Consider the following 48,225-nt stretch of genomic DNA (forward strand, 5'->3'; position numbering starts at 1 on the left):
TTGTTGCGGAAGCGCGTGTTCGTGTAGGTGTAGCCGAGGTTCACCGAATAATTCGGCGCCGGGAACAGCCCCGCCTCGAGTTCGAAGCCCTGCGAGATAACGCCGTATTTGACGTTGCCCGTGCAGGCGCCCGTCGTCGCGCTGGCATCGCGATCCGCACCGTTCAGGCTCGTATCGCAGGTGCTGATGTTCTGGACGATGAAGTTGGTGCCGTTGAAGGTGTTCAGCTGGAAGTTCTTGAACTCCTGGCGGAAGCCCGCGACGTTGAACGTGAAGTCCTTCGACGTGAACTTCAGGCCGAGTTCGTACGCGTTCACCGTCTCGGGATCGAAGCGCAGATTGGCGACGCTGGCGTTGGTCGGCGACGAGAAGACGTTCGCGGTCAGATCCGACCGGTCGAGGTTGTAGCCACCTGCCTTGTAGCCGCGCGAGAAGGACGCATACAGCAGCGTGTCGGTACGCGGCTTGTACGAGATCACGCCGGTTCCGGTGAACTCGCCTTCCTTGAAACTGTCGTTCAGGTCGAGGCCGTTCAGTGCGGAGGTCGAGTTGCCCGTGCAGGTGAGCGTGATGATACCACCGACCAGCGTCTTGAGCGCGGCCGGGACCGCGGCACTGGCCAGCAATGGGCTGAGATTGGCCTGCTGAGCCGGGCAGACCGTGTTGTTGTTGTTGAAATCGGCGTGGAAATCCTTCGCCTCGCGCGTGTAGCGCAGGCCGCCGGTGATCGAGAGCTTGTCGGTCAGCTTGAAGATGTTGTGCGTGAAGAACGCGTAGTTCTCGCTGTCCTGATAATAGGTCGAGCGCTGATCACCCAGATTGTTGAGCGTGCTGAGGCGATCGAGACCGGCGAGGATCGTGGGTCCGAGAGCACCGAACGATGCGCCGAGCGCCTGCCGCCCGTTCGCGCCGCCCAGCGCAGCCTGCGGAGTCGTGCTCAGGCAGCCCGGGTTGTTCGGGTTGCGCAATGCCGCCAGCGGATTGGCCGTCGCGACGATGCGGCACGCGGCAAATGCACCATATTGCGTGCCGAACTTGAGATTGTCGGCAACGACCAGGTCTTCCTTCGAGTAATAACCGCCGATCAGCCAGTTCAATCGGTCGTTGAACAGTGAGCCGTTCAGGCGGACTTCCTGGCTGAAGGTGTGAAACTGGCGATAGCTGTTACCGTCGTCCGCACGATAGCCGATGTCGAGATTGCCGTAATCGATGTCGGCTGCACCGCCCGATTTGTATTCCCGGTATGCCGTGATCGAGGTGAGCGACGCCCCGCCGAGATTGACGTCGATCTGGCCCGAGCCACCGTAATCGGTGGTGACGTTCGAATAGGCCCGGCCGGGCGAGTTGGCGATGCGGCGGTTATACGGATCGCCCGCGCTGGGGAACACCGCGCCCATGCTCTGCATGACCTGGACGATGCGGTTGCCCGACGGGTTGATCGCGAAATCGCCGGCGACGCCGGGGGTCGGATCGATCTTTTCCTGCGTGTTGATATAGACCGCGCCGCAGCATTTCTCGTCGCGGTGCGTGTAGTCGCCGATCAGCCGGACGGTGACGTCCGACGATGGCTCGAACAGCAACTGGCCGCGGACGAAATAGCGATTGCGGTCGTTATAGTCCGTGTCGTTGATGACGTCGTAATAATAGCCGTCGCGCTTGCCGAACACGCCGTCGAGGCGGAAGGCCAGCTTGTCCTTGATGATCGGACCGGTCAGGGCGCCGGCGATGCGGACGTTGTTATAGTTGCCGTACGTCGCCTCGGCATAGCCGCCGAAGTCATAGGAAGGCAGCTTTGTCAGGATGTTGATCGAGCCAGCGGTGGCGTTACGGCCCGACAGCGTGCCCTGCGGTCCGCGCAGAACCTCGATACGGTCGACTTCGCCGAGGTCGTTCAGGCCCGAGCCCGTGCGGCTGCGATAGACCCCGTCGATGAACACCGCGACCGAGCTTTCGAGGCCGGGATTGTCGCCGACCGTACCGATGCCGCGGACGCGGGCGGAGGCGTTGGCTTCGCTGCCGGTCGACGAGATCAGCAGCGAGGGGACGAGCTGCGTGGCCTGGCGGATGTCGTTGGCGCCGGTGTTCTCGAGCGCGGCCGAGCCGACCGCGGAGACGGCGATCGGGACGTTCGACAGGCGCTCTGAACGGCGAGTCGCGGTGATGACGATGTCGCTTGCATTGCCGCCCGTATCGGCCTGCGGCGCCACCGGGGGCTGACCGGCATCGACCGATCCCGCGGCGGTGCCGGACGTCGTCGTCGCGGTCTGCGCCTCGGGCTGGGTGGTTGGCACGTCCTGCGCGAATGCCGGGGTGACGAGCGCCGTGGTCGCGGCGGCGGACAACAGATATGCGATCATACGCATCGGCATTCTCTCCTGAGTGTTCGAATGTTTTCGAACTTATGGTTTGGACGATAGGTAGAGGCACTCCTACGTGAACGTCTAGCAATTTCCGCATACGGAAAGAGATTTTTGAATGTTATGTCTCAAAAACGCCACACAGTGACAGCGACCAAACCCTAGTTTCAAATCGCAACCGTTTGGGGTGAGGTCGGAAGGTAACCGGGGCGGCGATAGAGACGGCCTTCAGTTCCGCGGCGATCGCATGTGCCCCTTCTGCTTGCCCCTCCCTGAAAGGGAGGGGTTGGGGGTGGGTCGGCTTCCGCATTACCGACGTTGCGCCCCAAACAGGCCGACCCACCCCCTACCCCTCCCTTTCAGGGAGGGGCAAGAAGTGGACGCACCTGTTCGTTGGGCACTCCGCAAGCCGCAAGCCGCAAGCCGCAAGCCGCAGGGGCCGATAACCCGAATGCGCCGCCCCCGCGCACAAAAAAAGGCTGGCCAGCCCCTCGGGACCGACCAGCCTTTCAACTTCCAATCGCTGCGGCCGAAGCCGTTGCGAAATTACTTCGGTGCGAGCACCATCAGCATCTGACGGCCTTCCATGCGCGGATACGCCTCGATCTTGGCGATCTCCGCGACGTCGTCCTGGACACGCTTCAACAAGTTCATGCCGAGCTGGCCGTGGCTGAGTTCGCGACCGCGGAAGCGCAGCGTGATCTTGACCTTGTCGCCCTCGCCGATGAAGTCGTTCACCTTCTTCATCTTCGTGTCGTAGTCATGGTCGTCGATGTTCGGACGCATTTTGATCTCCTTGATCTCCTGCGTCTTCTGCGACTTGCGCGCGAGGTTCGCCTTCTTCTGCGCCTCGTACTTGAACTTGCCGACATCGAGGAACTTGGCGACGGGCGGATCGGCGTTAGGCGACACTTCGACCAAGTCGAGGCCGTGCTCGGCTGCCTGCTCGATCGCTTCGCGCGTGTACATCACGCCCAGATTCTCGCCCTCGTGATCGATCACGCGGACTTTCTGGCTCTGGATGAATTCGTTGAATCGCGGACCGTTCATCGCGGGCGTCTGCATCGGCCGGCGTATCGTGGGAGGACGTATGGGGGTTGCTCCTGAAGTTTCTGACAATATTTGGGCCGGCCTATAGCGTAGAAACGCGCGCCCGAACAGATGGGGAATAGCCGGCCCTTAGTTCACATATCGGGTGCGCGCGCCTCGATCGCAACCCGTGCAGTCGCATCGCCGAGCGCCATCAGCTCCTGGCCCTGGCTACCGAGACGACGAATAGCGACGGTGCCCTCGTCCGCCTCGCGCTTGCCGACCACGAACAGCAGCGGCACCTTCGCCAGCGAATGCTCGCGCACCTTGTAGTTGATCTTCTCGTTGCGCAGGTCGGTCTCGACACGGATCCCGGCCTTGCGCAAGGTCGCGGCGACCTGATGCGCATAGTCGTCGGCGTCGGATACAATCGTCGCGACGACCACCTGCACCGGCGCGAGCCAGAGCGGGAAGCGCCCGGCATGATGCTCGATCAGGATGCCGATGAAGCGCTCGAACGTGCCCAGGATCGCACGGTGGAGCATCACCGGACGGTGCCGCTCGCCGTCCGCGCCGACATAGGACGCGTCGAGTCGCTCGGGCAGCACGCGGTCCGACTGGATCGTGCCGACCTGCCAAGTCCGACCGATCGCGTCGGTCAAATGGAATTCGAGCTTCGGCGCGTAAAACGCCCCCTCGCCCGGCAGTTCCTCGAAATTCGCCTTGATCGTGTCGCTCAGACCCGACTGCATCACCGCCTCGCGCAACTCCGCCTCGGCCTTGTCCCACATCGCATCGTCGCCGAACCGCTTCTCGGGGCGCAGCGCGAGCTTCACCGCATACTCCTCGAAGCCGAGGTCCTTGTAGACGCTGTCGAGCAGCTCGCAGAATTTCCGGACTTCCTCGACCAGCTGGTCCTCGCGGACGAAGATGTGCGCGTCGTCCTGCGTGAACTGGCGGACGCGCATGATGCCGTGCAGCGCGCCGTGCGGCTCGTTGCGATGGCAGCAACCGAACTCCGCCATCCGTATCGGCAGGTCGCGGTACGACTTGATCCCCTGCTTGAAGATCAGGACATGCGCCGGGCAGTTCATCGGCTTGAGCGCCATCAGGTCGCCTTCGCCCGACAACACCGCGCCCTCGTCCTCGACGTTCGGAATCTCGTCCGGCACCACGAACATGTTCTCGCGGTACTTGCCCCAATGGCCCGACTGCTCCCACTGCTTGGCGTCCATCAGCTGCGGGGTCTTCACCTCGGCGTAGTCGGCGGCATCGAGGCGGCGGCGCATATACGCCTCCATCTGGCGCCACAGCACGAAGCCCTTGGGATGCCAGAACACCGAGCCCTGCGCTTCCGACTGAAGATGGAACAGGTCCATCTCCGCGCCGATCTTCCGGTGATCGCGCTTGGCGGCTTCCTCGAGGCGGAAGAGATGCTGGTCGAGCTGCTTCTTGTTGAGCCAGCCGGTGCCGTAGATGCGGCTCAGCATCGCGTTCTTCTGGTCGCCGCGCCAATACGCGCCCGACACGCGCGTCAGCTTGAAGGCGGCGGGGTCGAGCTTGCCGGTCGAGGCCATGTGCGGCCCGCGGCACATGTCGAGCCACTCGCCCTGGCGGTAGATCGTCAGTTCCTCGCCCTCGGGCAGTTCGGCGGCCCATTCGGCCTTGAAGCTCTCGCCCTGCTGCGTCCAGCGGTCGATCAGCTGCTGGCGCGACCAGACCTCGCGCTGGAACGGCTCGTTCCGGGCGATGATCGCGCGCATCTCGGCTTCGATCGCGGGCAGGTCCTCGTCGGTGAACGGGCGGTCCTTCGGCGCGAAGTCGTAATAGAAACCGTCGTCGGTGGCGGGACCGAAGGTGATCTGCGTGCCGGGGAAGAGGTGCTGGACCGCCTCCGCCATGACGTGGGCGAGATCGTGGCGGACCAGTTCGAGCGCGTCCGCCTCGTCGCGCGCAGTCACGAGGGCAAGCTGCGTGTCCCCTTCGAACGGCCGGTTGAGATCGCGCACCTGCCCGTCGATCCGCGCGGCGAGGGCCGCCTTGGCTAGGCCGGGGCCGATCGCCGCGGCGACATCCGCGGGGGTAGTCCCGGGCGCAACCTCGCGGACGGAACCGTCGGGCAGCGTGATTCGGAACATGGCGGACATGGGGGACTTTCTCGTGTTGGAAGAGCGCGGCTTATGCCGTCGCACGACCTATATAGGCAACCCGCTTCGCTGGAGCCATGATGTCTGGGTTCGGGCGGTTGTTAGGCAGTTGTTTGGCGTCGGTACTGTTACGCTGCTGCTGCCCGGCGCCTTACGCCTGCCAACTGCCACCGCCCTCCTCCTTTGCCCGTCATCCCAGCGAAAGCTGGGATCTCCCCATTCGGGTCGCAGCATCCGCCAACGGGGATACCCCAGCTTTCGCTGGGGTGACGGTCGGGGTTGGGGGCGACTTGGGTTGGATCAGCCGGGAAGGTCGGGTTGGGTCGGCGCTTCAAACCACCCCGAACGGGACCACCCGGTTCGCCTGCGTATGCCCGATCTCTGCCCGCCCGAGATAGGGCACGCCCATGTCGCGGCTCCAGCGCACCATCATGTAGTCGAGCGTTTCGCCCCAGGGCGGGTCGTTCTCCTGTACCGCGGTGACCGCGCCGAGCCGCAACCCCGCAATCCCCTTCAACTGCGTGGCGTTGGCGACTTTGAACAGCATGCGGTCGATCGCGTACATCGGCTCGGACACTTCCTCGACGATCAGCACGTGATCGGTGAGGTCAGGCAACCACGGCGTGCCGATCAGCGAGGTCAGGATGCTGAGGTTGAGCGCCGCCGAGGGGCGCCCGTCGAGCCCCGGTTCGAGCCCGGTCCGATCTTGGCGTACCATCCAGCCGAGCGACCGCGCGACCGTCGCCTCGCCGTCGTGGCGGTTGATGTCGCTGACCATCGGCCCGTGCACCGCCCGCCCGATCCGCCGTGCATACAGCGCACCGAGCAGGAAGCCGACGTCGGAATAGCCGAGATACGTCTTGTGGCGCGCGGCGCGGCCGAGTTCTGGCATGACCATCGCGAGGATGCGGTTCGAGCCATAGCCGCCGCGCAGGAACCAGATCGCATCGAACGCGGGATCGTTGGCGTATTCCAGGAACGCCGCCGCCCGCCGGAAGTCCGAGCCGGCGAAATGACCGTCGGTTTCCAGGCATTGCGGGTGGAAGACCAGCTCGACCTGCGGGAACGCGGTCGCCGCGTAGGCGGTGATCTTGGCAATCGCCGCGGGATTGGTCCGGCTCGACGCGGCGAGCACACCGATGCGCATTGTTCGTGTTCCCGACCTTGCCCCGTTACCAAACCGCCCATATCGCGAGCCCATGGATATCAGCAAATCTTCATTCGGGCCCTGTTTCTTCGTCGGCATCGGTGGCTCGGGCATGATGCCGCTCGCGATGATCCTCGCGGGGCGCGGCGCGACCGTCGCCGGATCGGACCGCAACCTCGACCAGGGCCGCGTCCCCGCCAAGTTCGACGACCTTGCCGCCAAAGGCGTGGCGCTGTTTCCGCAGGACGGCAGCGGGATCATTTCGGCGGATCAGTTGGTGATTGCCTCCGCGGCGATTGAGGCGAGCGTGCCGGACATGATCGCGGCGGACGCGCTTGGCTGCACCCGCTCGACGCGGGCGGCGATGCTGGCGTCGCTGTTCAACGACAGCCGGTTGCCGATCGGTGTTGCGGGGACGAGCGGCAAGTCGACCGTGACCGGCATGATCGGCTGGATCCTGCATGCCGTGGGACGCGATCCGACGGTGATGAACGGCGCGGTGATGAAGAACTTCGCCACGCCCGACGCGCCGTTCGCCAGCGCGTTGGTCGGCGAGGGCGAGGCGTTCGTCAGCGAGGTCGACGAAAGCGACGGATCGATCGCGGCCTATGCGCCGAAGATCGCGGTGCTGAACAATGTCAGCCTCGATCACAAGTCGCTGGAGGAACTGCGCGTGCTGTTCGGTGACTTCGTCGCGAAGGCCGAGACGGCGGTGGTGAATGCCAATGATCCCGACGCCATCGCACTCATCGCCCGCCTGCCGCGCGGGCAGGTGACGACGTTCGCGATCGATGCGTCGGCGGATCTGCGTGCCGAGAACCTCAGGCCCGAGCCGTTTGCGATCCGCTTCGATCTGGTGTCGCGCGGCGTGCGGACGCCGGTAAAGCTGGCGGTGCCGGGGCGGCATAATGTGTCGAACGCGCTGGCCGCGATCGGGGCGGCGATGGCGGCGGATGTGTCGCTGGCCGATGCGGTGAAGGCGATCGCGGGGTTCACGGGTCTGCGCCGGCGGTTCGACCTCGTCGGCGAGGCGGGCGGGGTCGCGGTGATCGACGATTTCGGGCACAACCCGGACAAGATCGCGGCGACGCTCGACACGCTCCACGCGTTTCCCGGGCGGCTGCTCCTGATGTTCCAGCCGCACGGCTATGGCCCATTGAAGGTGATGGGGCGCGAACTGATCGCCACCTTCGTCGAGCGGATGGAGGAGGACGATGTGCTCGTCCTGCCCGACCCGGCCTATTATGGCGGGACGGTCACGCGGGAGGTCACCAGCGCCGATATTGTCGGCCAGATCGTCGCGGGTGGTCGCGATGCCCGGCATATCGCCGACCGCGCGGAAGCGGCTGCCGCGCTGGTGGCCGAGGCGCGGCCGGGCGACCGAATCGTCGTGATGGGCGCGCGGGACGACACGCTGAGCGTGCTGGCGGCGGGAATGGTCGACGCGCTGGCTGCTCGCTGATAGGATGCGCGGCAGGAGACTGCCGATGTTCCGCCGCCTGTTCCTCGATCACCCCGCCACCGTCGGCGAAAGCTATGCCGAGCATTTCGGCGTCGCCAGCCGGTTCGGCGTGACGATGATCAAGGGCGGCCTCGGCGCGCTGGTCCATGCGTTCGTGCCGGCGTTGTGCAAGACCCGGGGGAGCGAGACGGTCGCCGAACTGCACCGCCAGATGGTCGAGAAGCGCGGCGCGGTCGCGGCCGACCAGACGCAGATGAAGACGGTCGAATTCATCATCTGACACGCGGCGCGCGGTCATTCCCTCGATCCTCCCCCGCCAGGGGGAGGTGGCTGGCGCTTGCCAGACGAAGGAGGAGGCTGGCGCCAACCTCGGTTCCATGTCCTCCCCCTCCGTCACCTGCGGTGCCACCTCCCCCTGGCGGGAGAGGATCGAGATCGCCTGTAAAGCGTCATTGACTCTTCGCCCATCCAGTGACAAGCTTCCTTTACCGATTCGAAAGGACGCTTTCTATGCTCACGAATCCTGCCATCCGCCGCTACAACCGCCGCGTCATGCTGCTCAGTATCGTCTACGCAGCCTTGCTGTTCGCGACGATCCATCTTTTCGTGCAGGGCACGCTGCACGGACCGATCGCCTATGTCGCGGCGCTGCTGCCTGCCCTGCCGCTGATCGGCATCTTCTTCGTGCTCGGCCGCTACATCGTTGAAGAGACCGACGAGTATCTGCGCATGCTGATGATCCGGCAGTCGCTGATCGCGACCGGGTTCATGCTGAGCGTCATGACCGCATGGGGATTTCTCGAAGGCTTCGGGCTGGTACCGCACATCGCCGCCTATTACGCGGCGGTGCTGTGGTTCGCGGGGCTGTGGATCGGCTGGGGCTATAACATCGCCACAATGCGCCGCGCCGCATGAAGAACCGCCTGAAGGTCTTGCGTGCCGAGCGCGACTGGAGCCAGGGCGACCTGGCCGAGCGGCTCGACGTCTCGCGGCAGAGCGTCAATGCGATCGAGACGGGGCGCTACGATCCGTCGCTGCCGCTGGCGTTCAAGATCGCCGAACTGTTCGAGATGGCGATCGAAGACATCTTCACCAGTCCGTCGAAGACGGTCTAAAGCTGGCGGCATGACCGATATCGCTCCCGCCGCCGCCACGTCTGCCGAGACGCCTCCCGCCAAGGAGCGCCCTCGGCTCGCCTATCACCACACGCCCGGTACCGGCCCGACGATCGTGTTCCTGTCCGGCTATGCGTCCGACATGACCGGAACCAAGGCGGTGACGCTGGAGGCGTGGGCGAAGTCCGAGGGGCGGGCGTTCCTGCGGTTCGATTATGGCGGGTGCGGGCAGAGCGAGGGGGCGTTCGAGGACCAGACTTTGATCGACTGGCGCGACGACGTGCTGGCGATGATCGATGCGCTCGTCGAAGACTCCGCGATCCTGGTCGGGTCGTCGCTCGGCGGGTGGCTGATGCTGCTGGCGGCGAAGATGCGGCCCGATCTCGTCAAGGGGCTGGTCGGGGTCGCGCCCGCGCCCGACTTCACCGACTGGGGCTTCACCACCGACGAGAAGATGGCGCTGCTGACCGGCCGGCGGATCGAGCGCAAGAACCCCTACGGTCCCGAGCCTACCGTCTACACCCGCGCGTTCTGGTCTTCGGGCGAGGCCAACCGGCTGATGTTCGGCGAGATCGCCTTCGACGGCCCGGTGCGACTCGTCCAGGGGCAGCGCGATCCGGACGTGCCGTGGCAGCGGACCGCGCGGCTCGCCGAGCTGTTGCGTTCAGCCGATGTGCAGACATGGCTGGTCAAGGACGGCGACCACCGCCTGTCGCGCGATCCCGATATCGCGCTCATCATCCGGGCGGTCGAGGATGTGATCGCCGCCTTATGATCCTTACGCTGCTGCTCGCCGCTGCTCCCGTTCTAGCTGGCCCCGTTCAAGCCGGCCCCGTCGATGCGCAGGAGGGGCGGTTTCGGCAATGCGTCGCGCTGACGCAGACCGATCCGGCGGCGGCGCGGGCCGAGGCCGGGCGCTGGCGGATCTCGGGCGGGCGGTATTTCGCGCGGGAATGCGCGGGGATCGCGTTTGCGGCGGAGAAGAGCTGGCCGGCGGCGGCGGGGGAGTTCGAGGAGGCGGCGCGCGAGGCGCAGCTTGCCAAGGACGCGCGGGCGGCAAATTATTGGGCGCAGGCGGGCAATGCGTGGCTCGCCGCAGCGCAACCGGCCAAGGCGCGGGCAGCGCTCGATTCGGCGCTGACCGCGGGGACGCTGACCGGGTTGCCGCTGGGTGAGGCGCAGCTCGATCATGCGCGCGCACTGGTGGCGACGGGCGACCTGGAATCGGCGCGGACCGATATCGACCTGGCGCTGACCAATGCCGCGGACGATCCGCTGGCGTGGCTGTTGTCGGCGACGCTGGCGCGGCGCGAGGGAAATCCGGCGCGCGCGAAGAAGGATATCGGCGAGGCGCTGCGGCGATCGGCGGACGATGCTTCGGTGCAGCTGGAGGCTGGGAATATCGCGGCGCTGGCGGGCGACGAGGATGGGGCGCGGGCGGCCTGGGGTCAGGCGGCGCGGCTGGCGCCGGATACGGCGGTCGGGCGGAGTGCGGTGGCGGCGTTGCGGCAGTTCGATACGCCGGCCAAATAGGGTGACGCTGCTCCCCTCCCTGGAAGGGAGGGGTTGGGGGTGGGTTGGCTGGTGGGGCACGGTATCGCCAGCCAACTAGCCGACCCACCCCCGGCCCCTCCCTTTCAGGGAGGGGGGGAGAACTGGGTTGCAGCCCTTTCACGCCCCTGTCCCCGTTCCTATCTGCTGGTCCGAACAACCCTCGGAGCCAGCATGAAATATCTCCACACGATGATCCGCGTGACCGACCCGGCGAAGACGATCGCGTTCTTCGAGCTGCTGGGGTTGAAGGAAGTCCGGCGGATGGAGAACGAGAAGGGTCGCTTCACGCTGATCTTCCTGTCCGCGCCCGGCGACGAGGGCGCGGAGGTCGAGCTGACGCACAATTGGGATCCCGAGGCGTATGGCGAGGGGCGCAATTTCGGTCACCTGGCGTACCGCGTCGACAATATCTACGACACCTGCCAGCGGCTGATGGACTCGGGCGTGACGATCAACCGGCCGCCGCGCGACGGGCACATGGCGTTCGTGCGTACCCCCGACAACATCTCGATCGAGCTGTTGCAGGCGGGCGGCGCGCTCGATCCCGCCGAGCCCTGGGCGTCGATGCCGAACACCGGCAAGTGGTGATCCGCTGATGCTCGATATCGTCCGCGTTCCGGTGCTTTCCGACAATTACGCCTGGCTGATCCACGACACCTTGTCGGGCGAGACGGTGGTGGTCGATCCGGGCGAGGCCGCACCGGTGATCGCCGCCGCCAAGAAGCGCGACTGGCGGATCGACCGGGTGTGGACGACTCACTGGCATCCCGATCATACCGGCGGGAATGCCGAGATGAAGGCGTATGGCGCGACGATCGTCGGCCCGGCGGCGGAGGCGGACAAGATTCCGGCGCTCGACGAGCAGGTCGGCGAGGGCGATGTAGTCCGTCTTGGTGCGCACGAGGCGACCGTGATGACGGTGCCGGGGCATACGCAGGGGCACATCGCGTTCCACTTCGCCGACGATGCGGCGATCTTCACCGGCGATACGCTGTTCGCGATGGGCTGTGGCCGGCTGTTCGAGGGCACGCCGGCGGACATGTTCGCGAACATGCAGCGATATGCGGTGCTGCCGGACGAGACCGAGGTGTTCTGCGGGCATGAATATACGCAGAGCAACGGGCGGTACGCGCTGGTCGCCGAGCCGGACAATGCGGCGATCGTGACGCGGATGGCCGAGGTGGATGCGGCGCGCGCCAAGGGCGAGCCTACCGTGCCGACGACGATCGGGCTCGAACGCGCGACCAATCCGTTCCTGCGGGCGACGTCGGTCGAGCAACTTGCCGCGTATCGTGCGGCGAAGGATGATTTTCGCGGGTAAAGGGCGTATGGGGATGGCGGGGGTTTTGAGGAGCGTTGCGATGCGGATGCGGACCCTGCCACTCTTGATGCTGCCGGCGCTTTTGCTGGGCGCGTGTACGCAGACCCAGGCGGAGGTCGAACGCGCGCAGGTGCGCGAGGCTGGCGTACAGGAGAAGCTGGCGAAGGAGCTGGCTGGGCTGGTGCCGGGCAAGCCGACGACGTGTATCAACCAGTTTCCGCAGAAGCAGAGTGCGGGCTACGGCGCGACGATCCTGTACCGGGTGAATAAAGGGCTGGTGTATCGGAGCGATACGGCGGGCGGATGCGAGGGGATCGCGCGCGGCGACATCCTGGTGACGCGGACGCCGAGCGGGCAGCTTTGCCGCGGCGATATCGCGCAGACGTTCGATCAGGTGGCACGCTTTCCGACCGGGAGCTGCAGCTTCGGCGAGTTCGTGCCGTATCGCAAGCCGTGATGCGCGCGCCGGTTCTTGCGGCGCTGGCGCTGCTGACGGTGGGGACGCTGGTGGCGGGGAATTCCGATCCGCTGGCGGACCGGGTGGCGGGCAAGCCGGTGCGGTGCATCGATATCCAGTGGAACGGCGGGCCCGAGATCGTCGATTCGCAGACGATCCTGTACCGGGAATCGGGCAAGCGGATCTGGAAGACCGGGCCGGTCGGCGAGTGCGCTTCGCTGCGGCCGCTCGATACGGTGATCGTCGAGGTTTATGGCGGGCAGTTGTGCCGGAACGATCGGTTCCGGACGGTGTCGGTGGGCATGTCGATACCGTCGGGATATTGCCGGTTCCGGGATTTTACGCCGTTTGACAAGGTGAAGTAAGGGAACACTACGCTACCAAACCGCACCACCCCGGCGGAGGCCGGGGCCCAATTGGGAGACGGTGCTGACCGAGCACGGCGCTCCGTTACTCCGACCTTGCCAATTGGGCCCCGGCCTTCGCCGGGGTGGTTGCGAGTGGTTAGCGCCTTTCGATCACCAGCCCCCTCCCTCGTCATCCTGACGAAAGTCAGGACCCAGAGTACCACGCGGCCCCCTAGTAACTCTGGGTCCTGACTTTCGTCAGGATGACGGATACGCGTTATTTCCGTGCGGACTACGCGTCACTCTCGTGCGGACGACGGCGGGCTTAGTCGGCGAACACCGCGGCGCGCTTTTCCATGTTGGCGCGGACCTGCTCGACTTGGTTGGGCGTGCGGATCACCTTCAGTTGCTCTTCGGTCTCGGCGAGCAGTACCGCCGCGGCGTCCGCATCTGCTGCGAGGTTGTAGAGGCGCTTCGAGCCCTGGATCGCGTGGGGGTTCCTCGCCGCGATCTCGCGGGCGAGCATCATCGCTTCGCCGAGCGGGTCTTCGGACAGGCGCGTGACGAAGCCGTGCCGCAATGCCTCCGCGCCATCGAACTCGCGTGCGGTGTAGGTCAGTTCGCGCAACACGTCGTCGCGGGCCAGCGTGCGCCAGAGGGCGATTCCGGCCATGTCCGGCACCAGACCCCAGTACGTCTCGCGGATTGCGAAGCGAGCGCCCGGATGCGCGATGCGGATGTCGGCGCCGGACATGATCTGGAAGCCGCCGCCGAACGCGACGCCGTGGACCGCGGCGATCACCGGCATCGGCAGGGTGCGCCAGCCCCACGCGACCTGCTGCGGAAGATTCGCGCCCTCCTCCGTCCGGTCGCCGAGCGCCAGCCCCGAGCCGCCACTCGCCATCGACCCCATGTCGAGGCCGGCGCAGAACGCCTTGCCGTCCCCCGACAGGACGACGCAGCGGACGTTATGCATCCCCTTGAGCTGGTCGATCGCGGCGGCGATGCCCTCGAACATCGCGGGGTCGATCGCGTTCATCTTGTCGGCGCGGTTGAGGCGGACGTCGGCGATGCCCTCGGCGACGGAAATCGTGACCCGGTCGTTCATTCTGGCGATCCTCTCGATCTTTGCAGCAACGCTAAACGCCCCCGCCGCCTCCCGCAATGTTGCGCGCGCTCACACGGCGTGTAGAGGCTCGCGCATGGCTGGTTTTGATCCACAATGGTTTGCGACGCGCGGGTTCGGCGGGCACGGCGCCGCGCTGGGGATGCGCTATCACGCACATGGCGACGACTGGGCGGAGCTTGCGCTGCCCTATGACGAGCGGCTGATCGGCGATCCAGCGAGCGGCGTGATCGCGTCGGGGCCGATCATCACGATGATGGACATGGCGACGAGTCTGGCGATCTGGATCAAGCGCAACGCGTTCGTGCCGCATGCGACGCTCGACCTGCGAGTGGATTATCTGCGGCCGGCCACGCCGGGGAAGACGGTGATCGGGCGCGGCGAATGCTACCGGATCACGCGCTCGATCGCGTTCGTGCGCGGGCAGGCGCATGACGGCGATCCGGGGGATCCGCTAGCGCATGTCGCGGGGACGTTCATGGTGGTCGGTGATGTCGCCGGCATGGGTCTCAACAGAAGGATCGAGGCATGACGATCGGCCTGCCGCCCTATGCGGAGATTCTTCGCGTGTCGGTCGAGGTCGAGGACGGCGCGCCTCCGGTGTTGGTGATGCCGTTTGCCGATGACGTGCTCGGGCGGCCAGGGTTCTTGCACGGGGGTGCGATCTCGGGGTTGCTGGAAATGGCGGCGATCGCGGCTTTGCAGCATGCGCTGGAGGCTGAGGGTGGCGGCGCGATCAAGCCGGTGAATGTTACGGTGGATTTCATGCGCGGTGGTCGGGACAAGCCTACGCGGGCGGCTGGCGTGGTGACGCGGTTGGGGACGCGGGTGGCGAATGTCGAGGCGACCGCGTGGCAGGACGAGCGGGAGAAGCCGATCGCCGCCGCGCGGATGAATTACCTGATCGTGCGGGACTGACTTCCTCCCCTCCCGCAAGCGGGAGGGGACCGAGGGGTGGGCGCCCGGCTTCGGCATTGGCTGCCGGTGCGATAATGGCGCGGCATACTGCGACGTCAGCAATCGAGGACAACGCGTGCCCACCCCTAGCCCCTCCCGCTTGCGGGAGGGGGGTGGCATCGTGGTTATTTCGCGGTCAGCTTGATCAGGCGGCCTTGCGATTCGCCGCCGTCTTCCAGCACCCAGATCGCGCCGTCGGGACCTTGTTCGACTTCGCGGATTCTTGCCCCCATGTCCCATTGGTCGCCCTTCGCGGCGCTGGCGCCGTTCAGGTCTACGCGGACCAGCGCCTTCGACGACAACCCGCCGATGAACGCGTCGCCCTTCCACTGCGGGAACATGCTGCCCGAATAGATCATCAGACCGCCTGGCGAGATCACCGGGTTCCACGATACCTTGGGCGGCTCATAGCCGTCGCCGGGCTTGTGATCGGGGATGTCGCGGCCGTCATAGTGGCTGCCGTTCGAGGCGTTGGGCCAGCCGTAATTGAGGCCGGGCTTGATGAGATTGACCTCGTCGCCGCCCTTGGGACCCATCTCCTGCTCCCAGAGATTGCCTTGCGCGTCGAACGCGATGCCGAGCAGGTTGCGGTGGCCATAGCTCCAGATCTCGGGTGCGAAGCCCTTTGCCGCGAGCGGGTTGCCAGACGCGGGCTTGCCGTCGAGCGTGAGGCGCAGCACCTTGCCGAGCGTGACCTTAGGGTCTTGCGCGGGCGTGAATTTCTGGCGATCGCCATTGGCGAAGAACAGGTATTTGCCGTCGGGCGAAAACGCGATGCGGCCGGAGTAATGACCGTTGCCCTCGACGAACGGGCGGGCGCTGAACAACGCTTCGATCTCGCCGAGACGCTCGCCACCACCGCCATTGGGGCGCAGGCGACCGCGGGCGAGGACGACGCCCTTGCCGCCCTCTCCTGCTGTCGAATAGCTGAAATACACGCGGTTGCTGGTTGCGAAATCGGGAGCGAGGACGACGTCCATCAGGCCGCCCTGCCCTGCCGAATCGACGGTGATCGTCGCGACCGTCTGGCGCGTCTTGCCGTCGGCGGAAACGAGCAGCATCTGGCCCTGTTTCTCCGTCACCAGCATGCGCGTGTCGGGCAGCACCGTCATCGCCCAGGGCGACTCGAAATCGGCGACCACCGTTGCCTTGAACGGCTTGCCCCCCGGTGCCGGTTGCGCAGAACAGGCGGTCGAGGCGAGCAGCGTGGCGGACAGCAGGCTGGTGGCGAACAGCGTTTTGCGAATCATGATTGTCTCCCGGAAACCTCTCCGCAAACGCGGCGTGACCAATGAAGGTTGCGCCCGCTTGCGGACCAGCGCCACCCCGCGTATAGAGGCACCACTTCTCTACATCGCCAGATGAAGAGGCTGCGGGGCTTGCTCCGCGGCGGCAATCACCTGTGCTTTGGCCCTGTTTGGAATTTCGATGGCGAATATCGCCCTGCTGACCGACCTGATCGAACCCGAGGCGAAGGCGCTCGGCCTCAGCCTCGTGCGCGTCCGCATGCAGGGCGGCAAGTCCGATCCGACGTTGCAGGTGATGGCCGAGCGCCCAGATACCCGGCAGCTGGTGATCGAGGATTGCGCCGAACTGTCGCGCCGCATCTCCGACAAGTTCGATGCGCTCGAAGCCGAGGGCAAGGATCCGGTCGGCGAGGACGCGTATCGTCTCGAGGTATCGAGTCCCGGTATCGATCGCCCGCTGACCCGGCTCCAGGACTTTGCCGACTGGGAAGGCCAGGAGGCGCGTATCCGCCTCGTCGAGCCGTTCGAGGATCGCAAGCAGATTTCGGGTAACCTGATGGGCGTCGAGGGGACGAAGATCACCGTCGACGTCAACAAGCACAAGATCATGACGATCGACTTCAGCCAGGTCGCCGACGCCAAGCTCGTCATGACCGACCGACTCATCGCCGCGACCGCGCCGCTTTCCACCGAAGGCGCGGACGAAGTTTTCTATCAAGACGTGGCCGAGCCTGATGCTCAGGGCACCGAGACCGAAGAAGGACAGCATTGATGGCCACGGCAGTCACCGCAAACCGCGCGGAACTGATCGCGATCGCGAATTCGGTCGCGTCGGAGAAGATGATCGACAAGGCGATCGTGATCGAGGCGATGGAGGACGCGATCCAGCGCGCCGCCCGCTCGCGCTACGGCGCCGAGAACGACATCCGCGCCAAGCTCGATCCGAACACCGGCGATCTGCGCTTGTGGCGCGTCGTCGAAGTGGTCGAGGCGGTCGACGATTATTTCAAGCAGGTCGACGTCAAGGGCGCGCAGAAGCTGCAGAAGGACGCGGCGCTGGGCGACTTCATCGTCGATCCGCTGCCCCCGATCGAGTTCGGCCGCATCGCCGCGCAGGCTGCCAAGCAGGTCATCTTCCAGAAGGTCCGCGACGCCGAGCGCGAGCGCCAGTTCGAAGAATATAAGGACCGCGCGGGCGAGATCATCACCGGCGTCGTCAAGCGTGTCGAGTTCGGCCATGTCGTGGTCGACCTGGGCCGCGCCGAGGGCGTCATCCGCCGCGACGCGCAGATCCCGCGCGAAGTGGTGCGCGTCAACGACCGCATCCGCTCGCTGATCCTGAACGTCCGCCGCGAAAACCGTGGGCCGCAGATCTTCCTCAGCCGCGCGCACCCAGACTTCATGAAGAAGCTGTTCGCGCAGGAAGTACCCGAGATCTACGACGGCATCATCGAGATCAAGGCCGCGGCCCGCGATCCGGGTTCGCGCGCGAAGATCGGTGTCATCTCGCATGATTCGTCGATCGATCCGGTCGGCGCGTGCGTCGGCATGAAGGGCTCGCGCGTCCAGGCCGTCGTGCAGGAAATGCAGGGCGAGAAGATCGACATCATCCCCTGGTCGCCCGACATCGCGACGTTCGTCGTCAACGCGTTGCAGCCGGCGTCTGTGTCGCGCGTCGTGATCGACGAGGAAGAAGAGCGCATCGAAGTGGTCGTTCCCGACGATCAGCTTTCGCTGGCGATCGGTCGTCGTGGCCAGAACGTACGGCTCGCGTCGCAGCTGACCGGCAAGGCGATCGACATCCTCACCGAGGCCGATGCGTCGGAGAAGCGCCAGAAGGACTTCGTCGAGCGTTCGGCGATGTTCGAGAAGGAGCTCGACGTCGACGAGACGCTCGCACAGCTGCTGGTCGCCGAAGGGTTCACGAACCTGGAGGAGGTCGCCTATGTCGAGGTCGAGGAGATCGCCGGCATCGAGGGCTTCGACGAGGACCTGGCGGGCGAGTTGCAGAACCGCGCGACCGAGGCTTTGGAGCGTCGCGACGCTGCCAGCCGCGAAGAGCGTACCGCGCTCGGCGTCGAGGACGCGCTGGCCGGTATGCCGTATCTGACCGAGGCGATGCTGGTCACGCTCGGCAAGGCGGGCATCAAGACGCTCGACGACCTCGCCGATCTCGCGACCGACGAGCTGGTCGAGAAGAAGCGCGTCGAGCCACGTCGTCGGAATGAGGACGCTCCGAAGCGGCCCGAGCCGAAGGGCGGGATTCTCGCGGAATATGGTCTCAGCGACGAGCAGGGCAACGAGATCATCATGGCCGCGCGCGCGCATTGGTTCGAGGATGAGGCTCCCGAGGCTTCGGCTGACGAAGTCGAGGCGGACGAAACTCCGGTGGAAGAGGCTGCGGCTGACGACGCCGTGGTCGAGGACACTGCGACTGAAGAGACGACGGCCGACGAAGCCGTGGCTGAGGACGCTTCGGCGGACGACGCTTCGGTCGAGGACGCCGCGGACAAGACCGACACGAAGAGCGAGGGCGACAAGGCCTGATGCCCTTCGTCAGCATCCGCATCTCGGGGTCCGCCACCAAGGACCAGAAGTCCGGCATCGTCGCCGACGTCACCCAGTCGCTCGTGCAGCGGCTGGGAAAGAACCCGGCTGCGGTGCAGATCGTGATCGAAGAAATCTCGACCGAGAATTACGGCGCGGGCGGCCAGTTGCTGGTCGACCGCGACGCCGCGAAAGCAACTCCGGCGCAGGAGGACGCACATGCGGAACCCTCCCGATGAGGCGCTAGGCGCTACCGAAACCCTGCCTTCCTCCCCTCCCGCAAGCGGGAGGGGACCGAGGGGTGGGCGCCCGGCTTCGTCAAAACGCGACGCTTCGGCTAAGTCTCACGCTTCCAAGGCTAAAGCTAAGGGCGGCAATGGAGGTGAGCGCGAGCCCACCCCTAGCCCCTCCCGCTTGCGGGAGGGGAATGATGACGCGCCCGTTCGGAAGTGCATTCTCTCGGGCGAGCGTGATGTGCGGCCCCACCTCGTGCGACTCGCATTGTCGCCCGATGGGCAGATTCTTCCCGATGTGCGGGCCAAGGCTCCCGGCCGTGGCGCGTGGATCGGGGTGACTCGAGTCGAGCTTGAAGCCGCGATCAAGAAGGGCAAGCTTAAGGGGGCGCTCGCTCGGGCGTTCAAGACCGGCGAGTTCACGATCGATCCCGAGCTTCCCGCCAAGATCGAATCCGCACTCGAGCGTAACGCGCTCGACCGGCTCGGGCTCGAATCGCGCTCTGGCACGGTGCTGATCGGCTCCGACCGGATCGAGCAGAATGCCCGTCAGGGGAAGCTGAAGACGCTGTATCATGCGTCCGACGCGGCCGAGGATGGCAACCGCAAGCTCGATCAGGCGTGGCGCATCGGCAACGATGTCGAAGGCTCGGGTTTGCGGGGGTTGGCACTCCCTGTGTCGCGCACCATATTGGCGTTGGCGCTGGGACGGGAAAATGTGGTACACATCGGCCTGACAGACCGCGCTGCAGCAAAGCGGGTGAGCGAAGCGCTCGACCGTTGGCTGCATTTTATCGGCTCCGAACCTTCTTCCGTGTCTTGCGAAACGGCCTCGCAGGGCGCATCGGCGTCACAAAATATAGGGGCGTCCGGATCGACCGGACAACGCCCGGCCGTGGACATGACTGAGGAATTTGAGTGAGCGACACGGACAACGAGAAGCCGAAACTTGGCATGCGCGCACCTTTGGGTGTGAAGCGCACGGTCGAGACCGGCCAGGTGAAGCAGAGCTTCAGCCACGGCCGATCGAATACGGTGATCGTGGAAACCAAGCGTGCGCGCGTCCTGCGCCGTCCGGGCGAGCCCGACGTGCAGGTCGCGGACGCCCCGGTTGCCGCGCCCGCCCCGGCTGCGGCCCCCGCCGCTCCGGCCCCGCAGGCGCGCGCGCCGCAGCCTGCGCCTGCCCCCGTGCGCCAGCAGCAGAGCAATCTGTCGCCGCAGGAGCGCCAGGCCAAGCTGCTCCGCGAGGCCGAAGAGCAGCGCATGAACACGCTGGAAGAAGGGCGTCGTCGCCAGGAGGCCGAACGGGCCAAGGCGATCGAAGACGAGCGTAACCGCGCCGCCGAGCGTGCGCGCGCCGAGGCGGAAGCCAAGGCGCCGAAGCCGGTCGAGGCCCCTGCGCCTGCACCAGCCCCCGTCGTCGAAGCGGCTCCCGCTCCGGTCGCGGCACCGACGCCTGCGCCGGCTCCGGTCGAAGCTCCCGTTGCTGCGGCGCCTGCCCCGGCTCCGGTCGCTGCGCCGAAGCCTGCGCCCGCGCCGGTCGCGGCGGCGCCTGCACCGGCTCCAAAGCCTGCCCCGGCTCCTGTCGCACCGCCGGCACCGCCGCCCATTCTGGAACTGACCCGCGATCCGGCATTCCCGGCACCGCGCCGGTTCTCGCCAGTCGCGCGTCCAGAGCGTCCTCCGCCGCCACCGAAGCCTGTCGCGGCCCCCGCTGCCGCAGCGCCGGCAACGACCGGCAACGCCGGCACGACCGCCGCGCGTCCCGGCGCGACCGGCGCGAATGCTCCGGCCGGTGGCATCCGTCGCGATGCCGTCCCCGCGCGTCCACAGCAGCGTGACCGCAAGGGCGACGATCGTCGCACTTCGGGCAAGCTCACCGTCAACCGCGCGCTTGGCGATGGCGATGGTGCACGCGCTCGCTCGCTCGCCGCGCTGAAGCGTGCGCGTGAGAAGGAGCGTCGTGGCACCGGTGGTCCGCGCGAGCCGCAGGCCAAGCAGGTCCGCGACGTGGTCGTCCCAGAGGCGATTACGGTGCAGGAACTCGCCAACCGTATGGCCGAGAAGGGTGCAGACCTGGTCAAGGCGCTGTTCAAGATGGGCATGCCCGTCACGATGACGCAGACGATCGACCAGGACACCGCCGAGTTGCTCGTCACCGAGTTCGGCCATAACCTGACGCGCGTCAGCGATGTCGACCAGGATCTGGCCAACGACACGATCGACGATGCCGAGGAGACGCTGCGCCCACGTGCCCCGGTCGTCACGATCATGGGTCACGTCGATCACGGCAAGACGTCGCTGCTCGATGCCCTGCGCGGCACCGACGTGGTGCGCGGCGAAGCGGGTGGCATCACCCAGCATATCGGCGCCTACCAGGTCACGCTGAAGGACAAGTCGAAGATCACCTTCCTCGACACCCCGGGCCATGAGGCGTTCACGCAGATGCGTGCGCGTGGCGCGGACGTTACCGACATCGTCATCCTGGTGGTGGCGGCGGACGACGGCCTGATGCCGCAGACGGTGGAGGCGATCGCCCACACCAAGGCGGCGGGCGTGCCGATGATCGTCGCGATCAACAAGATCGACAAGGAAGGCGCCAATGCCCAGAAGGTGCGCGAGCGCCTGCTGAGCGAGGAGATCGTGGTCGAGGACATGGGCGGCGACGTCCAGGACGTCGAAGTCTCCGCGACCAAGAAGATCGGTCTCGACGCGCTGATCGAGAAGATCCAGCTCCAGGCCGAACTGCTCGAACTGCGCGCCAATCCGGATCGTGCCGCCGAGGGTACGGTGATCGAAGCCAAGCTCGACAAGGGTCGTGGCCCGGTCGCGACGATCCTCGTCAACCGCGGTACGCTGCGGGTCGGCGACATCTTCGTGGTCGGTGGCGAGAGCGGCAAGGTCCGCGCGCTGGTCGACGACAAGGGCAAGCAGATCAAGGAAGCGGGTCCGGCGATGCCGGTCGAGGTCCTTGGCCTGTCGGGTGTTCCATCGGCGGGCGATCCGTTCCAGGTGGTCGAGAACGAGGCACGGGCCCGCGAAGTCGCGGAATATCGTCGCAGCGTGAAGACCGACAAGCGGACCGCCTCGGTTCCTGCCAGCCTCGAGAGCATGTTCTCGGCGCTGAAGGAAAAGCAGGCGATCGAATATCCGCTGGTCGTGAAGGCGGATACGCAAGGCACCGTCGAGGCGATCGTCGGGGCGATCAACAAGATCTCCACCGACCTGATCAAGGCGCGCGTGCTGAGCTCGGGCGTCGGTGGCATCACCGAGTCGGACGTGACGCTTGCCGCCGCTTCGGGTGCGCCGATCATCGGCTTCAACGTTCGCCCGAACGCCAAGGCACGCGAGATCGCCGAGCGCCAGAAGGTCGCGTTCAAGTACTATGACGTGATCTACGACCTGATCGACGAGATCCGGGCGGGGATGGCAGGCGAGCTTGGGCCGGAAGCGTTCGAGACGGTCGTCGGTCGTGCCGATATCCGCGAGGTCTTCTCGGCGGGCAAGCACGGCAAGGCGGCGGGTCTGCTCGTCACCGAAGGCAACATCCGCAAGGCGCTCAAGGCACGCATCACGCGCAACGACGTCATCATCTACCAGGGCGAAATCGCATCGCTGCGTCGCTTCAAGGATGATGTCGCCGAGGTCCGTGCGGGGCTGGAGTGCGGCGTGACGTTCACGTCGAACTTCGTCGACATCAAGGCCGGCGACGTTCTCGAGACGTTCGAAGTCGAGATGCGCGAACGTACTTTGTAACTGACTGCTCCCCCTCCCGCTCGCGGGAGGGGGTTGGGGGGTGGGCACCCGCCATCCACGGCACGATACGCTGAGGCCGGGTGCCCACCCCCGGCCCCTCCCGCAGGCGGGAGGGGAGTTAAAGATTATGAAGACCGATACCCCAGAAGCAAAAGCCGTCCGCAGCTTGCGAGTCGGCGAACAGGCGCGTCATGCGCTGTCGGACATCCTCGCGCGCGGCGACGTGCACGATCCGGTGCTCGAAAAGCACCTCGTGACGATCACCGAAGTCCGCATGTCCCCCGATCTCCGCCACGCCACCGTCTTCGTGAAACCGTTGCTCGGTAAGGACGAAGAGAAGGTACTCAAGGCGCTCCGCACCAACACCGCCTATCTCCAGCGCGAAGTCGCGAACCGGGTGCAGATGCGGTATGCCGCCAAGCTGAAGTTCCTTGCGGACGAGAGCTTCGACGAGGGCACGCACATCGACACGCTGCTGCGCGATCCGCATGTCGCGCGGGATCTGACCGAAGATTGACTTCGCAGCCGGTAAGACGCATCTTACCTCGATGAACGCTCAGACGAAAATGTCGGAAAAGGGCCAGGTCGTCATCCCCAAGGATGTGCGCGACTCGCTCGGCTTAAACCCCGGTCAGCAGTTCGACGTCCTGCAAGCGGGTGGCGACATCGTGTTGCGACCGACGGGTAGGACGACCGGAAAGAGCGTCGCCGAGGTGCTCGCCGATCTCCGTGCGCGGGTTCGGTACGAGGGGCCGGCCATTCCGGTTGAGCAATTGAGCTGGTCGCCTGATTTCGACGAGGACGATCGTTCGGCGTGAAAGCTGTCGACACAAATATTCTCGCGCGTTTCATCCTGGCGGACGACGAGCGTCAGTCTGCGATGGCGTCCGACATACTGAGCGCGCCGGTCTGGGTCGGTCTGACCGTCTGGCTCGAACTCGGATGGGTGCTCTCGAAGCGCGCCGCGCTCGGTCGTGCGATGGTGGCCGATGCGATCGAAACGCTGCTGCAGTTGGGGACTATCCATACCGCGGATCGCGATGGTCTGGTCTGGGCGGTCACGCGATACCGAGCGGGGGCAGATTGGGCCGATATGATCCATCTCGTTTCAGCGCGGTCAGTCGCGGATGGCTTCGTGACGTTCGATCGCGGGATCGCGACCTATGCCGCGCAATCGCCCCTACCTGTCGAGACGCTGATCTGATGGCCAAGCTGTATTTCTACTACGCCTCGATGAACGCGGGGAAGTCGACGAACCTGTTGCAGGCGGACTTCAATTACCGTGAGCGGGGGATGCGGACGATGCTGTTTACCGCGGGCGTAGACAACCGGTTCGCGGCGGGGACGATCACGTCGCGGATCGGGCTGGAGGCGCCGGCGATCGCGTTCGATGCGGGGACGGATATCGGGGCTTGCGTGGTTCGGCAGCACGGCGCGGATGCGATTTCCTGCGTGCTGGTGGACGAGGCGCAGTTTCTGACGTCTGCGCAGGTCGATCAGTTGGCGCATATCTGCGACGTGGTCGGGATACCGGTGCTGGCATACGGGTTGCGGACCGATTTCCAGGGGGCGCTGTTTCCGGGATCGGCGCGGTTGCTGGCGCTGGCGGATTCGCTGGTGGAGATCAAGTCGGTTTGCGGGTGTGGGCGCAAGGCTACGATGAACCTGCGGGTCGATGGGAGCGGGCGGGCGATCGCCGAGGGGCAGCAGACCGAGATTGGCGGGAACGACCGGTATGTCGCGCTGTGTCGGCGGCATTTTCGTGAGGCCTTGGGGTAGCGTTTCGCGTCGAAAATGCCGCCGCTTCGCCGCCTACCGTCATCCCAGCGAAAGCTGGGATCTTGTCCTTTGGCGGGCGTCATCTGACCCGTGGGATACCCCGGCTTTCGCTGGGGTGACGGGTATTGGGTTAGTGACGGGGTTGGTTGGGGTGATCCCCGCTACATACGATTGTTAATCTAGGACCGAACGCATGCATGGCTGGATCATTCTCGACAAGCCGCTGGGGCTTGGCTCGACGCAGGGTGTTTCTGCGGTGAAACGCGCGTTGCGGAGCGGCGGGTATGGGAAGTTCAAGGTGGGGCATGGGGGGACGCTTGACCCGCTCGCGACAGGCGTTCTGCCGATCGCTGTCGGGGAGGCGACGAAGCTGGCTGGGCGGATGCTCGATAGCGACAAGATCTATGATTTCACGGTGATGTTCGGGGTGCAGACCGATACGCTCGATGCGGAAGGCGTGAGCATTGCGACGTCCGATGTGCGGCCGACTTTGGCGGCGGTGGAGGCTGTGCTTGCGCAGTTCACCGGGCCGATTTCTCAGGTGCCGCCGGCGTATTCCGCGCTGAAGGTGGATGGAGAGCGGGCGTATGATCTGGCGCGGGCCGGGCATGAGGTGGTGCTGGCCAGCCGGGATGTGACGATTCATTCGCTTCATTCGCTATCCTCCCCGGTACGGGGAGGGGGACCAGCGCAGCTGGTGGAGGGGGGCTTCCGCGAACGTTCCGCTGGTGGCGAGCCCCCCTCCACCCCCGTCCAAGCGGACGGCGGTCCCCCTCCCCGTACCGGGGAGGAATTGAAGGAGCCCCCCCTTCCACACGACCCGCTTGGGGAAGTCACCCTCACCGCGCACGTTTCGAAGGGCACCTATATCCGTTCCCTCGCGCGGGACATCGCGATCGCCCTCGGCACCGTCGGCCACGTCACCATGCTGCGCCGCACCAAGGCCGGTCCGTTCGACCTCTCCTCCGCGATATCGCTGGACAAACTGGAGGAACTCTCTAAGGCATCCGCGCTTGAAGATGTACTTCTGCCCTTGAGGGTGGCGCTGGACGACATCCCGGCTCTCTCCCTCACCCCCGACCAGGCAGGGGCGCTCCGACAGGGGCGTATCTTGGTCGGGATCGCCGCAGACGATGGCCAATACTTCGCCGAACTGGACGCTGTCCCGGTCGCGCTGGTCGAGGTCGAGGACGGAGACGTCCGGGTCGTTCGCGGTTTCAATCTGTGATGTCGAGGACATGAATTCATGACGATTACCGCTGAACGCAAGACCGAGCTCGTCAAGGAGCATTCGCGCGCCGAGGGTGACACCGGTTCGCCGGAAGTCCAGGTCGCGATCCTGACCGAGCGCATCAAGAACCTGACCGAGCATTTCAAGGGCCACAAGAAGGACAACCACTCGCGTCGTGGTCTTCTCATGATGGTCAACAAGCGCCGGACGCTGCTGGATTATCTCCGTCACAAGGACGGCCAGCGCTATCTGGATCTGATCGCGAAGCTCGGTCTCCGCAAGTAACACGAACGGCTCCCCTCGGGGGGCCGTTTTCGTATATAGGGTTGTTCTCCCGCGAAGGCGGGAGTCCAGACTGGGCCCCCGCCTTCGCGGGGGAACAGGAAGCGCCAGGACACAATTCGGTGAACTGGCCAGAAGCGACAACTCGCTTCGAACCGCCGCGGGCCGGCTAAGCCCGCACATAGGCCCCGTTCGCATCTGGCGACCGGAGTGAAGGAAAAAGAATGTTCGATACCAAGACCGTAAGCGCCCAGTGGGGCGGCAAGACGCTGACGCTCGAGACCGGCCGCGTTGCGCGCCAGGCCAACGGCGCAGTCCTCGCCACCCTCGGCGAGACCGTCGTTCTGTGCGCCGTGACGGCTGCACGGACCGTCAAGGAAGGGCAGGATTTCTTCCCGCTCACCGTCCATTACCAGGAGAAGTTCTCCGCGAGCGGCCGCATCCCCGGCGGCTTCTTCAAGCGTGAGCGCGGCGCGACCGAAAAGGAGACGCTGACCAGCCGTCTCATCGATCGCCCGATCCGTCCCCTCTTCCCAGAGGGTTTCTACAACGAGATCAACGTGATCTGCCAGGTTCTGTCGTATGACGGCGAGAACGAGCCGGACGTCCTCGCGATGGTCGCAGCCTCCGCGGCGCTGACAATCTCCGGCGTGCCGTTCATGGGCCCGATCGGCGCGGCACGCGTCGGCTATGTCGATGGCGCGTACATCCTTAACCCGACGCTGGAAGAAGCCAAGGCTGGCGATCTCGACCTCGTCGTCGCCGCTACCGGCCAGGCCGTGATGATGGTCGAATCGGAAGCCAAGGAGCTTTCGGAAGAGATCATGCTCGGCGCCGTGCAGTTCGCCCACAAGGCCTGCCGCGAAGCCGCCAACCTGATTATCGATCTGGCCGAGAAGGCTGCCAAGGATCCTTGGGAAATGGCCGAGCAGGCCGACCTGTCGACCGCCAAGGACAAGCTGAAGAAGCTGATCGGCAAGGACATCGCCGCCGCCTACAAGGTGACCGACAAGTCCAAGCGTTCGGACCTGCTGAATGCCGCTCGTGCGAAGGGCAAGACCGCATTCGCCGACGCGTCCCCGCAGGACCAGATGGCAGCCGGCAAGTTGATGAAGAAGCTGGAGGCGGAGATCGTCCGCGGCGCCATCCTCAAGGACGGCACCCGCATCGACGGCCGCACCACCACGCAGATCCGTCCGATCGAGGCGATGGTCCACTTCCTGCCGCGTACGCACGGCTCGGCGCTGTTCACGCGCGGCGAGACGCAGTCGATCTGCACCACCACGCTCGGTACGCGCGACGCGGAGCAGATGATCGACGGCCTGAACGGCCTCAGCTACGAAAACTTCATGCTGCACTACAACTTCCCGCCCTACTCGGTCGGTGAAGTCGGTCGCTTCGGTGCGCCGGGTCGTCGCGAAGTCGGTCACGGCAAGCTCGCATGGCGCGCGCTGCACCCGGTGCTGCCGACCAAGGAAGAGTTCCCGTACACGATCCGCGTCCTGTCGGACATCACGGAGAGCAACGGCTCGTCGTCGATGGCGACGGTCTGCGGCGGTTCGCTGAGCATGATGGATGCGGGCGTTCCGCTTAAGCGTCCGGTTTCGGGTATCGCGATGGGCCTGATCCTCGAGGGCAAGAACTTCGCGGTTCTCAGCGACATCCTCGGCGACGAGGATCACCTCGGCGACATGGACTTCAAGGTGGCTGGCACGTCCGAGGGCATCACCACGATGCAGATGGACATCAAGATCGCCGGCATCACCGAAGAGATCATGGGCAAGGCACTGGCGCAGGCCAAGGAAGGCCGCGCACACATCCTGGGCGAGATGGCCAAGGCGCTCGACCACACCCGTGAGGAACTCAGCGCCCACGCACCGCGCATCGAGAGCTTCCAGATTGACAAGTCGAAGATCCGTGAAGTCATCGGCACCGGCGGCAAGGTGATCCGCGAGATCGTCGCGCAGACCGGCGCAAAGGTCGACATCGACGACGAGGGCGTGATCAAGGTGTCGTCGTCCGACCCCGCGCAGATCGAAGCCGCGATCAAGTGGATCAAGGGCCTCGTCGAGGAAGCCGAAGTCGGCAAGGTCTATGACGGCAAGGTCGTCAACCTGGTCGATTTCGGGGCGTTCGTGAACTTCATGGGTGGCAAGGACGGTCTCGTCCACGTGTCCGAGATCAAGAACGAGCGCGTCGAGAAGGTCAGCGATGCGCTGAGCGAAGGCCAGGAGGTCAAGGTCAAGGTTCTCGAGATCGATCCGCGCGGCAAGGTGCGCCTGTCGATGCGCGTCGTCGACCAGACGACCGGCGAAGAGCTGGAGGACACGCGTCCTGCCCGTGAGCCCCGCGAGGGTGGCGATCGTGGTCCGCGCGGTCCGCGTCGCGATGGCGATGGCGGTCGTGATGCTGGTAACGGCGGTGGCGGTCGTGGTCCGCGCGGCGAAGGCGGCGGCGGCGACCGCGGCTCGCGTGGCCCGCGTCGTGACGGCGACGGTGGCCGTGACGCAGGCGGCAACGGCGGTGGCCGTGGTCCCCGTCGCGACGGCGGCGGTGGCCAGGGCGGCGAGCGCGCTCCCCGTGCCGAGCGTTCGGACGGCGACAAGGCCCCCGAGTTCGCACCGGCGTTCCTGACGGGCGATCGCGACTAAGCCTTTGCCGCTCAACGGCAAATGACGGAGGGGCTCGGGAAACCGGGCCCCTTTCTCATATCAGGCTCGCCCTGCCCCATTGTCGGGTGAAAGATGATTAATATCGGAACGGAGCGGCATGCCGGATGTTCGAACCGGTATGAACGCCATTCGCAAATCTGTAATACTCGTCGTCGATGACGACGCTCTCGTCCGGGTCCACTCCAACTTCGCGCTGGAGGATGCCGGCTATGAAGTCGTCGAAGCCAGCAACGCGGCCGACGCGCTGGTCAAGCTCAAGGAGCGGCCCGATATCGCCGCCCTGTTCACCGATGTCCGCATGCCGGGTGATTTGAACGGCATTGACCTCGCCAACGCGGTGCACGCGCAACGTCCCGACATCGCGATCCTCGTCACGTCCGGCACCGACAACGGCACGACCGCTGCTCTCCCCGCAGCGGCGCAATTCGTGCAGAAACCCTATACCGGCGCGCAGATCAGCAGGCTTCTTCAGCCCTGACGAAAGTATGACGTCGAGCCGCCGAATATTCTGCACTTGCTGCTTGCGGGCGGAATTAAGCTTACGGCTTGTCGATCGCTAGGATTGAGATCATCGTCCTTCGCTGGAGCATCGACTCGCGGGGGCGACATGATGGAAACAGCGAACACTATGCGTGCGATCCGGCAGGATGGTATCGCACGCGAGCGCCTCTTCTTTCTGGTCATGGCGATAGTCATTGCGGTCACCGTGATCTTCGGCTTTACCGTGAACGCCGCGCGGATGCACTGGACCTTCTTATCGCTGCCTTGGCATGTCCATCTTCATGCCGGTGTATTCTTATCATGGATCATGATTTACGTCGTGCAGAATTGGCTGATCGTACGCGGTTCGGTCGCGCGCCATCGCCAGTTGGGCATGATTGGCGCGGGTATTACCGCGGTGATGGTGGTGCTGGGCATCGTGACCACGGTCATGGCGATCAAGCAGCACCGGGTGCCGCCGTTCTTTCCACCGGGCGTCTTTCTCGTGCTCGACGTGCTGGGCGTGATCGGCTTCGGCGTGCTCACGGCGTGGGCGATCGCGTTGCGGAAGCAGGCGGCGTGGCACAAGCGGTTGATGTTGTGCGGGACGATCCTGGTCATGTCGCCGGCGCTGGGGCGGATCCTGCCGATGCCGATGCTGGGCGCGTTCGCACCGCTCGCGGTGTTCGCGTCGATGGCGGTGTTCGTCATCGCGGGGATGCTCTACGACCTGCGCCTGCGCGGGCGGATACATCCGGCCTATTATTGGGGCGGCGGCGTGCTGGTCGTGACGAACGGTCTGGTCGGTCCGCTGGGCTTCAGCCCGCCGGTGTTGCGACTGGTCGAGCGCCTGGCCGCATGATCGAGGCCGCGTGTTCCAGAAAGTGGGGAGCTTCTGTTGCTCGGTGCTCCCCGTACCGCCGGTTTCCACTTCTGTTGCCCGGTGTGGCCCGAACCGCGCTTTCGTCCGTATAACTTAGGTCGTTAGACCGTCAGTTATGCGGCAATTGCGAGTGCTTCGTTATCGTTGGCACTTGTGTATGGGCCGTTGCGGTGGTCCCATTCCGAGCGAAACATAGCGTCGTTGAACACACGTCGATCCTAGTTCGACCCCGTCATCGTCCCCCTCTTTCGAAGAGGGCGGTGGTGGAGTCGCCGGGTACTGCCCCCGGGTCCGCTGTGTCTATGACACGCCACGGTTTATCGCCATAGCCGCCAAGAGAAGATTCCCCCGACGGCATACTCGATATAGGCGCGCCGCAACGCGATGAAAAGCCCGGGTTCCAATGCTTTTTTATCGAGAAACGTCAATGTCCTAGCACGCGGCGTGCCAAACCGCCTTCCGCTCGCCACAAAGCGCGTGCATAGCAACCTGCATTATGTTGACGCAGCGCTCCCGCTACGCGCTCCGCGCGATGATCTTCCTAGCCGGTGAACCGGCCAATAGCCCGCCGATCCCGATGACGCGGATCGCTGCCGAGGCGAACGTGCCGCGCAAGTTCCTCGAGCTGATCCTCGCCGATCTGCGCGAGTCCGGTTTGTTGCACAGCCATCGCGGCAAGATGGGCGGGTATCGCCTGTCGCGGCCGAGCCATCTGATTTCGCTCGGCGAGGTGATCCGGATCATCGAGGGCCCGCTCGCGCTCGTGCCATGCGTCAGCCGCACCGCGTACCGCCCCTGCCCCGACTGCAAGAGCGAAGCCGACTGCGCGATCCGCTATGCGATGATGCGGGTACGGGACGAGACTGCGCGGATCCTGGACGGGACGAGCTTGGCGGATGCGAACGCCGAGGATCTGGTCGCGGCGTGAGACTTTCCTTCTCCCCTCGGGGAGAAGGTGGCGCGGTAGCGTCGGATGAGGGGGTGTTGGGATGTCCGTCCCGAGCCTCACGCCCCTCACCCTTCCGTCGCCTGACGGCTCCTCCCTCCCTCTCCCCGCAGGGGAGAGGGACCCGAGTTCACCCGCGCTTCTTCAGTTCGTCACGGATTTCGCGGAGGAGGGCGATCTCGACCGGCTCTGGTGCTGGCGCAACCGGCGTGGCGTCTTCCTCGCGCTTCAACCGTGCCGTCTCGCGCTCGATCAGCGCTGCCGTCCGGTTGACCACGCGGAGGATCATGAAGATGATGCCCGCGACGATGACGAAATTGACGAGCTGCGTCGCGAATTCACCATAGCCGAGCAGCGGCACGCCTGCCTTCTTGAGCGCGGCGTAATCGGTCAGCGAGCCGACATAGCCCGCCGGCACCGGCCCCATCCGCCAGAAATAGCTCGAGAAATCGAGCCCGCCGAAGATCTTGCCGATCACCGGCATCAGCACGTCGTCGGTGAGCGAGGTGACGATCTTGCCGAACGCCGCGCCGATGATCACCGCGATGGCGAGATCGAGCACGTTGCCGCGCATGATGAAGGCCTTGAATTCCTTGAGCATCGACGCCCCTTTCCCTGTTCGGGCCAAGGCTAGCCACCGATTTCGGTTTCGCCAACCCTGCGGACTGTCCTATGAGGGTGACACAGGTATTCAGGAGAGCCCCGATGTCACGCACCACAATCGTCCGCGGTACCGCCGCGATCCTGCTCGCATCGGCACTGGCCGGGTGCGGGATCAACAGCGTGCCGACCGCCGAGGAAAACGCCAAGGCGCGCTGGGCCGACGTCCAGAACAATTATCAGCGTCGCGCCGACCTGATCCCCAACCTCGTCGCGACCGTGAAGGCGGCCGGCGCGCAGGAGAAGGATATCCTCGTCGAGGTGACGCAGGCGCGCTCGGCCGCGAACTCGGTCCAGGTTTCGGCCGCCGATCTCTCCGATCCGGCGAAGATGGAGCAGTATCAGCGCGTCCAGGGTGCGGTCGGCGTATCGCTGCAGCGCTTGCAGGAGGCGTATCCCGAGCTGAAGAGCCAGGGCAATTACACCACGCTGATGAGCCAGCTCGAGGGCACCGAGAACCGCATCACGATCGCGCGGCGCGACTATAACGGCGCGGTGCAGGAGTATAATACCAAGATCCGCACCTTCCCCGACGCGGTCGGCGCGAAGATCTTCTATGGTGCCAAGCCGATGGTGCCGTTCGCGGCGACCACGCCGGGCGCCGAGACCGCGCCCACGGTGAACTTCGGCAACGCGAGCTGATCGGGGCGCTATGCTCCGCCACCTCCTGACGCTGGCGTTCGCGGTGCTGCTCGGTAGCAGCGCCGCGAGCGCGCAGACGCTTCCAAAGTTCACCGGCTTCGTCGTCGATGCGGCGAACGTCATTCCGCCCGACCAGGAAGCTGCGCTGACCAAGCGGCTCGACGACCTGCAAAAGGCGACCGGCAACCAACTGGTGGTCGCGACCGTGCCCGATCTCGACGGCTATCCGATCGAGGATTACGGCAATCGGCTGATCCGGAGCTGGGGCGTCGGGCTGAAGGAGGCGAACAACGGCGCGATCCTTCTGGTCGCACCGAACGACCGGAAGGTGCGGATCGAGGTCGGCTATGGCTTGGAGCCGGTGCTGACCGATGCGTTCTCCAGCGTGGTGATCAACCAGCAGATCCTGCCGCGCTTCAAGGCGGGCGACATTCCCGGCGGGATCGTCGCGGGGACGAACGCGGTGGCGGACCAGCTCGCGCTGCCCGATGCGGAGGCGCGCGCCAAGGTGACGGCCGCGGCGGCAGAGTATGACAAGACGCATCGCCGCGCCAATTCGGGTGGCGGCGGCGTGCCGATCGGGCTGATCTTCTTCGGGATCGTGCTGGCGGCGATCGTCATCCCGATGATCTCGCGGCGGGTCAGCGGGCAGCGCTACACCGATGGTGGGCGCGCTGGCGGCAGCGGTGCCTTGCCGATCGTGCTGTGGAGCATCGCCGACGCGATGACCCGTGGCGGCGGCGGCGGCGGCGGCGGTGGCTTCGGCGGCGGCGGCGATAGCGGCGGTGGCTGGGGCGGCGGCGGTTTCGGTGGCGGCGGCGGTGGATCCGGCGGCGGCGGCGGCGCATCGGGGAGTTGGTGACATGCGGCTGAGCGAAACCGATCACGACCGCGTCACCGCGGCGGTCACGCAGGCGGAGACGGCGACGACCGGCGAGATCGTCACGATCGTCGCACGGCAGTCGGATGCGTATCACGACGTGTCCCTGCACTGGGCGGTACTGGCGATGCTGCTGACGCTGGCGCTGCTCGCGTTCCACCCGGTCGCGGCGGATCATATCTACGCGGGGCTGGTCGATCCGTGGGCGCAGTCGGCACCGCAGGGCGCGCTGTATGCGATCGCGCTGGTGCTGGTGACTCTGGTGTTCCTCGCGGTCAGGCTGGTGCTGGCTTGGACTCCGGCGCGGGTGGCGCTGAGCCCCGGCGCGACCAAGGCGCGGCGGGTGCGGCGAAGGGCCCTGCTGCTGTTCCGTGCGGGGGCCGAGAAGCGGACCAAGGGCTCGACCGGCGTGCTGCTGTATCTGTCGCTGGCCGAGCATCGTGCCGAGATCATCGCCGATGACGCGATCCACTCGCGCGTGCCGAACGAAACCTGGGGCGCGGCGATGGCAGCCGTGCTGGCCGGCGTCCGCGACGATCGTCCCGCCGACGGCATGGCGGACGCGGTCGCGCAGATCGGCGCGGTGTTGGCGGAGCATTTCCCGCGAACCGGTACCGCGGTGAACGAACTTCCGGATAGGCTGATCGAATTATGAGCAAGACCGTATGGGCGGGGAAATTCCTGACCGTGCAGACCGAGGGCACGTGGGAATTCGCCGCGCGCCAGGGTGAGATCGCCGCGGCGGTGATCGTCGCGATCGATGACGGCGACGTGATCCTGGTGGAGCAGTTCCGCGTGCCGCTGGGGCGGGCGTGCCTTGAGTTGCCGGCCGGGTTGGTCGGTGACGAGACCGCGGGCGAGAGCGTCGCGGTGGCGGCCGGGCGCGAGCTGGAGGAGGAAACCGGCTACCGTGCGGACGCGATCGAAAATCTCGGCGTGTTCTATTCGTCGCCGGGGATGACGTCGGAATGCTTCACGCTGGTGCGCGCAACCGGGTTGACCAAGGTCGGCGATGGCGGCGGGGATGGTGACGAGAATATCACCGTGCACCGGGTGCCGCTGGCGGACGTGCCGGGGTTCGTGGCGGAGAAGCGGGCCGCGGGCGTGGCGATCGATACGAAGATGCTGCTGATCCTGGCGGGGTCGATTCTTTAGCGGCGGGTGTCGCGCACGCACCCTGCCCTCACCCTTCCCACGGCAAAGTCGCCGTGGGCCCCTTCCCTCTCCCCGTTGGGAGAGGGAGAGACGCCGGTGGCGATGGGTGACACTGACATCAGCGGTCGGTGGCGCTATCGCTAAACCGTACGAGACTTGTTTCCCCGCGAAGGCGGGGACCCAGACTGGGCTCCCGCCTTCGCGGGAGAACAAGGAAGCGAGTGCTAGCGGACGCCCAGAGCGCCCACCCCCTTCAGCTTACTTGAAGTTGTCCGCGTAGCTCTGCAGCTTCAGCGTCTTCTGCGGCGCCGGGACGACGGTGTATCCAAACCCCTCGCGCTCGCAATGCGCGATCGCGGCTTCGGCGGTCGGAAACAGCAGGCGCACCTGGTCACGCGTGTCGCCGCTGCCGGCCCAGCCGGTGAGCGGGTCGGGGCGTTTCGGCTCCGAGGGTTCGAATTCGAGCTGCCAGGCGTCGGTCCGGTGCTTGCCGGACTGCATGGCGTTCTTGGGGCGCTGGAAGATACGGGCGGTTGGCATGGATGCTCCTTTATCGCGAACCGGCGGCCCTTGCATCCGCCTTTTTCGTGCGCAGCGTCGCGGACGCCGCGGCAGGGTCGTCGGGCCAGGGGTGCTTGGGGTAGCGACCGCGCATTTCCTTCGCCACCGCGGTCCAGCTGCCCGCCCAGAAACCGGGGAGGTCTCGTGTCGTCTGGATCGGGCGGCCGGCGGGGGATGTGAGGCTGAGGACCAGCGGCACGCGCGCCTCGCCGATCGTCGGATGCACCGCGAGGCCGAACAGGGCCTGGACGCGGAGTTCGACTCGGGGGCCGCCTTCCGCGGCATAGTCTATCGCGTGCGTGCTGCCGGCGGGGCTGGTGAAATCGGGTGGCGCGAGGCGGTTGATGGTCTGCATCGCGTCCCAGCCGAGCAGGTTACGCAGCGCTTCGGCGAGCGCGCTAGGTGCGATCGAGTCGAGTCGGCGTTTGCCCGCGAGCAGGGGCGCGAGCCATTCGTCCGCGCGGGCGAGCAGGGTCACGTCGTCGAGCGGTACGCCGGCATAGGCGGCGCGGTCGCGCAGCGCCTGGGCGCCGTCGCTCCACGGGAGCAGCGCGACGCCGTGTTCGCGGACGCCGTCGATGAGCGCGGCGAGGATCGCGTCGGGATCGGCGCCGCTGTCAGGCCCGCTGGAGAGGCGGATCGCGCCGAGGCGGCGTTCGCGGAGGGCCTGGATGCCGCCGGTTGTGGGGTCGAACGTCACGGTGCGGCGGGATTCGATGCGGTCGGCGAAGAGGGTTTCGACGGTGACGTGGTCGATCGCTACCGCGGAGAGGATGCGCGCGCCGGCCGCCGAGCCTTGCGTGTCGGCGACGGCGAGCCATTCGGAACGGGCGAGCGGCGAGGTCGGGTCGAGCTTGAACCCGCGCCCGCCGACCGAGGCCCAGGTTTCGCCCGACGCATCGCGGCGGCGCGCGACTCGGTCGGGGAAGCCGAGCGCGACGCAAACTTCTGCTCCCCCGCCCGCTTGCGGGAGGGGGTTGGGGGGTGGGCGCCCGGTTTCGACGTCGCGCGACGAGGATGGCGCGAGCCCACCCCCCAGCCCCCTCCCGCTTGCGGGAGGGGGGGCAAGTTTCGCCCATCTCTCGGCCATTGCTCTCGCCGCTTGCGCCTTGGCTCCGCGTTCGGTTTTCCAGCGGCGGAGGCGAGTTTCGAGGTCGACGTCCTGTCCACCGATGCCGCGTTCGCCGAGCAGGACTGCGATTTGGGCCGCAACCGGCGCCAGCCCGCGCTCCCCTGCCCTCAGCAGCATGTGCGCGAGTCTCGGGGGCATCGGGAGTTTGGCAATCGCGCGCCCGTGCGACGTCGGGCGACCGTCCTCGATCGCTTCCAGCGTCGCCAACCGCGCCATCGCCTCGTCGATCGCAGCGGCGGGGGGTGGGTCGATCCAGCGAAGGTCTCGAGGATCGCCGACGCCCCAGAGCGCGCAGGCGAGGACCAGCGCGGAAAGGTCTGCTTCGAGAATTTCGGGCGGATCGTAGCGCGGGAGGCCGGCGGTGGCCGCGTCTTCCCACAGGCGATACGCTACGCCCGGCCCTAACCGCGCGGCGCGGCCGGCGCGTTGCGTGACGGCGGCCTGGCTCGCGCGTTCGGTGACCAGTCGGGTCATGCCGGCGGCGCGGTCGTAGCGGGGGCGTCTCGCCAGCCCCGAGTCGACGACGATGCGGATGCCGTCGAGCGTGAGGCTGGTTTCGGCGATGCTGGTGGCGAGCACGACCTTCCGCCGGCCGTCGGGTTCGGGGAGAATCGCAGCCCGTTGCGCGGCGGGATCGAGGCTGCCGTGGAGTTCGTGGAGGACGATGTCGTCGGGCAAATTGGCGAGGCGGTCGGCGGTGCGTTCGATCTCCGCGACGCCGGGGAGGAAGGCGAGCACGCCGCCCTCCGCTTCGCCGAGCGCGCGGCGGATGGCGGCGGCGACGGAGTCCTCGATGCGCAACTCCGCCTGGCGGCCGATGTGGCGGAGCGTCAGCGGATAGCTTCGGCCTTCGCTTTCGATGACGGGGGCGCCGTCCATCAATGCTGCAAACCGTGCGCCGTCGAGCGTTGCGGACATCGCGACGATGCGCAGGTCGGGGCGGAAGCCGGCTTGCACGTCGAGCGCCAGCGCGAGGCCGAAATCGCCGTCGAGGCTGCGTTCGTGGACTTCGTCGAACAGGACTGCGGAGACGCCGGCGAGTTCGGGATCGGCCTGGATGCGCGCGACGAAGATGCCCTCGGTGATCACCGTGACGCGGGTGGCGGCGGAGCGCTTGCTGTCCATGCGGGTGGCGTAGCCGAAGGTCTGCCCCACGGATTCGCCGGCGGTCGAGGCCATGCGTTCGGCGGCGGCGCGGGCGGCGAGGCGGCGGGGGGAGAGGAGGAGGATCTCGCCGGTGCACCAGGGTTCGGCGAGGAGGGCCGGGGCGACTGCGGTTGTCTTGCCGGCGCCCGGGGGGGCTACGAGGACGGCTGAGGTTCGATCGCGTAGGGTGGCGAGGAGGTCGGGCAGTACGGTGAGGATCGGCAGCGGCGGCGGGGTCATGCGCGCCTGCTGCCACAGTGGCGGGGTTGGCGACAGGTTTTGTGAGTGCGCGGGCATGTCGTTCGGGGGTGAGCGCCAGAACTTTGCGATCCTCCCCCGCCAGGGGGAGGTGGCTGGCGCTTGCCAGACGGAGGGGGCGGTAAGCGATAACCACCGCTCCGTGTCTTCCCCCTCCGTCACCTTCGGTGCCACCTCCCCCTGGCGGGGGAGGATCGTTCGGGGTCACGGGCGTCGATGAATTACCCATCCGTTAACAGCACCGCCCCGGCGAAGGCCGGGGTCCAGTTGGGAAACGTTGCTGACGACGGTTGCGGTTCGTTACTCGAGCCTTTCCAACTGGGCCCCGGCCTCCGCCGGGGTGGTGCACTTTCTCTGATAGCTAGGTACCGCGCAAACTCCGCGTAACGGTTCGCGTGAGAAAACTCGCCCCGCCCCCCATCGCACCGGAGGCTGGCAAGCGCGCGCTAACCTGCTAGACGCTGCGGCAGTAATCATGGCGTCCGATCCCTCCCCCAACTCGACGACGGCGACAGGCCGCACCAGCGACCGGCTCCGCGGCGGGGTCGCGCGCGCCTGGTCGAGCCGCTGGACCAAGGCGGCGCTGGCGCTTGCCGTGCTCGGCGTCGTCGCGATCTTCGCGTTCTGGTTCACGGTCATGCGCGATTTGCCGTCGGTCGATACGCTGCGCACCTACGAGCCGCCGCTCCCGACCAACGTGCGCGGCATCGATGGTGCGCCGATCCACAGCTACGCCCGCGAACGCCGCGTGGAACTCAGCTATGCCGAATATCCGCCGCTGCTGGTGAAGGCGTTCCTCGCCGCCGAGGACAAGTCGTTCTTCGAGCATCACGGCGTCGATTATCCCGGCCTCGCCGGCGCGGTGTACGACTATGTGACCAAGCTCGGCACCGGCAAGCGCGCCAAAGGCGGCTCGACGATCACGCAGCAGGTCGCGAAGAACCTGTTGATCGGCAACGCCTATTCGCCGTCGCGCAAGCTGCGCGAGGCGGTGCTGGCGTACAAGATCGAGGATACGCTGACCAAGCCGCAGATCCTGGAGCTGTACCTCAACCAGATCGCGCTCGGGCGTAACGCGTTCGGCGTCGAGGCGGCGAGCCATGCCTATTTCGACAAGGAACTCGACCAGCTCGATCTCGCGCAGATGGCGTATCTCGCGATCCTGCCCAAGGGGCCGTCGAACTACGATCCGGTGCGCAACACCGAGCGCGCGATGATCCGGCGCAACTATGTGCTGAACCGGATGCTCGACAACGGCTTCATCACGCGTGCGCAGCGGGACCAGGCGAATGCGGAGCCGCTCGGCGCGGTGTTGCGGCGTACGCCGAAGTTCCAGAGCGTCGGTGGCTATTTCGTCGAGGAAGTCCGCCGTCAGCTGATGGCGAAGTTCGGCGAGAGTGCGAAGGATGGGCCGTACAGCGTCTATTCGGGCGGGCTGTGGGTGCGGACGTCGTTCGACGCGCGGCTGCAGGACCTGGCGCAGCAAGCCTTGCGTGATGGTCTGGTGCGGTTCGACAGCGGGCGCGGCTGGAACGGCCCCATCCGCCATGTCGAGATCGAGGACGACAACTGGCTCCAGCCACTGCTCAACAGCAATATCGCGCTCGATTACCGGGATTGGGTCGCGGCGATCGTGACGGGTAAGGACGGCAATGCCTGGAGCCTCGGCTTCCGCACCGGCAAGACCGGCACGCTGCCGCGCTATGCGGCGCAGATGGCGGTGCGCGGCAAGGGCGGCAACGCGTTCGGCGCGATCAAGGTCGGCGACATCATCGCAGTGGCGCCGGAAGGCGGCCAGTTCGCGTTGCGGGCGATCCCCAAGGTCTCGGGTGCGTTCGTCGTCGAGGAACCCGCAAGCGGCCGCGTGCTGGCGATGCAGGGCGGCTTCGACGACCGGTTGCAGGCGTTCAACCGCGCGACGCAGGCGATGCGCCAGCCGGGCTCCACCATCAAGCCGATCGTCTATTCCGCCGCGCTCGACAACGGCATGACGCCGGCGTCGATCATCGTCGACGGGCCGTTCTGCGTCTATCAGGGCGCGCGGCTGGGGCAGAAATGCTTCCGCAATTTCGGCAATTCGCGTGGCGCCGGGCCGCACACGATGCGCTGGGGCATCGAGCAGTCGCGCAACCTGATGACCGTGCGGACCGCCGCGCAGACCGGCATGCCGAAGGTGGTCGCGACCATCAAGAAGATGGGCGTGGGCGATTACGCGCCGTATCTCTCGTTCGCGCTGGGCGCCGGCGAGACGACCGTCGGGCGGATGGTCAACGCGTATTCGATCCTGGCGAACAACGGCAAAGGCGGTCCGCCGTCGCTTATCGACTTCGTGCAGGATCGGCACGGCAAGGTGATCTGGCCGGAGAATTGGCGTCCGTGCGACCGGTGCAACGCGCCCGACTGGGACGGCAAGCCGATGCCGCGGCCGATCACGCGCCAGCGCCAGGTGCTCGATGCGATGACCGCGTACCAGATGGTCCACATCACCGAGGGCGTCGTCCAGCGCGGCACCGCGGTCACCTTGCGCGATCTCGATCGACCGATGTTCGGCAAGACCGGCACCAACAACGGCCCGACCGACGTGTGGTTCATCGGCGGCACGCCGCAATTCGTCGGGGGGCTGTATATCGGCTTCGATACGCCGCGGAACCTGGGGGGGGCGGCGCAGGGCGGGACGCTCGCCGCGCCGATCTTCAAGCAGTTCGCGGTGAAGGCGTATGAGAACCTGCCGAAGCTGCCGTTCCGCGCGCCCGCCGGAATCCGCATGGTCCGGATCGATCGCGGGAGTGGCCGGCCGGTCTATGGTACGTGGCCGAACACCGACGATCCCAAGCCCGCGGTGATCTGGGAAGCGTTCAAGCCGGAGAGCGAACCGCGCCGTGCCGCCCGGCGCTCCGATGCCGCCCCGACCGCGGCGGCGACCACCACCGCGGTGAAGAAGGCCGAAGCGCCGCGCGACAGCGATTTCTTGCAAAGACAAGGCGGAATCTACTAGCGCCCTTATATAGACGTCATCGCACATCAATGCGTCATCCCAGCGAAAGCTGGGATCTCGTGGTAAGGGAGGACACTCCTCGCCGCAGGAGATGCCAGCTTTCGCTGGCATGACGAAGACCGGAGAATACCCATGCGCGCCGAAGCGCAGGCTCACGTAGACACCATCAACGACGCGCTTGCGCTGCTGCGCCGCTTCCTCGACTGGGACCGCGCGCTGCGTCGTCTCGACGAGCTGAACGCGCGCGTCGAGGATCAGGCGCTCTGGTCCGATCCAAAGGCCGCGCAGGAGGTGATGCGCGAGCGTCGTCGTCTCGACGAGGCGATCAGCGCGACGCGGGCGATCCAGAGCGAACTCAGCGACACCGCCGAGCTGATCGAGATGGCCGAGGCCGAGGGCGATACCGCGATGGAGGCGGACGGCGTCGCCGCGCTCGCCGAACTCGCCGCGCGTGCCGACCGGGACAAGATCAAGGCGCTGCTGGCGGGCGAGGCCGATGCCAATGACACATATATCGAGGTCAACGCCGGCGCTGGCGGGACCGAGAGCCAGGACTGGGCGGGCATGCTCAGCCGGATGTATTCGCGCTGGGGCGAGCGCCACGGCCTGAAGGTCGAGCTGATCGACCAGCATTCGGGCGAGCAGGCCGGGATCAAGTCCGCCACGCTGCTGCTCAAGGGCGAGAACGCGTACGGCTATGCCAAGACCGAGAGCGGCGTGCACCGGCTCGTGCGGATCAGCCCGTACGACTCGGCCGCGCGGCGGCATACGTCGTTCGCCAGCGTCTGGGTGTATCCGGTCGTCGACGACAATATCGAGGTCGAATACAACGAGAGCGACCTGCGCATCGACACCTACCGCGCGTCGGGCGCCGGTGGCCAGCACATCAACACGACCGACTCGGCGGTGCGTATCACGCACATCCCGACCGGCATCGTCGTGCAGTGCCAGAACCAGCGCTCGCAGCACAAGAACAAGGCCGAGGCGTACAACCAGCTTCGCGCGCGCCTGTACGAGCGCGAACTGGCGATCCGCGAGACTGCGGCGAACGCCGAGAATGCGGGCAAGACCGATATCGGCTGGGGTCACCAGATCCGCTCCTACGTGCTTCAGCCGTACCAGATGGTGAAGGATTTGCGGACGGGCGTGGTCTCGACCAGCCCGTCGGACGTGCTCGACGGCGACCTCGAAATGTTCATGGCGGCCGCGCTGTCGCAGCGCGTGACGGGCGAGGCCGTCGAAGTGGAGGACGTCGATTGAACTCCACCCGTTCGTCCCGAGTAGCGTTCGAGTGTATCGAGAAGGCGTATCGAGGGACATGCACCTCGATACGCGCCCTCGACAGGCTCGGTCGCTACTCGGCACGAACGGTGTTTCTGGGTGGGCTGGCTCTGTCGTTGGGCGCGTGCGACGGCAGCAAGCCGCTGATCAAGCGCGAGCCCAAGGAGCCGGTGTTTCCCGCCGCCGACCGTCCGGTCGCGTCGATCGTATCGTCGCGCTGGTCTAACGAAGAGGCGCGCGATCGGCTGAACGAAGCCGGCGAGGTGATGAACAAGGCCGAGATCAGCAAGGGCATGACGGTCGCGGATATCGGCGCGGGCGAAGGATACTACACGATCCGCATGGCGGCGCGGGTCGGCAAGGAGGGCCGCGTGCTCGCCGAGGACATCGTCGCGAGCGTTCGCGACACGCTGGCGGAACGCGTCGCGCGCGAGGACCTGGCGAACGTCAGCGTGAAGCTGGGCGAGCCGAACGACCCCAAGCTGCCCGAGGCGAGTTTCGACCGGGTGCTGATGGTGCACATGTATCACGAGATCGAGCAGCCGTACGAGTTCCTGTGGCGGTTGCGGCCGTCGTTGAAGCCCGACGGGCTGGTGGTTGTAGTGGATGCGAACCGCCGGACGCAGGACCACGGCACGCCGCCGGCGCTGTTGAAGTGCGAGTTCGCGGCGGTGGGGTACACGCAGGTGGATATGGACGACATGCCGTCGGCGGGCGGGTATCTGGCGACGTTCAAGGCGACCGGGCCGCGGCCGAAGCCTGAGGCGATCCGGGCGTGTCGGTTGAAGTGAGGATGAGCGTCGGCTTCGGCTTCGGCTTCGGCTTCGGCTTCGGTTCCAAATCCTAACCCGGCCAACTGCACCACCCCGGCGGAGGCCGGGGCCCAGTTGGAAAGGCAGCAGTAACGGCGTTCGGCTCTAAGTTGGCGACGTCCCCCAACTGGGCCCCGGCCTTCGCCGGGGTGGTGTGCTTGGGCGGGCACGCGTCCTTCACATCGCTCCTCATGCGCAGACTTGTGAGTCCGTCGCGCGCGATCCGACGGCAGCCCACACTTCCTTGTTCTCCCGCGAAGGCGGGAGCCCAGCCTGGGTCCCCGCCTTTGCGGGGAAACAAACTTCTCCATCGCCACGGAAAACTCCGCTTCATCAAGCTGATCCGGCCACGGTAGTGTAGGGGATTGCCGCGCGACCTCACACCACGCCCATCGCGCGCAGGCTCGTTACCCGCTCCTCCGCGATCACCAGATGATCCAGCAGCAGCACGTCCAGCGTCCGCAACCCCGCCGCCAGCGCTCGCGTGAATGCCACGTCGCGCGCACTCGGCGTCGCATCGCCGCTCGGGTGATTGTGCGCGATCACGACCGCGACCGCATCGAACCCCAGCGCATCCGCCGCGACCGTGCGGATCGAGATCGCCACGTGATCCCTCCCGCCCGCGACATGCCGCATCCCGAGAAGCCTCCGATTCGGATCAAGATATGCGACTGCCATGATCTCGATCGTGGCATCACACAGCCCGGCGAACAGCGCACGCGCCGTCCTCAAGTCGGCGATACAAGGATAGGGCGCAAGCGGCGGTGGCACATACCCGCGTGCGCCGTCGGGCGGGCGGCTGCACGCGCAACCGCGTCCACATCCGCTTGAGCCCCCGCCCCCGCACCGCTACGCACGCACCATGCGCCAATATCTAGACCTCATGGACCGCGTGCTCTCGACCGGCGTCGAGACGATGGACCGCACCGGCACCGGCACGCTCAGCGTGTTCGGCGCGCAGATGCGGTTCGATCTCGCGCAGGGCTTCCCCGTGCTCACCACCAAGAAGCTCCACCTCCGCTCGATCATCGTCGAATTGCTGTGGTTCCTGCGCGGCGACACCAATGTCCGCTGGTTGCAGGACCGGAAAGTCGCGATCTGGGACGAGTGGGCGGACGAGAACGGCGATCTCGGCCCGGTCTACGGCAAGCAATGGCGCGACTGGGCGACCGCGGACGGCCGCCACATCGACCAGATCGCCGAGCTGATCGACCAGATCAGGACCAACCCCGCCTCGCGCCGCCAGATCGTCAGCGCGTGGAACCCGGGCGACCTCCACGCAATGGCGCTCGCGCCGTGCCACTGCCTGTTCCAGACGCATGTCGCGAACGGCAAGCTGTCGTTGCAACTCTACCAGCGCTCGGGCGACATCTTCCTCGGCGTGCCGTTCAACATCGCCAGCTATGCGCTGCTGACGCATATCCTCGCGCAGCAATGCGGGCTGGAAGTCGGCGAGTTCATCTGGACCGGCGGCGATTGCCACCTCTATTCGAACCATCTGGAGCAGGCTCAGCTGCAACTGACGCGCTCGCCGGGGCCGTTGCCGCGGCTCGAGATCGTGCGGAAGCCGGACTCGATCGATACGTATGAATATGAGGACTTCGTGCTCCACGATTACGTGGCGCAGGCCCACATCAAGGCGCCGGTCGCGGTCTGAACAGAGAGCGAATCGCAATAGGAACCGGGGGTGGCGCCCTTGGTTGACCGTCCGAACCTATTCGGAAGGCCCATCATGGACATCACCCAGCTCATTCTCGATGAACACGCGCAGCAGCGCGCGCTGTTCGCGCAGATCGATTCGATCGACGCCAAGGACACCGAGGCGCTGTCGGCGCTGTGGACGCGGCTCAAGAACCTGCTCGACGCGCATGCCGAGGCGGAGGAGCGCTTCTTCTACCCGCGTCTGATGAAGATCGGCACCGGCGGCAACGACGCCGATTCGGTCGCCGAGGAGACCGAGGACGCGATCGAGGATCACAACGACATCCGCGATACGGGCGAGGCGGTCGACAAGCATCCGGTGGGTTCGGATGCGTGGTTCGAAGCGGTCGGCGAATGCAACAAGGCGAACAGCGATCATCTGGCGGAGGAAGAACGTCAGGGCCTGACCGATTTCCGCAAACATGCGACGCTGGAGGAGCGGCATGAGCTGGGGGTGCGGTTTGCGGCGTTCGAGGCGAATCATCTGAACGGGGTGAAGGTCGTCGACAAGGACCCCGAGGCATATGTGAAGGAGCACGCGCCAAGCTGAGGCCCCACCACCTTACCACCCCGGCGAAGGCCGGGGCCCAATTGGAAAGGTCGGCGTAACGGAGCGCGGCACCCATCAGCAACGTCTCCCAATTGGGCCCCGGCCTGCGCCGGGGTGGAATTATAGGGGTACGGTTCTCCTGCGGACGCAGGAGCCCAGGGTCCCAAGCGCCATCTCCCGCAATCCTGGACTCCTGCGTGCGCAGGAGAACAACGGGGCTAGTCGCGAGATATGACGTCCGGCATGACCACCGCCATGATCACCTTCTACCTCGCCCGCGCCACCAACGGCGTCATCGGCCGCGACGGCCAACTGCCTTGGCGCATCCCCGCCGATCTCAAGCGCTTCAAGGCGCTGACGATGGGCAAGCCGATGGTGATGGGGCGCAAGACGTTCGAGAGCTTCCCGAGCCCCCTCCCCGGCCGTCGCCACATCGTCCTCACGCGCGGCGACTGGACCGCGGCGGGTGCCGAGGTCGCGTATTCGGTCGAGGAAGCGCTGGCGATGGCGGGCGACGACGTCGCGGTGATCGGCGGCGCGCAGATCTACGCGCAGTTGCTGCCCCACGCGGATCGAATCGAACTCACCGAAGTCCATGCCGAACCCGAGGGCGACGCGACCGTGCCCGCGTTCGATGGCTGGCGCGAGATCGCCCGCGAAGACCACCCCGCCGAGGGTGATCGCCCTGCCTATAGCTTCGTGACGCTCACGCGCTGACGCCCCCCTCCCTGGAAGGGAGGGGCCGGGGGTGGGTCGGCCAGTTTATGCCATCGGCGTCTGGAACTTGCGGAAGCCCACCCACCCCTGACCCCTTCCTTCCAGGGAGGGGAAAGCGTCGTATCCGGTGACACCTAGCGTGACCCCTTCCACCCCCCTATAGCCCGCCTCCATGCAGCGGCTCGACGGCGGCGCTTCCATTCCTTCGCAGCTTGCGGACGGGATCGTCGCGCTGGGCAATTTCGATGGATTTCACCTCGGTCACCAGGCGGTGGTCGCGCGCGCGATCGCGTGGGCCAAGGCGGAGGGCCGCCCGGCGCTGGTGGCGACGTTCGATCCGCATCCGGTGCGCCATTTCCGCCCCGCGACCGCGCCGTTCCGCCTCACCACGCTGGACCAGCGCGAGCGGTTGTTCGCAGACGCCGGCGCCGACGCGATGGTGGTGTTCCACTTCGACGGCGATCTCGCCGCGCTGACCGCCGAGCAGTTCATCGCCGATCGGCTCGAGCGCAACCTGCGCGTCGGCGGTGTGGTGACCGGCGAGGACTTCACCTTCGGCCATGCCAAGAGCGGCACGGTCCACACGCTCGCCACGCGCGGGGCCGCACACGGGTTTCGCGCGGAGACGGTCGGCGCCGTCGCGCTCGACGGTGAGACGGTGTCCTCGACGCGAGTCCGCGACGCGTTGCGCGCCGGCGACATGGCCACCGCCACGCGCCTGCTGACGCGGCCGTTCGCGATCGAGGGCGTCGTCCAGCACGGCAACAAGGTCGGCCGCACGATCGGCTATCCGACGGCGAACCTCGACATGGGCAATTATCTTCGCCCGGCCTACGGGATCTACGCGGTGACCGGGCGGCTGGAGGACGGCCGCATCGTCAAGGGCGCCGCGAATCTCGGCATCCGCCCGAGCTTCGATCCGCCGAAGGAACTGCTCGAGCCGTTCTTCTTCGATTTCTCGGAAAACCTGTACGGGCAGACGCTCGAAGTCTCGCTGGTCGAGTATCTCCGACCGGAGGCGAAGTTCGACAGCCTCGACGCGCTGACGACGCAGATGGACGCCGACTGCGCGCGGGCCAGGGCGATCCTCGGCTGACTTCCCCCCTCCCTGGAAGGGAGGGGTCGGGGGTGGGTCGGCCGGTTGGCGAACGTGACGGCAATTCCGAACCGACCCACCCCCAGCCCCTCCCTTCCAGGGAGGGGAGCAAGAGCGGGACGGGGGATGGCAACGTGAGCCGCTACCCGCTACAGCCCGGCCCACTTATGACCGATACTCCTGCGCCCGCCCGCGATTACCGCGACACCGTCTTCCTGCCGAAGACCGACTTCCCGATGAAGGCGGGCCTCGCCGCCAAGGAGCCGGCGATCCTCGAGCGCTGGGCGAAGCTCGGCATCTACGACCGGCTGCGCGAACAGCGGCTCGGGCGCGAGCGGTTCATCCTGCATGACGGCCCGCCCTATGCGAACGGCGACATCCACATGGGCCACGCGATGAACAAGGTCCTGAAGGACATCATCGTGCGCTCGCAGTCGCTGATGGGCAAGGACGCGCCCTATGTCCCCGGCTGGGACTGCCACGGCCTGCCGATCGAGTGGAAGGTCGAGGAAGCGTATCGCGCGAAGAAGCTCAACAAGGACGACGTCCCCGTCGCACAGTTCCGCGCCGAATGCCGCGCCTATGCCGAGAAATGGGTCGAGGTGCAGAAGGCCGAGTTCGAACGGCTCGGCGTGATGGGCGACTGGGCCGATCCCTACCTGACGATGAAGTACGACGCGGAAGCGACGATCGTCGGCGAGCTGCTGAAGTTCGCCGAGAGCGGCCAGCTGTACCGCGGCGCCAAGCCGGTGATGTGGTCGCCGGTCGAGAAGACCGCGCTCGCCGAGGCCGAGGTCGAGTATGAGGACATCGTTTCCACTCAAATTGACGTCGCGTTCGAGATCGACTCTGCGCCGAACGCGCCCGAACTCGTGGGCGCGCATGCGGTGATCTGGACGACGACGCCGTGGACGATCCCGGTGAACCAGGCGCTGAGCTATGGGCCTGAGATCGAGTATGTCGCTGTAGCTGGAACGGTCGGTGGCGACCCGTTGCGATCCCCCGAATATGGCCCGACCTATCTCGTCGCGGAAGCATTGCTGGACCAGTTTACTAAGCGCTGCGGCTTTTTTGCGGGGCCCGACTCGATGTGGAATTTGCGCTGGCGCGGCAAGGGCTCGGACCTCGCCGACGCAACCGCACGCCACCCGATGCACGCACTCGGCGGGTTCTTCGCGAAGCCGCGCCCGTTCCTCCCGGGCGCGTTCGTCACGACCGATGCGGGCACCGGGCTCGTCCACATGGCGCCGGATCACGGCGAGGACGATTTCGAACTCTCCAAGCAATATGGCATCGACCCGGTCTTCGCAGTCGACGGCGCGGGGATGTACCGCGCCGACTGGGCATGGCTCGGCGGGCAAGGGTCGGTCATCAACAAGAAGTTCGTGAGCGCGGACGGCCCGATCTGCACCGACCTGCGCGAGGCAGGCGCGTTGCTGGCCGCGAGCGACGACTTCAAGCACAGCTATCCGCATTCGTGGCGCTCGAAGGCGAAGGTGATCTTCCGCGCGACCCCGCAATGGTTCATCCCGATGGACTCGTCTTCTTCCCCCCTCCCGCAAGC

The 48,225-nt window shown here is 66.2% G+C and carries 49 protein-coding genes and 1 other RNA gene; 39 read left to right on the forward strand and 11 right to left on the reverse strand.

Annotation, left to right across the window (positions count from 1 at the left end):
• The 4 genes from NLI89_RS16625 to NLI89_RS16640 form a co-directional block, all read right to left on the reverse strand.
• Positions 1-2,363, reverse strand: a 2,363-nt coding sequence (locus tag NLI89_RS16625) for a TonB-dependent receptor (RefSeq protein ID WP_254688053.1), incomplete at its 3' end; no start/stop codon positions are given.
• Positions 2,364-2,903: 540 nt separating this feature from the next.
• Positions 2,904-3,407 (reverse strand): translation initiation factor IF-3, encoded by a 504-nt coding sequence (infC, locus tag NLI89_RS16630; RefSeq protein WP_093398812.1) that lies wholly within the window; start codon positions 3,405-3,407, stop codon positions 2,904-2,906.
• Positions 3,408-3,541: 134 nt separating this feature from the next.
• Positions 3,542-5,533 (reverse strand): threonine--tRNA ligase, encoded by a 1,992-nt coding sequence (thrS, locus tag NLI89_RS16635; protein ID WP_254688054.1) that lies wholly within the window; start codon positions 5,531-5,533, stop codon positions 3,542-3,544.
• Between the two features lie 331 nt (positions 5,534-5,864).
• Positions 5,865-6,680: an LD-carboxypeptidase gene (locus tag NLI89_RS16640; protein WP_254688055.1), complete on the reverse strand. Its 816-nt coding sequence runs from the start codon at positions 6,678-6,680 to the stop codon at positions 5,865-5,867.
• Positions 6,681-6,732: 52 nt separating this feature from the next.
• On the opposite strand from NLI89_RS16640, the gene NLI89_RS16645 reads away from it, so the two are divergent.
• The 10 genes from NLI89_RS16645 (at position 6,733) to NLI89_RS16690 (ending at position 12,954) form a co-directional block, all read left to right on the forward strand.
• Complete coding sequence (locus NLI89_RS16645) at positions 6,733-8,142, forward strand: UDP-N-acetylmuramate--L-alanine ligase (RefSeq protein ID WP_254688056.1); 1,410 nt, start codon at positions 6,733-6,735, stop codon at positions 8,140-8,142.
• A 25-nt stretch (positions 8,143-8,167) separates the two neighbouring features.
• Positions 8,168-8,422, forward strand: a complete 255-nt coding sequence (locus tag NLI89_RS16650) for a DUF6356 family protein (RefSeq protein WP_254688057.1) — start codon at positions 8,168-8,170, stop codon at positions 8,420-8,422.
• Positions 8,423-8,652: 230 nt separating this feature from the next.
• The gene (locus NLI89_RS16655; protein WP_254688058.1) at positions 8,653-9,057 is read left to right on the forward strand and encodes a hypothetical protein; all 405 of its coding nucleotides are present in this window, start codon (positions 8,653-8,655) and stop codon (positions 9,055-9,057) included.
• Positions 9,054-9,257: a helix-turn-helix transcriptional regulator gene (locus NLI89_RS16660; RefSeq protein WP_254688059.1), complete on the forward strand. Its 204-nt coding sequence runs from the start codon at positions 9,054-9,056 to the stop codon at positions 9,255-9,257. The genes NLI89_RS16655 and NLI89_RS16660 overlap by 4 nt, the downstream gene beginning before the upstream one ends.
• Positions 9,258-9,267: 10 nt before the next feature.
• The gene (locus NLI89_RS16665; protein WP_254688060.1) at positions 9,268-10,032 is read left to right on the forward strand and encodes an alpha/beta fold hydrolase; all 765 of its coding nucleotides are present in this window, start codon (positions 9,268-9,270) and stop codon (positions 10,030-10,032) included.
• Positions 10,029-10,790, forward strand: coding sequence for a hypothetical protein (locus tag NLI89_RS16670; protein ID WP_254688061.1), 762 nt, complete (start codon positions 10,029-10,031; stop codon positions 10,788-10,790). Before NLI89_RS16665 ends, NLI89_RS16670 begins: the two co-directional genes overlap by 4 nt.
• A gap of 192 nt (positions 10,791-10,982) precedes the next feature.
• Positions 10,983-11,399 (forward strand): VOC family protein, encoded by a 417-nt coding sequence (locus NLI89_RS16675; protein WP_254688062.1) that lies wholly within the window; start codon positions 10,983-10,985, stop codon positions 11,397-11,399.
• Between the two features lie 7 nt (positions 11,400-11,406).
• Positions 11,407-12,132: a hydroxyacylglutathione hydrolase gene (gene gloB / locus NLI89_RS16680; protein ID WP_254688063.1), complete on the forward strand. Its 726-nt coding sequence runs from the start codon at positions 11,407-11,409 to the stop codon at positions 12,130-12,132.
• A gap of 40 nt (positions 12,133-12,172) precedes the next feature.
• A complete protein-coding gene (locus NLI89_RS16685) occupies positions 12,173-12,589 on the forward strand; it encodes a hypothetical protein (protein WP_254688064.1) in 417 nt (138 codons plus the stop codon).
• Positions 12,589-12,954, forward strand: a complete 366-nt coding sequence (locus tag NLI89_RS16690; protein ID WP_254688065.1) for a hypothetical protein — start codon at positions 12,589-12,591, stop codon at positions 12,952-12,954. Before NLI89_RS16685 ends, NLI89_RS16690 begins: the two co-directional genes overlap by 1 nt.
• A 307-nt stretch (positions 12,955-13,261) precedes the next feature.
• On the opposite strand, the gene NLI89_RS16695 is transcribed toward NLI89_RS16690, so the two are convergent.
• Positions 13,262-14,044 carry a crotonase/enoyl-CoA hydratase family protein gene (locus NLI89_RS16695; protein WP_254688066.1) on the reverse strand — a complete coding sequence of 261 codons (783 nt, stop codon included), beginning with the start codon at positions 14,042-14,044 and terminating at the stop codon, positions 13,262-13,264.
• Positions 14,045-14,138: 94 nt separating this feature from the next.
• Here NLI89_RS16695 and NLI89_RS16700 point away from each other — a divergent pair, with 94 nt between their 5' ends.
• A complete protein-coding gene (locus tag NLI89_RS16700) occupies positions 14,139-14,594 on the forward strand; it encodes a PaaI family thioesterase (protein ID WP_121904285.1) in 456 nt (151 codons plus the stop codon).
• Entirely contained in the window at positions 14,591-14,980 is a 390-nt protein-coding gene (locus NLI89_RS16705) for a PaaI family thioesterase (protein ID WP_254688067.1), read from the forward strand. Before NLI89_RS16700 ends, NLI89_RS16705 begins: the two co-directional genes overlap by 4 nt.
• Before the next feature lie 164 nt (positions 14,981-15,144).
• Here the strand turns inward: NLI89_RS16705 and NLI89_RS16710 are convergent, their stop codons facing one another.
• Positions 15,145-16,269, reverse strand: coding sequence for a PQQ-dependent sugar dehydrogenase (locus NLI89_RS16710; RefSeq protein ID WP_254688068.1), 1,125 nt, complete (start codon positions 16,267-16,269; stop codon positions 15,145-15,147).
• Between the two features lie 178 nt (positions 16,270-16,447).
• Between NLI89_RS16710 and rimP the strand changes: the two genes are divergently transcribed.
• From rimP to NLI89_RS16780, 14 genes are all read left to right on the forward strand, one after another.
• Positions 16,448-17,038 carry a ribosome maturation protein RimP gene (gene rimP / locus NLI89_RS16715; RefSeq protein ID WP_254688069.1) on the forward strand — a complete coding sequence of 197 codons (591 nt, stop codon included), beginning with the start codon at positions 16,448-16,450 and terminating at the stop codon, positions 17,036-17,038.
• On the forward strand, positions 17,038-18,813 hold the full coding sequence (gene nusA / locus NLI89_RS16720; protein ID WP_254688070.1) for a transcription termination factor NusA: 1,776 nt from the start codon (positions 17,038-17,040) through the stop codon (positions 18,811-18,813). Before rimP ends, nusA begins: the two co-directional genes overlap by 1 nt.
• Complete coding sequence (locus tag NLI89_RS16725; protein WP_254688071.1) at positions 18,813-19,052, forward strand: tautomerase family protein; 240 nt, start codon at positions 18,813-18,815, stop codon at positions 19,050-19,052. The genes nusA and NLI89_RS16725 overlap by 1 nt, the downstream gene beginning before the upstream one ends.
• 175 nt (positions 19,053-19,227) lie before the next feature.
• Entirely contained in the window at positions 19,228-19,968 is a 741-nt protein-coding gene (locus NLI89_RS16730) for a DUF448 domain-containing protein (RefSeq protein ID WP_254688072.1), read from the forward strand.
• Positions 19,965-22,802, forward strand: a complete 2,838-nt coding sequence (infB, locus tag NLI89_RS16735; RefSeq protein ID WP_254688073.1) for a translation initiation factor IF-2 — start codon at positions 19,965-19,967, stop codon at positions 22,800-22,802. The genes NLI89_RS16730 and infB overlap by 4 nt, the downstream gene beginning before the upstream one ends.
• A 127-nt stretch (positions 22,803-22,929) precedes the next feature.
• A complete protein-coding gene (gene rbfA, locus NLI89_RS16740; RefSeq protein ID WP_302675837.1) occupies positions 22,930-23,319 on the forward strand; it encodes a 30S ribosome-binding factor RbfA in 390 nt (129 codons plus the stop codon).
• A gap of 31 nt (positions 23,320-23,350) precedes the next feature.
• Positions 23,351-23,620 carry an AbrB/MazE/SpoVT family DNA-binding domain-containing protein gene (locus NLI89_RS16745; RefSeq protein ID WP_254688074.1) on the forward strand — a complete coding sequence of 90 codons (270 nt, stop codon included), beginning with the start codon at positions 23,351-23,353 and terminating at the stop codon, positions 23,618-23,620.
• Positions 23,617-24,006: a type II toxin-antitoxin system VapC family toxin gene (locus NLI89_RS16750; protein WP_254688075.1), complete on the forward strand. Its 390-nt coding sequence runs from the start codon at positions 23,617-23,619 to the stop codon at positions 24,004-24,006. The genes NLI89_RS16745 and NLI89_RS16750 overlap by 4 nt, the downstream gene beginning before the upstream one ends.
• Positions 24,006-24,581, forward strand: coding sequence for a thymidine kinase (locus NLI89_RS16755; RefSeq protein WP_254688076.1), 576 nt, complete (start codon positions 24,006-24,008; stop codon positions 24,579-24,581). The genes NLI89_RS16750 and NLI89_RS16755 overlap by 1 nt, the downstream gene beginning before the upstream one ends.
• Positions 24,582-24,774: 193 nt before the next feature.
• The gene (gene truB / locus NLI89_RS16760; RefSeq protein ID WP_254688077.1) at positions 24,775-25,809 is read left to right on the forward strand and encodes a tRNA pseudouridine(55) synthase TruB; all 1,035 of its coding nucleotides are present in this window, start codon (positions 24,775-24,777) and stop codon (positions 25,807-25,809) included.
• An 18-nt stretch (positions 25,810-25,827) separates the two neighbouring features.
• Complete coding sequence (rpsO, locus tag NLI89_RS16765) at positions 25,828-26,097, forward strand: 30S ribosomal protein S15 (RefSeq protein WP_055881152.1); 270 nt, start codon at positions 25,828-25,830, stop codon at positions 26,095-26,097.
• 221 nt (positions 26,098-26,318) lie between these two features.
• Positions 26,319-28,745, forward strand: coding sequence for a polyribonucleotide nucleotidyltransferase (pnp, locus tag NLI89_RS16770; protein ID WP_254688078.1), 2,427 nt, complete (start codon positions 26,319-26,321; stop codon positions 28,743-28,745).
• 139 nt (positions 28,746-28,884) lie between these two features.
• Positions 28,885-29,244: a response regulator gene (locus tag NLI89_RS16775; protein WP_254688079.1), complete on the forward strand. Its 360-nt coding sequence runs from the start codon at positions 28,885-28,887 to the stop codon at positions 29,242-29,244.
• 204 nt (positions 29,245-29,448) lie between these two features.
• Positions 29,449-30,108: a hypothetical protein gene (locus tag NLI89_RS16780; RefSeq protein WP_254688080.1), complete on the forward strand. Its 660-nt coding sequence runs from the start codon at positions 29,449-29,451 to the stop codon at positions 30,106-30,108.
• A gap of 60 nt (positions 30,109-30,168) precedes the next feature.
• Here NLI89_RS16780 and ssrA read toward each other — a convergent pair.
• Positions 30,169-30,524: a transfer-messenger RNA gene (ssrA, locus tag NLI89_RS16785) on the reverse strand.
• 101 nt (positions 30,525-30,625) lie between these two features.
• Here ssrA and NLI89_RS16790 point away from each other — a divergent pair.
• Positions 30,626-31,057 (forward strand): RrF2 family transcriptional regulator, encoded by a 432-nt coding sequence (locus NLI89_RS16790; RefSeq protein WP_254688081.1) that lies wholly within the window; start codon positions 30,626-30,628, stop codon positions 31,055-31,057.
• Between the two features lie 148 nt (positions 31,058-31,205).
• On the opposite strand, the gene mscL is transcribed toward NLI89_RS16790, so the two are convergent.
• Positions 31,206-31,676: a large conductance mechanosensitive channel protein MscL gene (gene mscL / locus NLI89_RS16795; protein ID WP_254688082.1), complete on the reverse strand. Its 471-nt coding sequence runs from the start codon at positions 31,674-31,676 to the stop codon at positions 31,206-31,208.
• Between the two features lie 104 nt (positions 31,677-31,780).
• Here mscL and NLI89_RS16800 point away from each other — a divergent pair, with 104 nt between their 5' ends.
• Genes NLI89_RS16800 through NLI89_RS16815 form a run of 4 tightly spaced genes read left to right on the forward strand, consistent with a single transcriptional unit; the run spans position 31,781 to position 34,412 of the window.
• Positions 31,781-32,377 (forward strand): LemA family protein, encoded by a 597-nt coding sequence (locus tag NLI89_RS16800; RefSeq protein WP_254688083.1) that lies wholly within the window; start codon positions 31,781-31,783, stop codon positions 32,375-32,377.
• A gap of 10 nt (positions 32,378-32,387) precedes the next feature.
• A complete protein-coding gene (locus tag NLI89_RS16805; RefSeq protein WP_254688084.1) occupies positions 32,388-33,239 on the forward strand; it encodes a TPM domain-containing protein in 852 nt (283 codons plus the stop codon).
• A gap of 1 nt (position 33,240) precedes the next feature.
• Entirely contained in the window at positions 33,241-33,912 is a 672-nt protein-coding gene (locus NLI89_RS16810) for a TPM domain-containing protein (RefSeq protein ID WP_254688085.1), read from the forward strand.
• Positions 33,909-34,412 carry an NUDIX hydrolase gene (locus NLI89_RS16815; protein WP_302675838.1) on the forward strand — a complete coding sequence of 168 codons (504 nt, stop codon included), beginning with the start codon at positions 33,909-33,911 and terminating at the stop codon, positions 34,410-34,412. Before NLI89_RS16810 ends, NLI89_RS16815 begins: the two co-directional genes overlap by 4 nt.
• A 258-nt stretch (positions 34,413-34,670) precedes the next feature.
• Here the strand turns inward: NLI89_RS16815 and NLI89_RS16820 are convergent, their stop codons facing one another.
• Positions 34,671-34,952: an ETC complex I subunit gene (locus tag NLI89_RS16820; RefSeq protein ID WP_187503982.1), complete on the reverse strand. Its 282-nt coding sequence runs from the start codon at positions 34,950-34,952 to the stop codon at positions 34,671-34,673.
• Between the two features lie 10 nt (positions 34,953-34,962).
• Positions 34,963-37,491, reverse strand: a complete 2,529-nt coding sequence (hrpB, locus tag NLI89_RS16825) for an ATP-dependent helicase HrpB (RefSeq protein ID WP_254688095.1) — start codon at positions 37,489-37,491, stop codon at positions 34,963-34,965.
• Positions 37,492-37,984: 493 nt separating this feature from the next.
• On the opposite strand from hrpB, the gene NLI89_RS16830 reads away from it, so the two are divergent.
• The 3 genes from NLI89_RS16830 (at position 37,985) to NLI89_RS16840 (ending at position 42,576) form a co-directional block, all read left to right on the forward strand.
• A complete protein-coding gene (locus NLI89_RS16830) occupies positions 37,985-40,504 on the forward strand; it encodes a penicillin-binding protein 1A (RefSeq protein ID WP_254688086.1) in 2,520 nt (839 codons plus the stop codon).
• A 132-nt stretch (positions 40,505-40,636) separates the two neighbouring features.
• Entirely contained in the window at positions 40,637-41,764 is a 1,128-nt protein-coding gene (prfB, locus tag NLI89_RS16835; protein ID WP_187505189.1) for a peptide chain release factor 2, read from the forward strand.
• 110 nt (positions 41,765-41,874) lie between these two features.
• On the forward strand, positions 41,875-42,576 hold the full coding sequence (locus NLI89_RS16840; protein ID WP_254688087.1) for a class I SAM-dependent methyltransferase: 702 nt from the start codon (positions 41,875-41,877) through the stop codon (positions 42,574-42,576).
• Positions 42,577-42,975: 399 nt separating this feature from the next.
• Here the strand turns inward: NLI89_RS16840 and NLI89_RS16845 are convergent, their stop codons facing one another.
• Positions 42,976-43,329: a JAB domain-containing protein gene (locus NLI89_RS16845; protein ID WP_254688088.1), complete on the reverse strand. Its 354-nt coding sequence runs from the start codon at positions 43,327-43,329 to the stop codon at positions 42,976-42,978.
• A 130-nt stretch (positions 43,330-43,459) separates the two neighbouring features.
• Between NLI89_RS16845 and NLI89_RS16850 the strand changes: the two genes are divergently transcribed.
• The 5 genes from NLI89_RS16850 to NLI89_RS16870 all read left to right on the forward strand — a co-directional run.
• Positions 43,460-44,254, forward strand: coding sequence for a thymidylate synthase (locus tag NLI89_RS16850; protein ID WP_254688089.1), 795 nt, complete (start codon positions 43,460-43,462; stop codon positions 44,252-44,254).
• Between the two features lie 75 nt (positions 44,255-44,329).
• Positions 44,330-44,848, forward strand: coding sequence for a hemerythrin domain-containing protein (locus NLI89_RS16855; RefSeq protein ID WP_254688090.1), 519 nt, complete (start codon positions 44,330-44,332; stop codon positions 44,846-44,848).
• A gap of 255 nt (positions 44,849-45,103) precedes the next feature.
• Entirely contained in the window at positions 45,104-45,565 is a 462-nt protein-coding gene (locus tag NLI89_RS16860) for a dihydrofolate reductase (protein ID WP_254688096.1), read from the forward strand.
• A 172-nt stretch (positions 45,566-45,737) separates the two neighbouring features.
• The gene (locus NLI89_RS16865; protein WP_254688091.1) at positions 45,738-46,661 is read left to right on the forward strand and encodes a bifunctional riboflavin kinase/FAD synthetase; all 924 of its coding nucleotides are present in this window, start codon (positions 45,738-45,740) and stop codon (positions 46,659-46,661) included.
• A 167-nt stretch (positions 46,662-46,828) separates the two neighbouring features.
• Positions 46,829-48,225, forward strand: a 1,397-nt coding sequence (locus NLI89_RS16870) for a class I tRNA ligase family protein (protein WP_254688092.1), incomplete at its 3' end; no start/stop codon positions are given.

Source organism: Sphingomonas faeni (genome assembly GCF_024273235.1).
Taxonomy (GTDB): Bacteria; Pseudomonadota; Alphaproteobacteria; order Sphingomonadales; family Sphingomonadaceae; genus Sphingomonas; species Sphingomonas faeni_A.

Coding starts and splice junctions, on each gene's coding strand:
- infC (WP_093398812.1), bottom strand. CDS start 3,407: ATGAACGGTCCGCGATTCAACGAATTCATCCAGAGCCAGAAAGTCCGC.
- thrS (WP_254688054.1), bottom strand. CDS start 5,533: ATGTCCGCCATGTTCCGAATCACGCTGCCCGACGGTTCCGTCCGCGAG.
- NLI89_RS16640 (WP_254688055.1), bottom strand. CDS start 6,680: ATGCGCATCGGTGTGCTCGCCGCGTCGAGCCGGACCAATCCCGCGGCG.
- NLI89_RS16645 (WP_254688056.1), top strand. CDS start 6,733: ATGGATATCAGCAAATCTTCATTCGGGCCCTGTTTCTTCGTCGGCATC.
- NLI89_RS16650 (WP_254688057.1), top strand. CDS start 8,168: ATGTTCCGCCGCCTGTTCCTCGATCACCCCGCCACCGTCGGCGAAAGC.
- NLI89_RS16655 (WP_254688058.1), top strand. CDS start 8,653: ATGCTCACGAATCCTGCCATCCGCCGCTACAACCGCCGCGTCATGCTG.
- NLI89_RS16660 (WP_254688059.1), top strand. CDS start 9,054: ATGAAGAACCGCCTGAAGGTCTTGCGTGCCGAGCGCGACTGGAGCCAG.
- NLI89_RS16665 (WP_254688060.1), top strand. CDS start 9,268: ATGACCGATATCGCTCCCGCCGCCGCCACGTCTGCCGAGACGCCTCCC.
- NLI89_RS16670 (WP_254688061.1), top strand. CDS start 10,029: ATGATCCTTACGCTGCTGCTCGCCGCTGCTCCCGTTCTAGCTGGCCCC.
- NLI89_RS16675 (WP_254688062.1), top strand. CDS start 10,983: ATGAAATATCTCCACACGATGATCCGCGTGACCGACCCGGCGAAGACG.
- gloB (WP_254688063.1), top strand. CDS start 11,407: ATGCTCGATATCGTCCGCGTTCCGGTGCTTTCCGACAATTACGCCTGG.
- NLI89_RS16685 (WP_254688064.1), top strand. CDS start 12,173: ATGCGGATGCGGACCCTGCCACTCTTGATGCTGCCGGCGCTTTTGCTG.
- NLI89_RS16690 (WP_254688065.1), top strand. CDS start 12,589: ATGCGCGCGCCGGTTCTTGCGGCGCTGGCGCTGCTGACGGTGGGGACG.
- NLI89_RS16695 (WP_254688066.1), bottom strand. CDS start 14,044: ATGAACGACCGGGTCACGATTTCCGTCGCCGAGGGCATCGCCGACGTC.
- NLI89_RS16700 (WP_121904285.1), top strand. CDS start 14,139: ATGGCTGGTTTTGATCCACAATGGTTTGCGACGCGCGGGTTCGGCGGG.
- NLI89_RS16705 (WP_254688067.1), top strand. CDS start 14,591: ATGACGATCGGCCTGCCGCCCTATGCGGAGATTCTTCGCGTGTCGGTC.
- NLI89_RS16710 (WP_254688068.1), bottom strand. CDS start 16,269: ATGATTCGCAAAACGCTGTTCGCCACCAGCCTGCTGTCCGCCACGCTG.
- rimP (WP_254688069.1), top strand. CDS start 16,448: ATGGCGAATATCGCCCTGCTGACCGACCTGATCGAACCCGAGGCGAAG.
- nusA (WP_254688070.1), top strand. CDS start 17,038: ATGGCCACGGCAGTCACCGCAAACCGCGCGGAACTGATCGCGATCGCG.
- NLI89_RS16725 (WP_254688071.1), top strand. CDS start 18,813: ATGCCCTTCGTCAGCATCCGCATCTCGGGGTCCGCCACCAAGGACCAG.
- rbfA (WP_302675837.1), top strand. CDS start 22,930: ATGAAGACCGATACCCCAGAAGCAAAAGCCGTCCGCAGCTTGCGAGTC.
- NLI89_RS16745 (WP_254688074.1), top strand. CDS start 23,351: ATGAACGCTCAGACGAAAATGTCGGAAAAGGGCCAGGTCGTCATCCCC.
- NLI89_RS16755 (WP_254688076.1), top strand. CDS start 24,006: ATGGCCAAGCTGTATTTCTACTACGCCTCGATGAACGCGGGGAAGTCG.
- truB (WP_254688077.1), top strand. CDS start 24,775: ATGCATGGCTGGATCATTCTCGACAAGCCGCTGGGGCTTGGCTCGACG.
- rpsO (WP_055881152.1), top strand. CDS start 25,828: ATGACGATTACCGCTGAACGCAAGACCGAGCTCGTCAAGGAGCATTCG.
- pnp (WP_254688078.1), top strand. CDS start 26,319: ATGTTCGATACCAAGACCGTAAGCGCCCAGTGGGGCGGCAAGACGCTG.
- NLI89_RS16775 (WP_254688079.1), top strand. CDS start 28,885: ATGAACGCCATTCGCAAATCTGTAATACTCGTCGTCGATGACGACGCT.
- NLI89_RS16780 (WP_254688080.1), top strand. CDS start 29,449: ATGGCGATAGTCATTGCGGTCACCGTGATCTTCGGCTTTACCGTGAAC.
- NLI89_RS16790 (WP_254688081.1), top strand. CDS start 30,626: ATGTTGACGCAGCGCTCCCGCTACGCGCTCCGCGCGATGATCTTCCTA.
- mscL (WP_254688082.1), bottom strand. CDS start 31,676: ATGCTCAAGGAATTCAAGGCCTTCATCATGCGCGGCAACGTGCTCGAT.
- NLI89_RS16800 (WP_254688083.1), top strand. CDS start 31,781: ATGTCACGCACCACAATCGTCCGCGGTACCGCCGCGATCCTGCTCGCA.
- NLI89_RS16805 (WP_254688084.1), top strand. CDS start 32,388: ATGCTCCGCCACCTCCTGACGCTGGCGTTCGCGGTGCTGCTCGGTAGC.
- NLI89_RS16810 (WP_254688085.1), top strand. CDS start 33,241: ATGCGGCTGAGCGAAACCGATCACGACCGCGTCACCGCGGCGGTCACG.
- NLI89_RS16815 (WP_302675838.1), top strand. CDS start 33,909: ATGAGCAAGACCGTATGGGCGGGGAAATTCCTGACCGTGCAGACCGAG.
- NLI89_RS16820 (WP_187503982.1), bottom strand. CDS start 34,952: ATGCCAACCGCCCGTATCTTCCAGCGCCCCAAGAACGCCATGCAGTCC.
- hrpB (WP_254688095.1), bottom strand. CDS start 37,491: ATGACCCCGCCGCCGCTGCCGATCCTCACCGTACTGCCCGACCTCCTC.
- NLI89_RS16830 (WP_254688086.1), top strand. CDS start 37,985: ATGGCGTCCGATCCCTCCCCCAACTCGACGACGGCGACAGGCCGCACC.
- prfB (WP_187505189.1), top strand. CDS start 40,637: ATGCGCGCCGAAGCGCAGGCTCACGTAGACACCATCAACGACGCGCTT.
- NLI89_RS16850 (WP_254688089.1), top strand. CDS start 43,460: ATGCGCCAATATCTAGACCTCATGGACCGCGTGCTCTCGACCGGCGTC.
- NLI89_RS16855 (WP_254688090.1), top strand. CDS start 44,330: ATGGACATCACCCAGCTCATTCTCGATGAACACGCGCAGCAGCGCGCG.
- NLI89_RS16860 (WP_254688096.1), top strand. CDS start 45,104: ATGATCACCTTCTACCTCGCCCGCGCCACCAACGGCGTCATCGGCCGC.
- NLI89_RS16865 (WP_254688091.1), top strand. CDS start 45,738: ATGCAGCGGCTCGACGGCGGCGCTTCCATTCCTTCGCAGCTTGCGGAC.